The 56,628-nt window shown below is 73.9% G+C and carries 53 protein-coding genes (2 of these 53 only partly in view); 11 read left to right on the top strand and 42 right to left on the bottom strand.

Annotated elements, in window-relative coordinates; genetic code table 11:
• On the bottom strand, positions 1–36 hold the 5' portion of the coding sequence (locus ACK8HX_RS01605) for a polyamine ABC transporter substrate-binding protein (RefSeq protein ID WP_411938892.1). Its footprint begins 1,212 nt before the window's first position; 36 of the gene's 1,248 nt are visible here — the first part of the coding sequence; it begins with the start codon at positions 34–36; its stop codon lies beyond the left edge, outside the window.
• A gap of 49 nt (positions 37–85) precedes the next feature.
• Positions 86–1,534: a gamma-aminobutyraldehyde dehydrogenase gene (locus tag ACK8HX_RS01600; RefSeq protein ID WP_411938891.1), complete on the bottom strand. Its 1,449-nt coding sequence runs from the start codon at positions 1,532–1,534 to the stop codon at positions 86–88.
• A 185-nt stretch (positions 1,535–1,719) separates the two neighbouring features.
• Here ACK8HX_RS01600 and ACK8HX_RS01595 point away from each other — a divergent pair, with 185 nt between their 5' ends.
• The 4 genes from ACK8HX_RS01595 (at position 1,720) to ACK8HX_RS01580 (ending at position 6,340) form a co-directional block, all read left to right on the top strand.
• Positions 1,720–2,214 (top strand): Lrp/AsnC family transcriptional regulator, encoded by a 495-nt coding sequence (locus tag ACK8HX_RS01595; protein WP_411938890.1) that lies wholly within the window; start codon positions 1,720–1,722, stop codon positions 2,212–2,214.
• Positions 2,211–3,650 carry an aspartate aminotransferase family protein gene (locus tag ACK8HX_RS01590; RefSeq protein ID WP_411938889.1) on the top strand — a complete coding sequence of 480 codons (1,440 nt, stop codon included), beginning with the start codon at positions 2,211–2,213 and terminating at the stop codon, positions 3,648–3,650. The genes ACK8HX_RS01595 and ACK8HX_RS01590 overlap by 4 nt, the downstream gene beginning before the upstream one ends.
• A 79-nt stretch (positions 3,651–3,729) precedes the next feature.
• Complete coding sequence (locus ACK8HX_RS01585) at positions 3,730–5,109, top strand: NAD(P)/FAD-dependent oxidoreductase (protein ID WP_411938888.1); 1,380 nt, start codon at positions 3,730–3,732, stop codon at positions 5,107–5,109.
• 130 nt (positions 5,110–5,239) lie between these two features.
• The gene (locus ACK8HX_RS01580) at positions 5,240–6,340 is read left to right on the top strand and encodes an LOG family protein (protein ID WP_411938887.1); all 1,101 of its coding nucleotides are present in this window, start codon (positions 5,240–5,242) and stop codon (positions 6,338–6,340) included.
• A 56-nt stretch (positions 6,341–6,396) separates the two neighbouring features.
• On the opposite strand, the gene ACK8HX_RS01575 is transcribed toward ACK8HX_RS01580, so the two are convergent.
• Positions 6,397–7,587, bottom strand: coding sequence for a monooxygenase (locus tag ACK8HX_RS01575; RefSeq protein ID WP_411938886.1), 1,191 nt, complete (start codon positions 7,585–7,587; stop codon positions 6,397–6,399).
• A 19-nt stretch (positions 7,588–7,606) separates the two neighbouring features.
• Entirely contained in the window at positions 7,607–8,821 is a 1,215-nt protein-coding gene (gene rlmN, locus ACK8HX_RS01570) for a 23S rRNA (adenine(2503)-C(2))-methyltransferase RlmN (RefSeq protein WP_411938885.1), read from the bottom strand.
• Positions 8,822–8,954: 133 nt separating this feature from the next.
• Between rlmN and ACK8HX_RS01565 the strand changes: the two genes are divergently transcribed.
• Positions 8,955–9,797, top strand: coding sequence for a hypothetical protein (locus ACK8HX_RS01565; RefSeq protein WP_411938884.1), 843 nt, complete (start codon positions 8,955–8,957; stop codon positions 9,795–9,797).
• A gap of 49 nt (positions 9,798–9,846) precedes the next feature.
• Here the strand turns inward: ACK8HX_RS01565 and ACK8HX_RS01560 are convergent, their stop codons facing one another.
• From ACK8HX_RS01560 to rpsB, 6 genes are all read right to left on the bottom strand, one after another.
• Entirely contained in the window at positions 9,847–10,785 is a 939-nt protein-coding gene (locus ACK8HX_RS01560) for a phosphatidate cytidylyltransferase (RefSeq protein WP_411938883.1), read from the bottom strand.
• A gap of 21 nt (positions 10,786–10,806) precedes the next feature.
• A complete protein-coding gene (gene frr, locus ACK8HX_RS01555; protein WP_411938882.1) occupies positions 10,807–11,364 on the bottom strand; it encodes a ribosome recycling factor in 558 nt (185 codons plus the stop codon).
• Between the two features lie 104 nt (positions 11,365–11,468).
• Positions 11,469–12,191: a UMP kinase gene (gene pyrH / locus ACK8HX_RS01550; RefSeq protein ID WP_411939333.1), complete on the bottom strand. Its 723-nt coding sequence runs from the start codon at positions 12,189–12,191 to the stop codon at positions 11,469–11,471.
• A 169-nt stretch (positions 12,192–12,360) separates the two neighbouring features.
• Positions 12,361–12,558 carry a hypothetical protein gene (locus ACK8HX_RS01545; protein WP_411938881.1) on the bottom strand — a complete coding sequence of 66 codons (198 nt, stop codon included), beginning with the start codon at positions 12,556–12,558 and terminating at the stop codon, positions 12,361–12,363.
• A 186-nt stretch (positions 12,559–12,744) separates the two neighbouring features.
• A complete protein-coding gene (gene tsf / locus ACK8HX_RS01540; protein ID WP_411938880.1) occupies positions 12,745–13,575 on the bottom strand; it encodes a translation elongation factor Ts in 831 nt (276 codons plus the stop codon).
• Between the two features lie 51 nt (positions 13,576–13,626).
• Positions 13,627–14,604 (bottom strand): 30S ribosomal protein S2, encoded by a 978-nt coding sequence (gene rpsB, locus ACK8HX_RS01535; protein WP_411938879.1) that lies wholly within the window; start codon positions 14,602–14,604, stop codon positions 13,627–13,629.
• Between the two features lie 325 nt (positions 14,605–14,929).
• Between rpsB and ACK8HX_RS01530 the strand changes: the two genes are divergently transcribed.
• From ACK8HX_RS01530 to ACK8HX_RS01520, 3 genes are all read left to right on the top strand, one after another.
• A complete protein-coding gene (locus tag ACK8HX_RS01530; protein ID WP_411938878.1) occupies positions 14,930–16,165 on the top strand; it encodes an MFS transporter in 1,236 nt (411 codons plus the stop codon).
• Positions 16,166–16,269: 104 nt separating this feature from the next.
• Entirely contained in the window at positions 16,270–17,433 is a 1,164-nt protein-coding gene (locus tag ACK8HX_RS01525; protein ID WP_411938877.1) for a pyridoxal phosphate-dependent aminotransferase, read from the top strand.
• A 440-nt stretch (positions 17,434–17,873) separates the two neighbouring features.
• Positions 17,874–18,260, top strand: a complete 387-nt coding sequence (locus ACK8HX_RS01520) for a peptidoglycan DD-metalloendopeptidase family protein (RefSeq protein ID WP_411938876.1) — start codon at positions 17,874–17,876, stop codon at positions 18,258–18,260.
• Here the strand turns inward: ACK8HX_RS01520 and ACK8HX_RS01515 are convergent.
• From ACK8HX_RS01515 to rplS, 10 genes are all read right to left on the bottom strand, one after another.
• Entirely contained in the window at positions 18,246–20,477 is a 2,232-nt protein-coding gene (locus tag ACK8HX_RS01515; RefSeq protein ID WP_411938875.1) for a hypothetical protein, read from the bottom strand. The two genes, ACK8HX_RS01520 and ACK8HX_RS01515, sit on opposite strands and share 15 nt — an antisense overlap.
• Complete coding sequence (locus ACK8HX_RS01510) at positions 20,470–21,378, bottom strand: tyrosine recombinase XerC (protein WP_411938874.1); 909 nt, start codon at positions 21,376–21,378, stop codon at positions 20,470–20,472. The genes ACK8HX_RS01515 and ACK8HX_RS01510 overlap by 8 nt, the downstream gene beginning before the upstream one ends.
• A 66-nt stretch (positions 21,379–21,444) precedes the next feature.
• Complete coding sequence (gene dprA, locus ACK8HX_RS01505; RefSeq protein WP_411938873.1) at positions 21,445–22,605, bottom strand: DNA-processing protein DprA; 1,161 nt, start codon at positions 22,603–22,605, stop codon at positions 21,445–21,447.
• Positions 22,602–24,152: a YifB family Mg chelatase-like AAA ATPase gene (locus ACK8HX_RS01500; protein ID WP_411938872.1), complete on the bottom strand. Its 1,551-nt coding sequence runs from the start codon at positions 24,150–24,152 to the stop codon at positions 22,602–22,604. The genes dprA and ACK8HX_RS01500 overlap by 4 nt, the downstream gene beginning before the upstream one ends.
• Positions 24,149–24,541 carry a YraN family protein gene (locus ACK8HX_RS01495; protein ID WP_411938871.1) on the bottom strand — a complete coding sequence of 131 codons (393 nt, stop codon included), beginning with the start codon at positions 24,539–24,541 and terminating at the stop codon, positions 24,149–24,151. The genes ACK8HX_RS01500 and ACK8HX_RS01495 overlap by 4 nt, the downstream gene beginning before the upstream one ends.
• Before the next feature lie 92 nt (positions 24,542–24,633).
• The gene (locus ACK8HX_RS01490; protein WP_030527975.1) at positions 24,634–24,948 is read right to left on the bottom strand and encodes a DUF2469 domain-containing protein; all 315 of its coding nucleotides are present in this window, start codon (positions 24,946–24,948) and stop codon (positions 24,634–24,636) included.
• Positions 24,945–25,736 (bottom strand): ribonuclease HII, encoded by a 792-nt coding sequence (locus ACK8HX_RS01485; protein ID WP_411938870.1) that lies wholly within the window; start codon positions 25,734–25,736, stop codon positions 24,945–24,947. The genes ACK8HX_RS01490 and ACK8HX_RS01485 overlap by 4 nt, the downstream gene beginning before the upstream one ends.
• Positions 25,733–26,515 (bottom strand): signal peptidase I, encoded by a 783-nt coding sequence (gene lepB / locus ACK8HX_RS01480; protein ID WP_411938869.1) that lies wholly within the window; start codon positions 26,513–26,515, stop codon positions 25,733–25,735. Before lepB (ACK8HX_RS01480) ends, ACK8HX_RS01485 begins: the two co-directional genes overlap by 4 nt.
• Complete coding sequence (locus ACK8HX_RS01475) at positions 26,512–27,033, bottom strand: hypothetical protein (protein ID WP_411938868.1); 522 nt, start codon at positions 27,031–27,033, stop codon at positions 26,512–26,514. The genes lepB (ACK8HX_RS01480) and ACK8HX_RS01475 overlap by 4 nt, the downstream gene beginning before the upstream one ends.
• 52 nt (positions 27,034–27,085) lie before the next feature.
• Entirely contained in the window at positions 27,086–27,445 is a 360-nt protein-coding gene (gene rplS / locus ACK8HX_RS01470) for a 50S ribosomal protein L19 (protein WP_411938867.1), read from the bottom strand.
• Between the two features lie 243 nt (positions 27,446–27,688).
• Here rplS and ACK8HX_RS01465 point away from each other — a divergent pair, with 243 nt between their 5' ends.
• Positions 27,689–28,447 (top strand): ABC transporter permease, encoded by a 759-nt coding sequence (locus ACK8HX_RS01465; protein WP_411938866.1) that lies wholly within the window; start codon positions 27,689–27,691, stop codon positions 28,445–28,447.
• Between the two features lie 26 nt (positions 28,448–28,473).
• On the opposite strand, the gene trmD is transcribed toward ACK8HX_RS01465, so the two are convergent.
• The 17 genes from trmD to ACK8HX_RS01380 all read right to left on the bottom strand — a co-directional run bounded on the left by trmD (position 28,474) and on the right by ACK8HX_RS01380 (position 47,595).
• Entirely contained in the window at positions 28,474–29,691 is a 1,218-nt protein-coding gene (trmD, locus tag ACK8HX_RS01460; RefSeq protein WP_411938865.1) for a tRNA (guanosine(37)-N1)-methyltransferase TrmD, read from the bottom strand.
• A 1-nt stretch (position 29,692) separates the two neighbouring features.
• Positions 29,693–30,223: a ribosome maturation factor RimM gene (rimM, locus tag ACK8HX_RS01455; protein WP_411938864.1), complete on the bottom strand. Its 531-nt coding sequence runs from the start codon at positions 30,221–30,223 to the stop codon at positions 29,693–29,695.
• Between the two features lie 76 nt (positions 30,224–30,299).
• Positions 30,300–33,485, bottom strand: a complete 3,186-nt coding sequence (locus ACK8HX_RS01450) for an nSTAND1 domain-containing NTPase (RefSeq protein WP_411938863.1) — start codon at positions 33,483–33,485, stop codon at positions 30,300–30,302.
• Between the two features lie 95 nt (positions 33,486–33,580).
• Positions 33,581–34,057: a hypothetical protein gene (locus tag ACK8HX_RS01445; RefSeq protein ID WP_411938862.1), complete on the bottom strand. Its 477-nt coding sequence runs from the start codon at positions 34,055–34,057 to the stop codon at positions 33,581–33,583.
• A 139-nt stretch (positions 34,058–34,196) separates the two neighbouring features.
• Complete coding sequence (locus ACK8HX_RS01440; protein ID WP_411938861.1) at positions 34,197–34,439, bottom strand: RNA-binding protein; 243 nt, start codon at positions 34,437–34,439, stop codon at positions 34,197–34,199.
• A gap of 2 nt (positions 34,440–34,441) precedes the next feature.
• Entirely contained in the window at positions 34,442–35,005 is a 564-nt protein-coding gene (gene rpsP / locus ACK8HX_RS01435; protein ID WP_411939332.1) for a 30S ribosomal protein S16, read from the bottom strand.
• 201 nt (positions 35,006–35,206) lie between these two features.
• Positions 35,207–35,671, bottom strand: a complete 465-nt coding sequence (locus ACK8HX_RS01430; RefSeq protein ID WP_411938860.1) for an RrF2 family transcriptional regulator — start codon at positions 35,669–35,671, stop codon at positions 35,207–35,209.
• A 101-nt stretch (positions 35,672–35,772) separates the two neighbouring features.
• On the bottom strand, positions 35,773–36,783 hold the full coding sequence (locus ACK8HX_RS01425) for a sulfate/molybdate ABC transporter ATP-binding protein (protein ID WP_411938859.1): 1,011 nt from the start codon (positions 36,781–36,783) through the stop codon (positions 35,773–35,775).
• On the bottom strand, positions 36,780–37,589 hold the full coding sequence (gene cysW, locus ACK8HX_RS01420) for a sulfate ABC transporter permease subunit CysW (protein WP_411938858.1): 810 nt from the start codon (positions 37,587–37,589) through the stop codon (positions 36,780–36,782). The genes ACK8HX_RS01425 and cysW overlap by 4 nt, the downstream gene beginning before the upstream one ends.
• The gene (gene cysT, locus ACK8HX_RS01415; RefSeq protein ID WP_411938857.1) at positions 37,586–38,482 is read right to left on the bottom strand and encodes a sulfate ABC transporter permease subunit CysT; all 897 of its coding nucleotides are present in this window, start codon (positions 38,480–38,482) and stop codon (positions 37,586–37,588) included. Before cysT ends, cysW begins: the two co-directional genes overlap by 4 nt.
• 10 nt (positions 38,483–38,492) lie before the next feature.
• A complete protein-coding gene (locus ACK8HX_RS01410; protein WP_411938856.1) occupies positions 38,493–39,530 on the bottom strand; it encodes a sulfate ABC transporter substrate-binding protein in 1,038 nt (345 codons plus the stop codon).
• 213 nt (positions 39,531–39,743) lie between these two features.
• A complete protein-coding gene (locus ACK8HX_RS01405; protein WP_411938855.1) occupies positions 39,744–40,832 on the bottom strand; it encodes an amidohydrolase family protein in 1,089 nt (362 codons plus the stop codon).
• A gap of 65 nt (positions 40,833–40,897) precedes the next feature.
• Positions 40,898–41,728 carry an alpha/beta fold hydrolase gene (locus ACK8HX_RS01400; protein ID WP_411938854.1) on the bottom strand — a complete coding sequence of 277 codons (831 nt, stop codon included), beginning with the start codon at positions 41,726–41,728 and terminating at the stop codon, positions 40,898–40,900.
• Positions 41,725–43,350: a signal recognition particle protein gene (gene ffh, locus ACK8HX_RS01395; protein ID WP_411938853.1), complete on the bottom strand. Its 1,626-nt coding sequence runs from the start codon at positions 43,348–43,350 to the stop codon at positions 41,725–41,727. Before ffh ends, ACK8HX_RS01400 begins: the two co-directional genes overlap by 4 nt.
• Before the next feature lie 138 nt (positions 43,351–43,488).
• Positions 43,489–45,882: a [protein-PII] uridylyltransferase gene (locus tag ACK8HX_RS01390; protein WP_411938852.1), complete on the bottom strand. Its 2,394-nt coding sequence runs from the start codon at positions 45,880–45,882 to the stop codon at positions 43,489–43,491.
• Positions 45,845–46,183: a P-II family nitrogen regulator gene (locus ACK8HX_RS01385; protein WP_411938851.1), complete on the bottom strand. Its 339-nt coding sequence runs from the start codon at positions 46,181–46,183 to the stop codon at positions 45,845–45,847. The genes ACK8HX_RS01390 and ACK8HX_RS01385 overlap by 38 nt, the downstream gene beginning before the upstream one ends.
• Positions 46,180–47,595, bottom strand: coding sequence for an ammonium transporter (locus ACK8HX_RS01380; RefSeq protein WP_411938850.1), 1,416 nt, complete (start codon positions 47,593–47,595; stop codon positions 46,180–46,182). The genes ACK8HX_RS01385 and ACK8HX_RS01380 overlap by 4 nt, the downstream gene beginning before the upstream one ends.
• A 158-nt stretch (positions 47,596–47,753) precedes the next feature.
• Between ACK8HX_RS01380 and ACK8HX_RS01375 the strand changes: the two genes are divergently transcribed.
• Positions 47,754–48,170 carry a thiol-disulfide oxidoreductase DCC family protein gene (locus ACK8HX_RS01375; RefSeq protein ID WP_411938849.1) on the top strand — a complete coding sequence of 139 codons (417 nt, stop codon included), beginning with the start codon at positions 47,754–47,756 and terminating at the stop codon, positions 48,168–48,170.
• 123 nt (positions 48,171–48,293) lie between these two features.
• Here ACK8HX_RS01375 and ftsY read toward each other — a convergent pair whose 3' ends face one another.
• The 4 genes from ftsY to ACK8HX_RS01355 all read right to left on the bottom strand — a co-directional run bounded on the left by ftsY (position 48,294) and on the right by ACK8HX_RS01355 (position 52,967).
• Complete coding sequence (gene ftsY / locus ACK8HX_RS01370; protein ID WP_411938848.1) at positions 48,294–49,490, bottom strand: signal recognition particle-docking protein FtsY; 1,197 nt, start codon at positions 49,488–49,490, stop codon at positions 48,294–48,296.
• A gap of 87 nt (positions 49,491–49,577) precedes the next feature.
• Positions 49,578–50,573 (bottom strand): hypothetical protein, encoded by a 996-nt coding sequence (locus ACK8HX_RS01365; protein WP_411938847.1) that lies wholly within the window; start codon positions 50,571–50,573, stop codon positions 49,578–49,580.
• A 113-nt stretch (positions 50,574–50,686) separates the two neighbouring features.
• Complete coding sequence (locus ACK8HX_RS01360) at positions 50,687–52,639, bottom strand: M13 family metallopeptidase (protein ID WP_411938846.1); 1,953 nt, start codon at positions 52,637–52,639, stop codon at positions 50,687–50,689.
• A gap of 79 nt (positions 52,640–52,718) precedes the next feature.
• The gene (locus ACK8HX_RS01355; protein WP_411938845.1) at positions 52,719–52,967 is read right to left on the bottom strand and encodes a hypothetical protein; all 249 of its coding nucleotides are present in this window, start codon (positions 52,965–52,967) and stop codon (positions 52,719–52,721) included.
• A 72-nt stretch (positions 52,968–53,039) separates the two neighbouring features.
• Between ACK8HX_RS01355 and lepB (ACK8HX_RS01350) the strand changes: the two genes are divergently transcribed.
• The gene (lepB, locus tag ACK8HX_RS01350) at positions 53,040–53,756 is read left to right on the top strand and encodes a signal peptidase I (protein WP_411938844.1); all 717 of its coding nucleotides are present in this window, start codon (positions 53,040–53,042) and stop codon (positions 53,754–53,756) included.
• Between the two features lie 3 nt (positions 53,757–53,759).
• On the opposite strand, the gene smc is transcribed toward lepB (ACK8HX_RS01350), so the two are convergent.
• Positions 53,760–56,628 carry the 3' portion of a chromosome segregation protein SMC gene (smc, locus tag ACK8HX_RS01345; protein WP_411938843.1) on the bottom strand. Its footprint extends 701 nt past the window's final position, so only the last 2,869 of its 3,570 coding nucleotides appear in the window; its start codon lies beyond the right edge, outside the window; the stop codon is at positions 53,760–53,762.

Here is a 56,628-nt window from a genome sequence, read left to right as displayed (position 1 = left end):
GGGCGAGGTGAGGTCTGGGGTGGGGCGCTCGGCCATCGGGGGGCTCCTCGGTGGGTCGGTCCGGGTGGGTGGGGGCGGGTCTTGCTCAGCTGTCGATGTTCGCCATGACGTGCTTGACGCGGGTGTAGTCCTCGAACCCGTACATCGACAGGTCCTTGCCGTAGCCGGACTTTTTGTAGCCGCCGTGCGGCATCTCGGCGACGAGGGGGATGTGGGTGTTGATCCAGACGCAGCCGAAGTCGAGGCGCTTGCTCATCCGCATCGCCCGGCCGAAGTCCTTGGTCCACACCGAGGACGCCAGGCCGTAGTCGACGCCGTTGGCCCAGCGGACCGCCTCGTCCTCGTCGGTGAAGCGCTGCACGGTGATGACGGGGCCGAAGATCTCGTTCTGGATCGCGTCGTCGTCCTGCTTCAGGCCCGACAGGACGGTCGGCTCGAGGTAGAAGCCGTCGCCGAGGTCGGTGCGCCGGTTGCCGCCGGCCGACACCGTGGCGTGCGAGGGCAGGTTCTCGATGAAGCTGCTCACCCGGGCGAGCTGGTTGGCGTTGTTGACCGGGCCGAAGAGGGCGTCCTCGTCGTCGGGGAGGCCGACCGGGGCCGAGCTCTTCGCGTACTCGGCGAGGGCCGACACGAAGTCGTCGTGGATGCCGGGGGCCGCGAGGACGCGCGTGGCGGCGGTGCAGTCCTGGCCGGCGTTGAAGTACCCGGCGATGGCGATGCCCTCGACGGCTGCCTCGATGTCGGCGTCGTCGAACACGACGACCGGCGCCTTGCCACCGAGCTCGAGGTGGACCCGCTTGAGGTTCGGGGCGGCGCTGGCCGCGACCTCCGCCCCGGCGCGCACCGAGCCGGTGATGGCGACGAGGCTCGGCGTGCGGTGCTCGACGAGGCGCCGACCGGTCTCGCGGTCTCCGGTGACGACGTTGAGCGTGCCGGGAGGGAGGAACGGCGAGGCGAGCTCGGCCAGGCGCAGCGTGCTCTCGGGGGTGGTGTCGCTCGGCTTGAGGACGACGGTGTTGCCGGCGGCGAGCGCCGGGCCGATCTTCCAGATGGCCATGAGGAGCGGGTAGTTCCACGGGGTCACCTGGCCGACGACGCCGATCGGCTCGCGGCGGATCCACGACGTGTGCCCGGCCATGTACTCGCCGGCGGCCTTGCCCTCGAGGACCCGGGCGGCTCCGGCGAAGAACCGGAGCTGGTCGACCATCGGCGGGATCTCCTCGCTCGCCGTGAGCGCCTTGATCTTGCCGGTGTTCTCGGACTCGAGGGCGATGAGCTCGTCGGCGTTGCGCTCGATGGCGTCGGCGATCTTCAGCAGCGCCTGCTGGCGCTCGCTCGGCGTCGTGCGTCCCCAGTCGCCGTCGAACGCGGCCTGCGCGGCGGCGTAGGCGGCGTCGACGTCCTCCTGCCCGCTGACCGGCGCGGTCGCCACGACGGATCCGGTGGCCGGGTTCACGATGTCGGTCGTGGAACCGGTCCGGGCGTCGGCGTACTCGCCGTTGACGAAGTTGCGGAGGGCGCGGGTCCCGCTCATCTGCTGTGCTCCCGAAGGCGTGGTGGGGTGACGGCGTGTGCAGGGTGACTGTAAACCCCGACGACGCGTGATCACTAGGGTGGACGCCGCGAATTCGACGAAAAGTTACACAGACGAGCCGACACACCCACGGATTCCGTCATCCCGTACTTGCGTGCCCCGGAACCAGCGGGCACGATGGCCGCGTGACCCGCACCAGCCGTCCCACCCGAAGCTCCCGGCCGCCGACCGAGACCCGTCTCGACGACGTCGCCAAGCGGATCATCGAGCTGCTCCAGGAGGACGGGCGCCAGTCCTACGCCGCCATCGCGAAGGCGGTGGGGCTGTCCGAGGCCGCGGTGCGCCAGCGGGTCCAGCGCCTCCTCGACGCCGAGGTCATGCAGATCGTCGCCGTCACCGACCCGCTCCAGGTGGGCTTCCGCCGGCAGGCGATGATCGGCATTCGCGCCGAGGGCGACCTCATCGCGGTCGGCGAGGCCCTCACCGCCATGCCGGAGGTGTCGTACGTCGTCACGACGGCGGGCAGCTTCGACATCCTCGCCGAGGTCGTCTGCGAGGACGACGACCACCTCCTCGAGCTGCTCACCGAGCGGATCCGCGGCTTGGAGGGCGTGTCGACGACCGAGACCTTCGTCTACCTCAAACTCAACAAGCAGCACTACAACTGGGGCACGCGGTGACCACCGAGCCGTCGACCGTCTGGGAGCCCAGCTCGGACCGTCACACGGCCACCGGGGCGCTGTACTCCGACGCCGCGCGCGACCACCTGTGGATGCACTTCACGCGGCACTCCGTCTTCGAGGAGAAGGACGACGGCGGCCTCGGCCACGCCGTGCCGATCATCACGCGCGGCGAGGGGTGGCGGATCTGGGACGACCGCGGCAACGAGTACCTCGACGCCCTGGCCGGCCTGTTCGTCACGAACGTCGGCCACGGGCGCACCGAGATCGCCGAGGCGATGGCGAAGCAGGCGTGCGAGCTCGCGTTCTTCCCGCTGTGGTCCTACGCGCACCCGCGCGCCATCGAGCTCGCCGAGCGGCTCGCGCACCACGCGCCGGGCGACCTCAACCGCGTCTTCTTCACGACCGGCGGCGGCGAGGCGGTCGAGACCGCCTGGAAGCTCGCCAAGCAGTACTTCAAGCTCGTCGGGAAGCCGCTCAAGCACAAGGTGATCTCCCGGGCGGTGGCCTACCACGGCACGCCGCAGGGGGCCCTGTCGATCACCGGCATCCCCGCCGCGAAGGCCGAGTTCGAGCCACTCGTCCCCGGCGGGCACAAGGTGCCGAACACCAACCTCTACCGCGCCCCCGAGCACCTGCGCGACGACGAGAAGGCCTTCGGCCGATGGGCCGCCGACCGCATCGCCGAGGCCATCGAGTTCGAGGGCCCCGACACGGTGGCGGCCGTCTTCCTCGAGCCGGTGCAGAACTCGGGCGGCTGCTTCCCGCCGCCGGCCGGGTACTTCGACCGGGTCCGCGAGATCTGCGACGAGTACGACGTCCTCCTCGTCTCCGACGAGACGATCTGCGCGTTCGGGCGGATCGGGTCGATGTTCGCCTGCACCGACCTCGGCTACGTGCCCGACATCATCACCTCGGCCAAGGGCGTCACCTCGGGGTACGCCCCACTGGGCCTGATGATCGCGAGCGACCGCCTGTTCGAGCCGTTCCGGTCGGGCACGACGTTCTTCCCGCACGGCTACACCTGGGGCGGGCACCCGGTGTCCTGCGCCGCGGCGATGGCCAACCTCGACATCTTCGACCGCGAGGGCCTCTACGACCGGGTCAAGGAGAACGCCCCGGTCTTCCGGTCCACCCTCGAGCGCCTGCACGACCTCCCGCTCGTCGGTGACGTCCGCGGGGCCGGGTACTTCTACGGGATCGAGCTCGTCAAGGACAAGGCCACCCGCGAGACGTTCGACGACGCCGAGTGCGAGCGGCTGCTGCGCGGGTTCCTGTCCAAGGCGCTCTTCGACGCCGGGCTGTACTGCCGCGCCGACGACCGCGGCGACCCCGTCGTGCAGCTCGCTCCCCCGCTGACGATGGGCCCGGCCGAGTTCGACGAGATCGAGAGCCGGCTGCGGTCGGTGCTCACCGAGGCCGAGAACCACCTCTGAGGGTGCTGACCGACCCCGACCGGAGTCGTGTGCCCGCGTGGTCGTCCTCGCGGCCACCTGAGCACACGACGCGGTGGCCGTGAGCGTCACGGGCCCCTCCGCCGGGACGGGGCCGCTCTGGTGGGACGACGCCGCGCCGCGTCCTCCGGCCGACACCTCGCCGCTCCCCCTGTCCGTCGACGTCGCGGTCGTCGGCGGCGGGTACACCGGGCTGTGGACGGCGTACTACCTGCTGCGGACGCGGCCGGACCTGACGGTGCTCGTCCTCGAGGCCGAGCACGTCGGCTTCGGGGCCAGCGGGCGCAACGGCGGGTGGGTGTCGGCGCTGTGGCCGGTCTCCCCCGACGTCCTCGCCCGGCGGTACGGCCGGGCGGCGGCGTCGGCGCAGCTCGCGGCGCTGCGCGACACGGTCGACGAGGTCGGCCGGGTCGACGAGGCCGAGGGGCTGGGGTCGGGGTTCACGAAGGGCGGGGCGCTCGTCGTGGCGCGTTCGGCCGCCCAGGTGGTGCGGGCGCGGGCCGAGGCCGAGCACGCGGCCTCCTGGAGGATGGGCACGACGTGGCTCACGTCCGAGGCCGCGCGGGAGCGGCTCGACGCGCCGGGGGTCCTGGGGGCGACGTACACCCCCGACTGCGCCCGGATCCATCCGCGCCGGCTCGTCGACGGGCTGGGCGCGCTGGTCCGGCGGATGGGGGCTCGCGTCGTCGAGGGGGTGCGGGTCGCCCGGGCGGGTGACGGGGTCGTCGTCCTGCGTGACGGACGTCGGGTGTCGGCGGCGTCGGTCGTCCTCGGGACGGAGGGGTGGACCCCGTCGTTCCCCGGGCACGAGCGGTCGGTGGTCCCCGTGTACTCGCTCATGGTGGCGACCGAGCCGCTGTCCGACGAGGTGTGGGCCGGTCTCGGGCTCGCCGGGCGGGAGGTGTTCGCCGACCACGGGCACCTCGTCGTCTACGGCCAGCGCACCGACGACGGGCGGATCGCGTTCGGGGGACGCGGGGCGCCGTACCACTGGGGCTCGACGGTTCGGCCCGAGTTCGACCACGAGGGGCAGGTGTTCGCGGCACTGCGGGCACACCTGCTGGGGGTGCTTCCCCAGCTCGACGGGGTCGGGTTCACCCACGCATGGGGTGGCGCGCTCGGCATCGCCCGCGACTGGCACCCCTCGGTGCGGTGGGACGCCTCGACGCGCACGGGCTGGGCCGGCGGGTACGTCGGGGACGGCGTCGCGGCGACGAACCTCGCGGGGCGGACACTGGCCGACCTCGTCCTCGGTCGCTCGTCCCCGCTGACCGCCCTGCCGTGGGTCGGGCACCGCTCCCCGCGGTGGGAGCCGGAGCCGCTCCGCTGGCTCGGGGTCAACGCGGGGCTGAGGGCGGCGCACCTCGCCGACCTCGAGGAGGCCCGCACCGGGCGCCCGGCCCGGCTCGGCGCCCTCCTGTCCCGCCTCACGGCCCACTGACCCGTCCGCGGATCGACCAGTACGTCGATCTCGGTACAGGGCAACCGTCCGCGGGTCGACCAAGACGGCGGCGTCGTCCGTCGGAGCTCTTCCGAGGGTCGTCACCTCCGGCGGCGGTAGCGTCCGGGGCGTGAGGGAGATCGAGTCGCTGCCGGACCTGGACGCCGTCCTCGCCGACGGCCGGCCGCTGCGGGGGCTGCGCCTGCAGGACCTCGACCTCGGGGGCCACGAGGCGCAGCTGCTCGCCCGTGGGGACGTCGAGGGCATGGTCGTCCTCGGCGGGCGGATGACCGACGAGCTCGCCACCCACCTGCGGGCGCAGGGCGCGCTCGTCTTCCCCACCGACCCGCACGCCCCGGTCAACCCCTACCGGGCGAGCCTCTACCAGCCGCACGAGCTGTACGAGGGCCTGACCACCCGCGGGTACGAGGCCACGCCGGACGCCCTCGCGTACCACTGGTCGCGCGACGCGGTGCGGGCCCACGACGCCTTCATCACCCTGCTGCGCGCGGTTCACGACGACTCCATCACCGACGCCCTCGACGAGTTCCTCGGCGACGCACCGGTCGTCGGGGTCATGGGCGGGCACGCCATCGAGCGCGGCACTCCCGCGTACGCCGCGGCCGCCCGGCTGGGGAACGTCCTCGCCGAGGCCGGGCTCACGGTCGTCACCGGCGGCGGTCCGGGCGCGATGGAGGCCGCGAACCTCGGGGCGTTCGCCCCCGACCATGGCGCACTCGAGGACGCCGTCGACCGGCTCTCGCACGTCCCCTCCTTCCGCCCCGCCATCGAGCCGTGGGCCGAGGTGGCGCTCGCCCTCCACGACGAGCTGATCCACACGCCCGTCGCGGAGGCACGGGTGCGCAGCGTCGGCATCCCCACCTGGTTCTACGGCCACGAGCCGCCGAACGTCTTCTGCAACGGCATCGCCAAGTACTTCAGCAACGCCATCCGCGAGGACGGCCTCCTCGCCCGGTGCACCGCCGGCCTCGTCGTCCTCGAGGGCGCCGCCGGCACGGTCCAGGAGGTCTTCCAGAGCGCGACGCGCCTCTACTACGCGGCCGACGACGACGTCCTGCCGGTCGTCGTCCTCGTGGGCGCGCAGCACTGGGCCACACGCATCCCCGTGTGGCCGGCGCTCGAGGCCCTCGCCGCGGAACGGGCGATGGAGGGGCGGATCCACCTCGTCGACACGGTCGAGGAGGCCGCGGCGCTCGTCATCGGGACCTGAGCGGGTCGTGTGCTCACCTGGTGCCGGGACGGCCACCCGGGCCCACGACTCGGTGGTCAGCGGGGGGTCATGAGGACGATGCCGAGGCACATCTCGTCGGTGGTGCCCTCGCCCCAGGCGACGTAGCGGTCCTTGGTCCCCTCGAACGCCGGGAGCAGGTCGCGCAGCCCCTGGTCGTGGGTGCACGTGACGGTGATCGTGTCGCCGGGGCCGACCTCCAGCGGCTTCTCGAGCGGGATGCTGCCCTGGTCGTCGAAGTTCCAGACCGGGATGTCGAGGACGCGCCGCGCCTCGGGCGTCCCCTTGTTGACGTCGACGGTGATGGCGCGGCCGAGCAGGTGCATGTGCCCGGCGACCGAGCGGATCGTGCCCTCGTCGTGGATCTTGCGCGTGCAGCTCTGGACCGGCCCGGGGTCGACCGGCCCGCACAGCAGGTGGAGCAGGTCGGCCGTGGCGGGGTTCTCGGCGAAGCGCTTCTTGAGGTCGGCGACGGCGAGCGTGCGGTTGCACAGCCCCTTGGTGCGGTTGTCGCGGCACGGCAGCTCGACCGGTGCGGGCAGCAGCATCGTGCGCAGGGCCTGCTTCCTCGAGTCCTTCGCCTCCGACAGCCGCAGCCGCACGGTGCTGCGGTCGGCCCCGGACCCGGCGAGGAGGTTGTAGTGCATCTGCACGACGAGGCGGCTGCCCTTCGCGAGCGGGATGCCGATGTCGTCGGCCATGACCCGCTCGCCGCCACCGGGCGCCCAGGCGCCGACCCAGTCGGCGTCGTCGAGGTCGCCCCCGCGTGTCCCGGCGAGGCCGGCGCCGCCGAAGCAGGTCCAGCCCTCCCCGGGGTCCTTCGCGTCGAGCGCCTTCGCGTCGGCGACCTGGTCGGGCTCGACCTTCGAGACGATGACGTGGTGCACCATCGCCGCGTTGTCCGGGGCGATCTGCACCCCGCTGACGAGCTGGTCGGTACGGAACCTCGGGTCCACGAGGAAGCAGCGGTAGTCGTCGGTGCCCGTGCCCTCGGGCGCCCTGGGGGTGTACGCGGCAGGCAGCGTCAGCGTCTGGAAGCGCTCCCCCGCGCGCAGCGGGACGTCGGGGACCGCCGGCGGCGCCGAGGTGGTGGGTCCGCCCGCGTGGCTCGTGGCGTGGCCCGAGGACTTCAGGGCGGCGGGGAGCTCGGCCCCTCCACCGCAGCCCGCCAAGGTCCCGGCGAGGCCCAGCCCGGCGGCGGCCACGAGGGCCACGGAGCGACGTCGCACGAGCACAGGGTACGGCGGGTCAGGCGGTGGCCGCCGCCAGCTGGCCGCAGGCACCGTCGATGTCGGACCCACGGGTGTCGCGGACCGTGGTCGGGATGCCGTGGGCCCGCAGCCGCTCGACGAACTGCTGCTCGACGCCGCGGCGCGACGCCGTCCACTTCGATCCCGGGGTGGGGTTGAGCGGGATCGGGTTGACGTGCACCCAGCCGCGCCCGCGCGCCTTGAGCTTCTCGCCGAGGAGGTCGGCGCGCCACGCCTGGTCGTTGATGTCGCGGATCAGCGCGTACTCGATGCTGACCCGGCGGCCCGTGGCCTCGTGGTACCGGTACGCGGCGTCGATGGCCTCGTCGACCTTCCAGCGCGTGTTGATCGGGACCAGCTCGTCGCGCAGCTCGTCGTCGGGGGCGTGGAGCGAGAGGGCGAGTGTGACGGGGACGCCCTCGGCGGCGAGGCGGTCGATGCCCGGGACGAGGCCGACGGTCGACATCGTCAGGCCCCGTGCCGACATCCCCAGACCTTCCGGTGCGGGGTCGGTGAGCCGGCGGATCGCACCGATCGCGGCCTTGTAGTTGGCCAGCGCCTCGCCCATCCCCATGAAGACGACGTTGGTCACCCGGGCGGTGCGCCCACCGGTGGTCGGGGCGGCGTCCTCCTCGGACTCGTCACCCAGGCCGGCCTCCGTGGCGCCGTCGCCGGCACCCTCCAGCTCGGGGAGCCCGCCGTGGCGGAGCAGGCGCGACGCCGCGACGACCTGCTCGACGATCTCGCCGGTCGACATGTTGCGGGTCAGCCCCTCCTGGCCGGTCGCGCAGAACGGGCAGTTCATGCCGCAGCCGGCCTGGCTGGAGATGCACACCGTGACCCGGTTCGGGTAGCGCATGAGGACCGACTCGACGAGCGCACCGTCGAACAGGCGCCACACCTGCTTCACGGTCGCCCCGCGGTCGGCGGTGAGGCTGCGGACCGGGGTGAGGAGCGTGGGCATGAGGTCGGCGACGAGGTCGTCGCGGACCGCCTTGGGCAGGTCGGTCATCTGCTCCGGGGAGTCGACGAGCCGGTCGAAGTAGTGCGTCGAGAGCTGCCCGGCCCGGAACGGCTTGTGGCCCAGCGCCTCCACCGCCTCGCGGCGCTCGGCGAGGGTGAGGTCGGCGAGGTGGCGCGGGGGCTTGCCGCGCCGCGGTGCGGCGAAGGTCAGCTGGCCGGGCGCGGGGCGGGGCGTCGTGGGCTCGCTCATGGTGCGCCCATCCTCTCAGGTCCGCCGACGCGCACAGTTGCGGCGTTTCCATGGCGCGGCGGGGCCACGACCCCTACCGTGGGTCGTACTCGTTCTGCAGGGGAGCGAGTGTGCAGGGAAATGAGGAACAGCCATGGGCCTGTTCGACAAGTTCCGGGCGCCCCGTCCGCAGGAGGACGAGGTCCCGGCAGCGGAGGTGTCGCGTCCGCCCGCGCCGCCCGTCCTCGCCGTCCCAGACATCGACGATGACGCCGGCCCCTTCTCCGACGACGTCCGCGAGCACCTCGAGCGGCTCACCGCAGCCGCCGACGCCGACATCGCCTCCCTCGACCACGGGGCCTTCGACGCCGCGCTCACCTCGCGCCTCGTCGGCGCCGAGCGGATCCACGGCACGGGCCTGGGGTTCAACTACGCCGGCCGCTTCGCCGACCACGTCCACGAGGTGCTCACCCTCGACCTCCCGACGGCCATCGTCACCCTCCCCGACTCGCGGATCGCCGAGACCGGGCGCCGGCTGCCGAGCCTGATCAACAAGGGCCGCCACAACCTCATGGACCTCCTCGAGAACTGCGAGGTCGACATCGACCGGGTCACCGAGGGCCGCCGCGGACTCTGGACGATCATCGGCGACTCGCCGTACACCGCCAGCTTCGCGCGCTTCCTCAACGAGGCCGCGCACCGCTGGCTGCCCGACGTCGACGACCGCAACGGCTGGGTCTTCGCGATGCCGTACCGGCACGCCATCCTCCTCCAGCCGTGCGGCACGGCGGCCGAGGTCCGCGACGCCCTCGAGCTCGTGCCCGAGTGGGCCCAGCGGATGCACGCCGACGGCATCAGCCCGCTGTCCCAGCACACCTACCACTGGGTCGACCGGCAGATCACCTGCCTGACGACCGAGACCGAGGACGGCTCCCTCACCGTGCGGCCCTCCGAGGTGCTCGAGCAGGTGCTCGGGATCGGACGCCGGGCCGGCTGACGCGTCGCCCCGCTCCGCCGGCGCCGCGGCCGGCGGTCGGCGGTCAGTGTCAGCCGAGCGGGACGAAGAAGAGCAGGAACGCCCACGCGACCGGGGCGACGACGACGAGCGAGTCGAGCCGGTCCATGAGCCCACCGTGCCCGGGCAGCAGCGTGCCCATGTCCTTGATGCCGAGGTCGCGCTTGATGCTGCTCTCGATGAGGTCGCCGAGCGTGGCCGCCCCCGCGGCGACGGCACCGAGCACCGCGCCGGTCCACCACAGGCCGCCGAGGAGCAGCGGCAGGCTGACCGCGCCGACGACCGCACAGGTGAGGACCGACCCCGCGAACCCCTCCCACGACTTCTTCGGTGACAGCGAGGGCGCCATGGGGTGCCGGCCGAGCTTGACACCGACGGCGTAGCCGCCGATGTCGGAGAAGACGGTGACGAGGACGAACACGACGATCCGCTGCCGCCCGTCCGGGGCCGCGAGCATCATCGAGGCGAACCCGCCGAGGAAGACGGGGTAGAACGCGACGAGGGTGGAGGCGCCGAGGTCGCGCGCCGCTCCACTGAGCCCGTCGGCGACCCGCCACACGAGCAGGCCCACGACGGTGAGCCCGAAGGTCACGACGAGCGCCTCGGGACCGCGCAGGTACGCCGAGACGAGCATCCCGACCGAGCCGAGGGCGAGCGGGACGAGCGGGACCGAGATGCCCTTGGTCGCCAGCGCCCGGCGCAGCTCCCAGGACCCGTAGGTCACGGCGAGGACGACGACGGCGAGGAACGCCCGCGCGTCGACGACGAGGCTGCCGATGACGACTCCGCCGAGGAGCAGGCCGACCCCGACGGCGGCCCGCAGGTCGCGGCCGGCGCGCGAGGTGCGCGGGGCGGCCTGGCCGCCCTCCTCGGGTTCCTGGGCGGCGGGGTCGGTGAAGGCGGCGGGGTCGGCGGGGGCGGTGGCTCCCGGGGCGTCCGGGGCGTCGGTGCCGGCGGTGGCGTCGGTCATGGCGGGCGGCTCGGGCGAGGCTCAGACCTCGAGGAGCTCGGCCTCCTTGCCCTTGAGCAGGTCGTCGACCTGGTCGACGTGGCGCTTGGTGACCGCCTCGAGCTCCTTCTCGGCGCGGGCGCCCTCGTCCTCGCCCACCTCGCCGTCCTTGACGAGCTTCTCGAGCTGGGACTTGGCGTGGCGGCGGATGTTCCGCAGCGAGACGCGGGCGTCCTCGGCCTGGGTGTGCGCCATCTTGACGTACTCGCGGCGGCGCTCCTCGGTGAGGACCGGCATGACGCAGCGGATGATCGTGCCGTCGTTGCTGGGGTTCACCCCGAGGTCGGCGGCCTGGATCGCCTTCTCGATGGCGTGCATCGAGCCCTTGTCGAAGGGGCTGATGATGATGGTGCGGGCCTCGGGGGTCTGGAAGGACGCGAGCTGCTGGAGGGGGGTGGGCGCGCCGTAGTAGTCGACGAGCACCTTCTGGAACATGCCCGGGTGCGCGCGACCGGTGCGGATGCCGCCGAAGGCCTCCTTGGCGGCCTCGACGGTCTTCTCCATCTTCTCCTCGGCCTCGAACAAGGTCTCGTCGATCATCTGGGGCGCTTCTCCTTCGGTGTGCCGCGCGGGCGCGCGCGACGGTGTGGGGTCCAGTGTGTCAAAGAGGGCAGGCGTGAGGGCCGCCCCGAGAGGCGTGGGGCTCAGCCCGCGGAGACGAGGGTGCCGATCTGCTCGCCGCGCAGGGCGCGGGTGATGTTGCCGTCGCCCTCCATCCCGAACACGACCATGGGCAGGCGGTTCTCCATGCAGAGGCTGAACGCCGCGGCGTCGACGACCCTCAGGCCGCTGCGCAGCGCCTCGTCGAAGGTGACCCGGTCGAGCTTGCGGGCGTCGGGGTTGCTGCGCGGGTCGGAGTCGTAGACCCCGTCGACCCCGTTCTTGCTCATGAGGACGGCGTCGCACTTGCACTCCAGGGCCCGCTGGGCGCTCACCGTGTCGGTGGAGAAGTACGGCATGCCGGCCCCGGCGCCGAAGATGACGACCCGGCCCTTCTCGAGGTGGCGCATGGCGCGGCGAGGGATGTAGGGCTCGGCGACCTGGCCCATCGCGATGGCGGTCTGCACCCGCGTGTCGACGCCCTCCTTCTCGAGGAAGTCCTGCAGCGCCAAGCAGTTCATCACGGTGCCGAGCATGCCGATGTAGTCGGCGCGCGCACGGTCCATCCCTTTCTGCTGCAGCTCGGCGCCGCGGAAGAAGTTGCCGCCACCGATGACGACCGCCACCTGCACGCCCTCGCGGACGGCCGCGGCGATCTGCCGGGCGATGGCCCGCACGACGTCGGGGTCGACGCCGACCCTGCCACCACCGAAGACCTCGCCCGAGAGCTTGAGGAGGACGCGGCGCGGCCGGCCCGGCTGCTCCACCGGGGCGGGATCGGCGGACGGGGCGGCCTCGGTCAGGGCGCTCGTGGTCACAGGGCCTCCTCGGCGGTGGTGCGCAGCGGTCACCCGATCCTGTCACACCGCGCCGTCACCGGCCGAACCGTGCGGGCCCGGCGGGACCAGCGGATCGGGCCACCTCCTGGTGCGGGTGTCACCACCCGGCGTTGCGGAGGACGAACTCCTGCTCGGTGTCGCGTCCGCCGCTGGGGTCGCGTGCCGGGGTGACGGGCTGGGTCGTCACCATGTCCTCGGGCCGTACGCGCGGCAGGTCGACGTGGACGCGCTCCTCCACCTCCCGTCGATGCGCCTCCCCGGCCGGCCCCGTCACCGGCTCCTGCGTGCTCGTCATCGCGACCACCTCCTGCTCGCAGTATGCCTGCACCGGCCCGGCCTCCCGCCACGACGCCGAACGTGGGTGAAGACCGTCGGTCCGGCGACGATCTTCACCCACGTCTGCGGGGGCCGGACGCACGGATGCCGCCCACCCGGGCGGGTGGACGGCATCCGTGGGTGCGCCCTCGAGGGGCGCAGGGGTTCAGCTCCCGACGCGGAAGCGGGCGAAGCCACCCGCGGAGGCGCCGGCCTCCTCGAGGACCTTCGCGACCGTCTTCTTGGCGTCCTTGGCGAACGGCTGCTCGAGCAGGACGTTCTCCTTGAAGAAGCCGTTGACGCGACCCTCGACGATCTTCGGGAGGGCGGCCTCGGGCTTGCCCTCCTCCTTCGCGGTGGCCTCGGCGACGCGACGCTCGTTCTCGACCGTCTCGGGGTCGATCTCGTCGCGGGTGAGGACGCTCGGGCTGAACGCCGCGATGTGCATCGCGACGTCGCGCGCCACGGAGTCGTCGCCGCCCTGCGTCGCGACGAGGACGCCGATCTGCGCGGGCAGGTCGGGGCTCGTCTTGTGCAGGTAGGACACGACGTGCTCGCCCTCGAGGCGGGCCACGCGCTTGACCTCGATCTTCTCGCCGATGGTGGCGTTGGCGTCGTCGAGCAGCTGCTTGACCGAGGTGCCGTCGGCGAGGGTGGACTCGAGGAGGGCGTCGGCGTCGGCGGCCTTGGTGGCCACGGCCTGCGCCAGGACCTGGTCGGCCAGGGCGCCGAAGCGCTCGCCCTTGGCGACGAAGTCGGTCTCGCAGAGGACCTCGACGAGGGTGCCCTCGCCGGCGGCGGCCTGGGCGGCCACGAGCCCGTTGGAGGTCGTGCGACCCTCGCGCTTGGTCACGCCCTTCTGGCCCTTGACGCGCAGGATCTCCTCGGCCTTGGCCATGTCGCCGTCGGCCTCGTCGAGGGCCTTCTTGACGTCCATCATGCCCGCGGCGGTCTTCTCGCGGAGCGCCTTGATGTCAGCGGCGGTGTAGTTCGCCATGAGTGGTGTTCGCTCTTTCCTACTAGCGGTCGGACAGGTGACGAGGGGGTGTCAGGCCTTGTCGGCCGGGACGGCCTCGGCCTCGGCCTCGGCGGGAGCCTCGCTGGCCGCGGCCGGAGCCTCGCTGGCCTCGGCGGCGGGGGCCTCGACCTCGGCGGTCTCGGCGGGCGCCTCGGTGGCCTCCGCGGCCTCGGGCGCCGCGGCGGCGGCGGTCTCCCCGGCCTCGGGGGCGACCTCGCCGGCGGTCTGCGCGGCGTCACCAGCGAGGAGCTCTCGCTCCCAGTCCGCGAGCGGCTCGTCGCCCGCGACACCCTCGGCGTCGGAGGCGCCCTGGCCACCGGAGCGCGCGATGAGGCCGTCGGCGACGGCGTCGGCGATGACGCGGGTCAGGAGGGTGACCGAGCGGATCGCGTCGTCGTTGCCCGGGATCTTGTAGTCGACCTCGTCGGGGTCGCAGTTGGTGTCGAGGATCGCGATGACGGGGAGCCCGAGCTTGCGGGCCTCGTCGACGGCGAGGTGCTCCTTCTTGGTGTCGACGATCCAGACGGCCGAGGGGACCTTGGCCATCGTGCGGATGCCGCCGAGGGTCTTCTCGAGCTTGTCCTTCTCGCGCTTGAAGATGAGCAGCTCCTTCTTCGTGTAGCCCGAGCCGGCCACGTCGTCGAAGTTCAGCTCCTCGAGCTCCTTGAGGCGCGTCAGGCGCTTGGAGATCGTCTGGAAGTTGGTGAGCATGCCACCGAGCCAGCGGTGGTTGACGTACGGCATCCCGACGCGGGTCGCCTGCTCGGCGATGGGCTCCTGGGCCTGGCGCTTGGTGCCGACGAAGAGGATGGTGCCGCCGTGGGCGACGGTCTCCTTCACGAACTCGTACGCGTTGTTGATGTACGTCACCGACTGCTGCAGGTCGATGATGTAGATCCCGTTGCGCTCGGTCATGATGAAGCGCTTCATCTTGGGGTTCCAGCGACGGGTCTGGTGCCCGAAGTGGACGCCGCTCTCGAGGAGCTGGCGCATGGTGACGACGGCCATCGTCGTTCTCCTAGCTGTGTGAGGTTGTCAGTTCCGTCGGTGGTGGTCGGCGGCTGCCGGCCCCACCTGCCTGGCGTCAGACGCACCCCGGACGGGTCGTGGTCGCCGTGAGGTGACCGCGGTCCGCCACTGCCGTGGTGCGCCCCTGCTCGGAGTGATCTCGTCGCAGGAGAGGTGACGCGCGAATTTCGGCCCCACGTGTGCACACGGAGGCCGTCGGACATCGTACGTCGCGAGGCGCCCGTTCCGGAAATCGGCGCAGGCCGCCCTGACCTGCCGGAGATGCGGGCGCGAGGACGTGGTGTCCGGGTAGCCTCTCCCCCTCGTGGGCCGGATCCTCGACGTCGTCGCCCCACCGCGCCTGGGAACCCCCTTCCGGTGGAACCTCGCGTCGTCGTGGGTCGCCCAGCTCGGCGACGGCATCGCCCTCGCCGCCGGGCCCCTCCTCGTCGCGTCGCAGACCGACGATCCCCGCCTCATCGCGGCCGCGGCCATGGTCCAGCAGGTACCGACCCTCGTCCTCGGGCTCTATGCCGGGGCGATCGCGGACCGGGTCGACCGCAAGCGGCTCGTCCTCGCCGCGAACGTCCTGCGCGTCCTCGTCCTGGGGCTCCTCGTGGGGACGATCGTCACCGGGACGATCTCGATCGGGCTGCTCCTGCTCGCCCTGCTGGCCGTGGGCACGGCCGAGATCTTCGCCGACACCGGATGGCGCGCCGTCCTCCCCTCGATCGTCCAGCCGGCCGACCTCGGCGTCGCGAGCGCGCGGCAGATGTCCGGGTACCTCGTCGCGAACCAGATGGTGGGGCCCGCGGTCGGCGCGTCCCTGTTCGCCATCGGTCACGCCGTGCCGTTCGGGGTGCAGGCGACGGCCGGGCTGCTGGCGGCGGCGCTGTTCGCGAGGGTCGCGGTGCCGGCGGTGGTCCGGCCCGACGGGCGCGAGCCGCAGCACGTGGGCCGCGACATCCTCGACGGCCTGCGCTGGATCCGGCACCACGCCCCGGTGCGGACGCTGATCCTCGTCATCCTGGTCTTCAACATCACGTGGGGAGCCCCCTGGGGCGTGCTCGTCTACTGGGCGCAGCGGCGGCTCGGCGTCGACGAGGTCGGGTTCGGCCTGCTGACGACGGCGGCGGCCGTCGGCGGCGTGCTCGCGGTCGTCGGGTACGACCGGCTCGAGCGCCGGGTGCCCCTCGGCCGGCTGATGAAGGTGTGCCTCGTGCTCGAGGTGCTCATGCACCTCGTCCTCGCCCTGACGACCGTTCCCCTCGTCGCCTACGCCGTCATGGTCGTGTTCGGGGCGTACGCGTTCGTGTGGGGCTCGCTGTCGAACGCGGTGCGGCAGCGCGCGACCCCGCAGGACCTCCAGGGGCGGGTCGGGTCGGTGTACTGGCTCGGGCTGACGCTCGGGCTCATCGCGGGCCAGGCCGTCGGGGGCGTCCTCGCCGACCGCTTCGGGGCGGCGGCCCCCTTCTGGTTCGCCTTCGCCGGGGCCGGGCTCACCCTCCTGCTCGTCTGGCGCCAGCTCGACCACATCGCGCACGCCGACGAGCACTCCTGAGCCGGCCGCCCTCCTTACTCCGCCGCTATGTCCGGACCTACCGCCTGGTCGGTGTCGTGATCACGACACCGACCAGGCGGTAGGTCCGGGCATAGCGTGTGGTCATGCCCTCCTCCCCCGGTGTCCCCGCGCTGGAACCGTTCGGCACGACGATCTTCGCCACGATGTCGGCCCTCGCGGCCGAGCACGGCGCCATCAACCTCGGGCAGGGGTTCCCGGACACCGACGGCCCGCGCGAGGTGCTCGACGCGGCCGTGGCGGCCATCAGGTCGGGACTGAACCAGTACCCGCCGGGCCCCGGTGTACCGGCGCTGCTCGCGGCGGTGGCCGAGCACCAGTCGCGGTTCTACGGGCTGGCCGTCGACCCGTCGCGCGAGGTGCTCGTGACGGTGGGGGCGACCGAGGCGATCGCCGCGACGGTGCTCGCGCTCGTCCGGCCCGGCGACGAGGTCGTGACGTTCGAGCCGTACTACGACTCGTACGCCGCGACCATCGCCCTGGCCGGCGGGGTGCGGCGGACGTCGGTGCTGCGGTTCCCCGACTTCGCCGTCGACGAGGAGTCCCTGCGGGCGGCCTTCTCGCCGCGGACGCGGGTCGTCCTGCTCAACACCCCGCACAACCCGACGGGCAAGGTGTTCACGCGCGCCGAGCTGGAGCTGGTCTGCGCGCTCGCCCGCGAGCACGACGCGTGGGTGGTGACCGACGAGGTCTACGAGCACCTGACCTTCGACGGCGCCGAGCACGTGCCGGTCGCGACCCTGACGGGGATGTGGGAGCGGACGCTGACCATCTCGTCGGCCGGCAAGACGTTCTCGACGACGGGCTGGAAGGTGGGGTGGGTCTCGGGTCCGGCGCAGGCCGTGGCGGCGGTGCGCGCGGTGAAGCAGTTCCTCACGTACGTGGGGTCCGGACCGTTCCAGCACGCCGTGGCGACCGGGCTCGGGCTCGGGGACGCCGTCTACGCCGGTCTGGCGTCGTCGCTGTCGGCCAAGCGCGACCGGCTCGTCTCGGGGCTGCGTGCCGCCGGGATGGAAGTCTCGGTGCCGCGCGGGACGTACTTCGTCATCGCCGACGCCGCCCCGCTCGGGGCGACCGACGCGGTGTCGTTCTGCCACGAGCTGCCCGTGCAGGCCGGCGTGGTCGGGGTGCCGGTGTCGGTCTTCCACGACGACCCCGACGCCGCGCGCACCCTCGTGCGGTTCGCGTTCTGCAAGGAGGATGCGGTGCTCGACGAGGCCTGCCGCCGCCTCGGCGCCCTGGCCCGCTGAGTCCCGCGCCCGCGCTCGGGCGCTGTCGGCCGGTCGGCCGGTCGGCCGGTCGTTTCGGTCGTCCACAGCCGGGTGGGACACGGGCCGCCGTCCACAGATCCTGGCGGCCCCTCGTCGCGGGCGTGACCCGCGGCGAGGCTGGCCCGATGAGCCGCCACGTTCTCGCCTCCCTCGCCACGGCCACCGCGCTCGGCACCGGGGCCGTGCTGGCCGGTGTCCCCCCAGGGGGCCCGCCACCTGGCCCGTCGCCACCGCTCGTGGTGCGCGCCGATGCCGCTGGGGGCCACGACGCCCGGTCCGCGGGTCGGTCACGCGTCGCGGCCGGGTCGTCCGAGCCTGCCACCGGGCACCCCTCGGTTCCGGCGGCCGGCCCTGAGCGGCCGGGAGCCGCACCCCGGGACGCCGGCCGGTGGCGCTGGCCGCTCGTCCCCTCGCCGCCGGTGGTGCGACGGTTCCGGGCACCGCCCAGTCCCTACGCGGCCGGGCACCGGGGGCTCGACCTCGCCGCGACGGCCGGGGCGCCGGTGCTCGCGGTGGAGGACGGCATCGTCACGCACCGCGGCTGGGTCGCGGGTCGCCAGACGCTCACGGTCCACCACCGGGACGGGTTGGAGAGCACCTACGAGCCGGTGGCGCCCACGGTGGCCGAGGGGGTGTCGGTGGCGGTGGGCCAGCAGCTGGGCGTGCTCGCGCCGCCGGCGGGCGCGGACGCCGGGCACTGCGGGGCACGGACGTGCCTGCACCTGGGCGCGCGGCGCGGCGAGGGGTACCTCGACCCGTGGCCGCTCCTGCGGGGAGGGAGGGTGGTGCTCCTACCGCTGCGGTGAGCCGGTGCCCGCGGCAGCGACGACGGCAACGGCGACGACCGCGCCATCGCGGGCGGGCGCGGCGGCCTCACCGGAGCCGACGCCGCGGACGACGAACCAGACCGCGGCCACGACGACGACGAGCGCCACCGCGGCGACGGCCACCCACCGGCCGGTGTGCGAGGCCCCTTCACGGGCGGCCGCCCGCATCGAGGCACGGGTCGCCGGGAGGTCCGCGAAGCTGTCGACCTCGGTGAGGACGACCGGCTCCGTCTCGGTGGTCTCCTCGCGGTGCACCCGCGCGGCCGGCTCATGGCGGCGACGGGCGGGAGCGACGAGCTGCGACGGGGCCTCGATGAGGATGTCGTTGGTCGGGTCGTCGACGGCGGGGACGTCGAAGTCGAGGCTGTCGGCCTGGCGCCACGACAGGTGGACCGGCGGCGGGTGGTACTCGAGGTCGTCATCGTCGTCGTGGAGCAGGGCGGCGGGCTGTGCGTCGGCGTCGTCCGGTACGTGCTCCACGGCACCCGCGTCGTCAGCGGTGGGCTCGTCGACCCCCACAGCCGCCTGCTCGTCCTCGGGTGCCGCTGCCTGCTCGTCCTCGGGTCGCACTTCCTCCCCGTCGTCGGCCGGCCCGTCCGTGACCGCCACGTCCTCGCCGGGCTCGGGATCGAGGGCCACGGGCTCCTCGACGGCCACGTCGGCAGCCGATCCGGACTCGTCGGGTCCGTCAGCCGTCGCGACGCGCTGGTCCTCGGAGTCCGCCGCATCCAGGGCCCGCGCAGGGGCGTCGAGGCCGGCGGCGTCGACCGCGTCCTCGAGGTCCTCGGAGTCCGCCGCATCCAGGGCCCGCGCAGGGGCGTCGAGGCCGGCGGCGTCGACCGCGTCCTCGAGGTCCTCGGAGTCCGCCGCATCCAGGGCCCGCGCAGGGGCGTCGAGGCCGGCGGCGTCGACCGCGTCCTCGAGGTCCTCGTCGTCCTCGGTGACGACGAGGTCGAGCCCCGCCGCGTCGATGGTCGCCGCGTCCCCGTCCTCGATGACGTGCGAGAGCTCGCCGTCCGCGACGGTGGTGCCCTCCTCGTCCTCCGCGGGTCCGGTGTCGTCGGCCGCGAACCCACGTCCGGCGGCGGGTCGGCGCCACGCCTCCTCGAGGTCGGCGACCTCGTGGCGCCGCAGCGCGGCCGCTGCGCGCGCGAGGGCGGCGTCGTCGGTCTCCGGCTCAGGGGACCGGGCGTCGTCGGCGGCTGGGGTGCGGGGAGCGCCGCGTCGGAGCGCGGCCGCTGCGCGCGCGACGTCTGCGTCCTCGATGTCCTCGGTGTCCTCCTGGAGAGTGGGCGCCGCGTGGAGACCGTCCGCGGTGGTCGCGTCGGGCTCGACGTCCGTCGCGGCATCGGGGTCCACCGCATCGGGGTCCGCCATCGGCCCCGGACCAACGTCGGCGTGCACCGCGTCGAGGGGGTCCTCGACCGAGTCCGAGGGAGCAGGCGCGTCGAAGGTGTCCGGTGCGGGCACCTCGGCGTCCCGGGTACTCGGCTCGTCGGCGTCGGCGTCGGCGTCGGCGTCGGCTTCGGTCTCCTGGTCGGTGACCACCGGCTGGTCGACCGGCACCTCGCTCGCCACGGGGTCCTCGCGGACGACGGCTTCCGTGGTCAGATCGGCGTCCTCGACGGGGTCGGCTGCCGGGACGGGAGCCACGTCGTGCATCCCGGCGGTCGCGGAGGCGTCGAGGTAGGCCGTCAGGCGGCCGGCCACCTGTGCCTCGTCGACCGCGAGGTCCACGGAGGTCTCCGCGGCGTCCGGCCCCTCGACCTCGCGGTAGGGGGTGGGGTTGTGTGCAACCGGCTCGTCCTCGAAGCCCGCGAGCGCGGCCAGTCCGCGGACCGGACCGGGTGTCGGTTCGAACAGGGCGGCCCCCTCGGCCACGGGCGGAGGCGCTGCCGATGCGGCGGGCCTCTCGGGTGCGTTCCGGGCCCGGCGTCCGAAGCGGACGAGCGAGGTCCGGCGGTGGCGGGCGTTCCCCTCCTCCTCGACCACCTGGGTCTTCGGTTCGACGTAGAGGCGGCGGATCTCCGAGACCCACTCGGGGATGTCGAGGGTGTCGCTCAGCTCGGTGGGCGGCGCCTCGGCCGCAGGCGACTGCGTGACCGCCGACTCGTCCACGCCACCGGTCCCGAGGGCGTCGTCGCCGCCGGCCGCTCCACCCGTCGCCGCCTCGCCGCGTGGCTCGTCGTCACGCACGGGGGTGCGCCTGGGCGTAGGACCGCTTGAGGCGGTCGACGGAGACGTGGGTGTAGATCTGGGTCGTGGCCAGCGAGGCATGGCCGAGCAGCTCCTGCACCATGCGCAGGTCCGCGCCGCCCTCGAGCAGGTGCGTGGCGGCGCTGTGCCGCAGCCCGTGCGGCCCGAGGTCCGGGGCGTCCGCGACGTGCTCGAGGAGGGCGTGGACGACCGTGCGCACCTGGCGCTGGTCGACGCGGCGCCCCCTCCGTCCGAGGAGGAGCGCGGGTCCGCTGGCGGACGTGGCCACCCGGGGTCGGCCGCGGGCGAGCCAGTCCCGGACGGCGTCGCGGGCCGGGATGCCGAACGGCACCCGCCGCTCCTTGTCGCCCTTGCCGACGACCCGCAGCACCATCGTCCCCTCGTCGACGTCGTCGACGTCGAGACCGACGAGCTCGCCCACGCGGATTCCCGTGGCGTAGAGCAGCTCGAGGGCGGCGCGGTCGCGCAGGTGCATCGGGTCGTCGTCGTCCGCGGCGACGGCGGCGACGTCGAGGAGCGCCGCGGCCGACTGTCGTCCGAGGACCGGCGGCAGGGTGCGCTGACGGCTCGGGGCCGCCAGCCGCAGGGCCGGGTCGGCGGTGATCCGACCACTGCGCTCGAGCCAGGCGAAGAAGGTCCGCAGGGAGGCCGACGTCCGCGCGATCGTCGCCCGTGCGGCGCCCGCGCGCGCGAGCGTGCCCAGGTGGGCACGCAGGTCCGCGAGGCGCACGTCTCGTAGCTCCCGGTCGCCCACGCCGGCCCCGGCGAGGAACGCGTCGACGTCCCGCACGTAGGCACGCACGGTATGGGGAGAGCGGCCGCGCTCGATCCTCAGATGGCGCTCGAAGTCGGCGAGCGCGACGCATCCGACGACGGTCACGCGCGCAGCGTGTCACTCCGTGGGCCCCTCCGCAACGACATCCGGGCAAAGTCGTCTGTTCGTCCATCACCCCTTGCGGCGCACCTTCCGCCACCGCCCGGCCTCGCGGACGACGAGGCCGTCGGCTTCGAGCGCGGCGAGCACCCCGTGGAGGACCTCGGTGCGGACCCCCGCGGCGAGGCCGATGCGCTCGGTCGGGACGGCCCCGCGGACCGGGACGGCCGACCACACCTTGAACGACGTGGCGTCGAGACCGTCACCCGGGCGCCGGGGCCCGTGGTCGGCAGCGGGGGCGAGGTCGTCGCCCACCCGGGCAGCGAGCTCGGCCACCTCGGCCGCGTCGGTCACCAGCACGGCGCCGTACTCGCGCACGAGCATGTGGCACCCCGCGGAGGTGGCACTCGACACCGGCCCGGGGACCGCGCCCACGGGGAGGTGGACGTCACGGGCCTCCCGGGCCGTCGACAGCGACCCGGACCGCAGGCCGGCCTCGACGACCACGGTCGCCCGTGACATGGCGGCGATGAGGCGGTTGCGGGCGAGGAACCGCCACCGGTACGGCGCACCGGCCGGCGGGCTCTCGCTGACGACGGCTCCGGTGCGTGCGACGGCGTCGATGAGGCCGCGATGCGGTGCCGGGTAGTACCGGTCGGCCCCGCACGCCAGCACGGCGACCCCCGGCCCGTCGGCCGCGAGGGCGGCGCGGTGGGCCGCGCCGTCGATCCCGTACGCCGCCCCGCTGGTGACGGTGAAGCCCCGCTGGGCCAGCCCGTCGGCGAGGTCGGCGGCGGTGCGCAGTCCGTACTCGCTGGCGGCCCGCGACCCCACGAGGGCCACCGACCGCTCGACGAGCGAGGCGAGGTCCTGGTCGCCGCGCACGAACAGGCACGGCGGCGGCAGTCCGAGGCGGTCGAGCCCCTCGGGCCACTCGAGGTCGCCGGGCACGAGGACGGTGAGGTCCTCGTGCTCGCACGCCCTGGCGATCCCGTCGAGGTCGAGCTCGGCGAGGCGCTCGGCCCAGCCGTCGAGGTCGGCGGGGCGGCACGAGGGGTGGACCTCCAGCGCCCGGTCCAGGATGCGTCCTCGTCTGAGCGTGGCGAGCGCGACGACCGGCCCGTCGGCCTCGAGGAGGGCTTGGAGCGTGGGGCTGCGCGGCTCGGCGAGGTAGGACCACGCGGCCCGCGCCCACCGGTCGTCGGCCTCCAGCGGGCTCTCGCGGCCGATCACGCCGCCACCTGCTCACCACGGCGGAGGACGAGGGCGGTCGCGACGTCGTCGGCGACCGGGACCGTTCGCCCGGCGAGGTCGGCGGCGGACCACGCGACGCGCAGCACGCGGTCGTAGCCGCGCAGCGTGATGCGTCCGGCGTCGAGGGCGCGGTCGAGGGCGGCAGTCGCCGCTCCGGGCAGGCGGTACGGGCGGCGTCGCAGCACGTGTCCCGGGACGACCCCGTTGACCGCCCACCCGTCGTCGGCCCAGCGGGCCGCCTGGGCCGCCCGGGCCTCGCGGACCCGGCCGGCGACGTCGGCGCTGCACTCGCCGCGCTCGTCACCGAACGCGGCCCGCCGCACCGGTGGGACGTGGACCTGGAGGTCGACCCGGTCCAGGAGCGGGCCCGACAGCCGCGACGCGTAGCCGCGGATGTCCTGCGGGCGACAACGGCAGTCGAGCGCCTTACCCCACGACAGGCCGCACGGGCACGGGTTGGCGGCGAGGACGAGGAGGAAGCGGGCCGGGTAGCGCACGACGTGGCGCGACCTCGCGAGGACGACCTCGCCGGACTCGAGCGGCTGGCGCAGCACCTCGAGGACCCGTTTGCCGAACTCGGGAGCCTCGTCGAGGAAGAGGACTCCGCGGTGTGCCCGCGAGATGGCGCCCGGCATCGCGACCCCCGACCCACCCCCCGCGACCGAGGCGACCGACGAGCTGTGGTGCGGGGCGACGAAGGGCGGGGTGCGGTCGAGGCTGGTCACGTCTCCGACGTGGCCGGTGAGCGAGCGGATGGCGTGCGTCTCGAGCGCCTCGTCGCGGGTGAGCGGGGGCAGCACGGTGACGAGCCGCTCGGCGAGCATCGTCTTCCCCACGCCCGGTGGGCCCGACATCAGCAGGTGGTGGCCGCCGGTGGCCGCGAGCTCGAGGGCGTGCCGGGCCTCGGGCTGCCCGGCGACGTCGGCGAGGTCGGGACCCGACCGCCGGGGCTCGACCGGCTCCTCTCGGACCATCGCCCCGGGCAGGCCGCAGCCACCCGCCTCGGCATCGGCGTACCAGCCGACGACCTCCGCGAGGCTGCCCGCACCGTGCACGCTGATGCCGTCGACGAGCTGGGCCTCGGCAACGTTCTCCAGCGGCACGACGACGTCGCGGACCCCGCGCCGCACCGCCTCGAGCACCGCCGGCAGCACCCCGCGCACGCCGCGCAGCCGGCCGTCGAGGGCCAGCTCGCCGAGGTGGACGACACCCGCGGCGAGGGTGGGGGCCCGCAGCAGGCCGGCCGCGGCCAGGACCGACACCGCGATCGGCAGGTCGAACCCCGACCCGTGCTTCGGGATCGAGGCCGGTGAGAGGTTGACCGTCACCCGGTGGGCCGGGACCGGCACCCCCGAGGTCGCCGCGGCCGACCGCACCCGGTCGGGTGCCTGGCCGCACGCGGTGTCGGGCATGCCGCCGATCGCGAACTGCGGCAGCCCCGGGGCGATGTGGGCCTCGACGTCGACGAGGGTGCCGTCGAGGCCGGTGAGCGTGACCGAGAGGGTGCGCCCCAGCCCGAGGGTCACGACCCGACCCCCACGACGTGCCGCACGAGTGGTGGCCGGCCGGGGCGGCAGAGGATGCCGACCACGTCGATCCGCACGCCGTCGGCGCGGACGTCGTGCGCTGCCATCCACGCCGCCGCGAGCCGCCGCAGCCGCATGGCCTTGGCGAACGTCACCGCCTCGACGGGCTCGCCGAAGCCGGAGGTCCGCCGGGTCTTGACCTCGCACACGACGACCCAGCCGCCGTCGCGCGCCACGACGTCGACCTCGCCGTGCTCGCACCGCCAGTTGCGCTCGAGCACGGTGAGGCCGCGGTCGCTCAGGTACCGGACGGCGAGGTCCTCCCCCCACCGCCCCAGGCTCCGCCGCGGGTCGGGAGCGGCCGCGCCGTCGTCATCGGTCGTCGTCATGGACCGAGCCAAGCGGCGCGGCCGGACGCCCGACAGCCCCCGCCGGAACCTGTGGAGAACGCTCCGCCGGAGCGGCCCCTGTGGACGACGGGCTAGAACTCGCCCTTGGGCAGCTCGAGCTCGGACTTCGCGAGCTCCTCGACGTTGACGTCCTTGAAGGTGACGACCCGCACGGTCTTCGCGAACCGGGCCGGGCGGTAGATGTCCCAGACCCACGCGTCGTGCATCGTCACGTCGAAGAACACCTCACCCCCGTCGGAGCGGACCTTCACGTCGACCGAGTTGCACAGGTAGAAGCGCCGCTCGGTCTCGACGACGTGGCTGAACAGCCCGACGACGTCGCGGTACTCGCGGTAGAGCGCGAGCTCCGCCTCGGACTCGTACTTCTCGAGGTCCTCCGAGCTCATCGCTCTCCCACTCGCCAGAGGTCGGCCCCGGCGTCCGCGGCGGGCCCGGGGGTCAGGTCGGTGACCAGGTCCGCGACGGGGTCGGCGGCCGGGTCGGTCAGGGCATCATCATCCATCGTGCCGGGGAGCCGCCACGAGCGGCGGTGCCATTCGGACGGCCCGAGCCGGCGCAGCGCGTCCATGTGCTCCGGTGCCGCGTAGCCCTTGTTCTCGACCCAGCCGTACTCCGGCTGCGCCTCCCCCAGCCCGACCATGATCCGGTCGCGGGTCACCTTGGCGAGCACCGAGGCCGCGGCCACGGACGAGCACCTGAGGTCGGCCTTGACCATCGTCGTGACGGGCGGGGTGACGACGGCGGACTCGTGCGCGAAGGCGAGGAGCCCGACGTCCTCGGGCGCGGTGAGCCAGTCGTGGTTGCCGTCGAGGATGACGAGGTCGGGCACGACGCCGCAGGCGACCAGCGCGCGCGTCCCCGCGAGCCGGAGCGCCGCGATGATGCCGACCTCGTCGATCTCGTCGGCGCTCGCGTGACCGACGGCGTGGGCGAGGGCCCAGCGCTCGATCCGGGGCACCATCCGCTCACGGGCCTGAGGCACGAGGAGCTTGGAGTCGCGGACCCCCTGCGGTGCGGTGCGGCAGGACTCGTCGATGAGGACGACCCCCACCGTGACCGGCCCGGCGAGCGCGCCCCGGCCGACCTCGTCCATCCCGGCGAGGACGCGGTGCCCGTCGCGCTGGAGCGCCCGCTCGACCCGCAGGCTGGGGGCCTTGGAGCGCGGAGGGGTCACGGCGCGGCCCGGCGCGAGGGCACGTCGACGAACGTGGCCGCGTGGTCGGAGAGCCAGGAGGCCCGGCTGAACGGCCACACGGTGGCGATGGCGCGGCCGGTGATGCGGTCGACGGGGACCGAGCCGTCGCGGCCGGTGCCGTTCGGGTCGTGGAAGCGGGAGTCCTCGGAGTCGGAGCGGTGGTCGCCCATGACCCACACGCGGCCCGCCGGCACGACGACGTCGAAGTTCAGCGAGCTCGGCAGGTCGTTCGGCTTGAGGTACCGCTCGGTGATCGGGACGTCGTTGACGGTGAGGCGGCGCTGCTCGTCGCAGCAGACGACGTGGTCGCCGGGCAGGCCGATGACCCGTTTGATGAGGTGGTCCTCGGACTCGGCGGGGAGGAGTCCGACGAACACCAGCCCGTCGTGGAGGGCCCCGCGCAGCCCGTCGCGCTCGACGGGCGGCGTGGCGTCGAGCCAGCCACCCGGGTCCTCGAAGACGACGACGTCGCCGCGGCTGAGGTCGAGCGGGCCCGGCGTCAGCTTCGAGACGACGACGCGGTCACCGACGAGGAGGGTGTCCTCCATCGAGCCGGAGGGGATGTAGAAGGCCTGGAGCAGCCACGTCTTGACGACGAAGGAGAGCGCGAGGGCGAGACCGACGACGACGACGATCTCGCGGACCGCCGCGAGGAACCACGCGAGGACCGAGGGCTCGCGCTCGTCGGAGGATCCCCCGGACGTGCCGGCCGCCCTCTCGGGGGCCCCGGCAGCCCCCGGGGACTCGGGCACGCTCATCGGGGCGTCCCGGCCGGGTCGACCCCCGCGACGGAGCCGAGCCGGCCCAAGGGCCAGATCCGCCACACGACGGTCCCGACGACGTCGGCGGCGGCGGCGTCGCCGGGCACGGGGGCCCCGAGGGTCACGGTGTCGCCGGACGCGGCGGTGACGACCGAGAGGCGGTCCTGGCGTCCGATGTCGACCCCGAGGAGACCTGCGACGGCCGACAGCACGCGGCCGGCGGGCCCGTCGTCGACCGGTGTCGAGCGGTCGACGGCGGCCGTGGCGGTCGTGTCGACGACCGCGAGGTCACCGGGCCGCGCCCCGGCCGAGGCCTTCCACACGAGCACACGGTCTCCTGGTTCGAGGACCGGCGCGAGGGCGTCGGTGGGGACGACGTAGGACTGGAGGAACAGGCCCTGGACGAGGGCGGTCAGGAGCACGGCCGCGACGAGCAGCACGACGACCCGGGGACGACGCGACCCGGCCCCTGCCACGGTGGCGGGTGCCGGGTCGGCGTCCGGACGGGTCGTCACCACGCGGAGCCTAGTCGGCCCTGCTGGGTGCGGCGCGCGAGGAGGGTCGGCCTCAGCGGGCGACCGGGGTCTCGCGCTTCTCCTTGATCTTGGCGGCCTTGCCGCGCAGGTCGCGCAGGTAGTACAGCTTCGCGCGACGGACGTCACCGCGGGTGACGACCTCGATCTTGTCGACGATCGGGGTGTGGAGCGGGAAGGTGCGCTCGACGCCGACGCCGAAGGAGACCTTGCGGACCGTGAAGGTCTCGCCGATGCCGCCGCCGTGGCGACGGATGACGACGCCCTGGAAGACCTGGATGCGCGAGCGGGTGCCCTCGACGACCTTGACGTGGACCTTGACCGTGTCGCCGGCGCGGAACGCCGGGACGTCGGTCTTCATCGACGCCCGGTCGAGCTCGTCGAAACGCTGCATGACGATGTCGCTTTCTCGCGGCCTGCCACAGGTCACCCGCGGATGTCGGTACTGCCGTGTTGTCTGGTGGTGCGCTCGTCGGGCCGCATGCCGGTCGGACGGGGTCCGGGGCACTCCCCCTGTGGCGGGGGCCGTGAGGTCGACGTGGCGCAGCGCCCCAGTCTGCCAGAGGGGGCCGCGCGGCACGAAATCCGTGGAGGACGAGGCCCCACGGCTGCGTCGGTGCCGTCCCCTAGCGTGGGCGTGACGATCGACCCGGGCCTTCCCGTCGCCCTCGCCGTCGTCGTCCTCCTCGCGGGCACCGCCGCGATGTACGTCGTCGGCGACCTCCCCCGGCCGGCGTCGACCCTCGTCGCCGCGCTGCGCGCCGTCCTCCAGCTGGGCGCGGCCGCGCTCGTCATCGCGGCGGTCGTCCGCTCGCTCGCGCTGTCCGTCCTCCTCCTCTGCGTCATGTTCGTCGTCGCCGTCGCCACGACCGTGCGCCGCGTCGAGGCGACCGGCGCATGGCCGTGGGCGACGGTCGCGATGCTTGCGGGCCTGCTCCCGGTCGTCGCCGTCGTGCTCCTCACCCGCACGATCCCCCCGGAGGGCCTCGCCCTCGTACCCGTCGTGGGCATCCTCGCCGGCAACACGATGAACGGCCACACCCTGGTCTGCCGGCGCGCGTTCGCGGCGCTGCGCGAGGAGCACAGCCACTACGAGGCGGCACTCTCGCTCGGGCTCACCCGCGCACAGGCGATCGGCGAGGTCGTCCACCGCCGCACCCCCGAGGCGCTGGTCCCGGGGCTCGACCAGGTGCGGACGGCCGGCGTCGTGACCCTGCCGGGTGCCTTCGTCGGCGTGCTGCTCGGCGGTGGCACACCCGCGCAGGCGGCCGCGGCGCAGGTGCTCGTCCTCGTCGGGATCATGGCCGCGCAGACGACCACGGCGGTCGTCGCCGAGCGGCTGGTGCGACGCGCCCTCCTCCTGCCGGCCGACCTCAAGGCGTCGCTCCGGCCCTGACACCCCTCGCACCGGACGGTCGAGGGTCAGCGGCGGGGCCTGGTGAGGTCGACCGTGCCGGGGAACGTCCCCTCACCGGGCACCGGCCGGTAGCCGGCCCGCTTGTACCGGCGCTGGTTCGCCGCGCTCACCGACCCGGTGTTGACCCAGAGGGTCTCGACCGATGATGGCGCCGCCGCCTCGGCGAGGGCGAGCAGCTCGCGTCCGAGCCCGCGACCCTGGAGGTCGGGGGCGACCATGAGCCGCCCGGTCTCCCACACCGTGGGGTCACCGGGCCGGACGCGACCGCGCACGGAGGCGACGAGCCGGCCGGGCCCGTCGCCGCTCCCGCGCACCCGGGCCACCCAGGTCGTCCACTCCCCCAGCCCACGCGCGACGTCCTCCTCGGACTCGTCGAGCGGAGGGATCGTCCACGAGCCGGAGACCCGTCCCTCGGGCACCCAGCACGCCAGCTGGAGGACCCGCAGCTCGGCGGCGTCGGACGGCGTCGCCACGCGTACCTCGAGGTCGGCCAGGCCTCCGGTGGCGGCCGCCGCACCGAGGAGGTCGGGGCGCCGTTCGGTCGTGCGCGCGAGCCGCTGCTCGTGCCGCCAGCGGGCGATCGCGGCGTGGTCGCCGGAGAGGAGGACGGGCGGCACCTCGCGGACGACGTCGCCGTCCTCCCACCGCGCCGGACGGGTGTACACGGGGTACTCGAGGAGGCCGTCCTCGTGCGACTCCTCGACGAGGGACTCGGCGTTGCCGACGACCCCGGGAAGGAGCCGGCCCACGGCCTCGACCATCGCGAGCACCGCGACCTCGCCACCGTTGAGGACGTAGTCGCCGAGGGAGACGACGGTGACGGGCATCCGCTCGGCGGCGTGCTCGTAGACCCGCTCGTCGAGCCCTTCGTAGCGCCCGCACGCGAACGCGAGCCACGGCTCCCCCGCGAGGCGGCGCGCCATCCCCTGGTCGAAGCGGACGCCCCCGGGGCCGGGGACGAGCAGGTGCGGCACCGGTGCCGCGTCGGTGGCGCCGGTCGCCACGACGTGGTCGAGCGCCTCGGCCCACGGCTCGGGCTTCATCACCATGCCGGCGCCGCCGCCGAACGGGCTGTCGTCGACGGTGCGGTGCCGGTCGTGGGTGAAGTCGCGCAGGTCGTGGACGTGGAGGTCGAGGAGGCCGTCGCGCCGGGCCTTGCCGATGAGGGAGAGGTCGAGCGGGGCGAGGTACTCCGGGAAGATCGAGACGACGTCGAGGCGCACGTCAGCTCCCGAGGTCGAGCAGCCCCGCAGGGGCGTCGACGACGACCCGACCGCCCTCGACGTCGACCTCGGGGACGATCGCCTCGACGAACGGGACGAGCACCTCGCGGCCGTCGGCGAGCCGCAGGACGAGGCGGTCCTGGGCGGAGCCCAGCTCGAGGCCGACGACCTCGCCGAGGGCCGAGCCGGACGGGTCGACGGCGGCCAGGCCGACGAGCTCGTCCTCGGCGAAGGCGTCGGCGTCGTCCTCCGCGGGAGCCTCGTCGGCGCCGTCGACGACGAGGCGCGTGCCGCGCAGGCCCTCGGCGCCGGTGCGGTCGGGGACCTCCTCGAAGCCGACGAGCCAGATGCCGCGGTGGACCCGCGTGGAGCGCACGGTGAGCGCCCGCGGCACGCCCGAACCCGCGGCCGCCTCGGTCTCGAGGACGGCCCCGACGGCGAGGCGGCGCTCGGGCTCGTCGGTGTGCAGCTGGACGGTGACCTCGCCGCGCAGGCCGTGCGGCTTGCCGATGCGGGCGACGACGGTGCTCATGCCCGCATCCTCTCAGGAGGCCGCGGCGTCCCGGTCACGAGGCGGGGCACCGCGGTCACGGGGCGGGGCACCGCGGTCACGGGGCGGGGCACCGTGGCCCAGCGGCCACCTCCTCCGCCACGGTTCCGGTGAGGCCCTCGGGGACGCACGGGACGACGACCCGGCCGGCGACGACGTCGGCCTCGAGCGCGGCCAGCCGGGTCCGGTGGGCGGCCAGGTGCTCCCCCGTCGTCGCGAGCGAGAGCCCACCGCCGGCCAAGTCGGTGACGCGGCTCCCGCTCTCCAGGCGCCCCTGCGCGAAGTCGCGGACGGCCTCGCGGACCGCGATGTCGAAGCGCTTGATGGTCGAGGTGAGGACCCGCGTGCCGTCGCCGTCGGCGAGCTGCCACTCGTCGTCGCGGGCCATGTCCTCGTCGGCGCCGATCGCCCACACCTCCCGGCCCCCGGCCGCCGCCCGCGCCACGGCCTGCAGCCCCCCGACCTGGGCCGTCCCCGCGGGCACGTAGAGGACGTCTACCCCCTCGGCGAGGAGCAGCTCCGCCGGGGCGGCGACGACCGCCGGCGCGACGAACCCCGAGTAGTCGGGGACCCGCGACGCGTAGGCGACATCGACCCGCACGGACGGGTCGACCGCGCCGACGCCCGCGACGAAGCCCGCCTCGAAGCGACGGAGGGTGACGGTGTCGGCCCCGCCGAGGAAGGCGACGTGCCCGGTGCGGGTGGTCAGGGCAGCGGCGGCGCCCGCGAGGAAGGCCGTCTGCTGGTCGGCGAACACGAGGTTGGTCACGTTGGGTCCTGCTCCCGGGCGTTCGACCGCGACGAACCAGGTGTCGCGGTGGCGCCGGGCCACCGCCGTGACGTCGGCTGCCACGGCCACGCTCACGACGAGGTCGGGCCCCTCGGCGGCGAGCGTCTGCAGGTCTCCCTGGTTCACGTCGCCGATCCGCTGCTTGACGAGGCTGAGGTCCACGAGGCGTGCGGCGTCGTCGAGCCCGCGCTGCACGAGGGCGTCGACCCGACCCTCGTCGTCGTTGAGGGCCAGGGCGACGCGCGTCGTCCGCGCACCGGCGAGGACGACCGCGAGCCCGGCGACGAGGGCGATGACGACCGCGGCGACGCACAGCAGCACGAGCCGCCTGCGGGAGCGGCGCTCCAGGGCCCGGCGGTCCTCGTCCTCCTGCTGCGCCCGGCGCTCGGCCTCGCAGTCGCGGGCGAGGCCGGCGTCGATGAACTGGCGCTCCCCGGTCGTCAGGGAGAGGACGCCCTCGTCCGCCCACCGCCGCAGCTCGGCCAGCCGGCTCCCGGCGAGGAGGTACTCGGGGTCGCGGCCGGCGGCGTCCCACTCGGCGACCGCCGCCACGAGCGCGGCGTGCCGGCGCAGCGCCAGCGCGTGGCGGGTCACGAGGTCCTGCAGCCACGGCCAGGCGCTGACCAGCGCCTCGTGCGACATCTCGACGGTCCCGCCCTCCCCCGACCCGCGGTCGTAGGTGACGAGCCGCAGCTCGTTGAGGCGGCCGAGGACGTCGCCGACCGCCACGGTGTCGACGTCGACGAGCCGCGTCAGCTCACCGACCGGGACGACCCGCCGGCCGACCCGCCCGGCGTCGTCGACCCGCACCATCCGCAGGACGAGCTGGGCCAGCAGCCGTTCCCTCTCCGGGCCGACGCGGTTCCGCAGCGCCTCGGCCTCTCTCGTCAGCGCTCCCCGCAGGCCCCCCACGGCGCGGTAGGCGGCGAGGGTCAGCAGACCGCCGCCGCGCTGGTCGAACAGCTCGGTGAGGACGAACTGGAGGAGCGGGAGGACGGCCGGCCCGGCGGTGGAGTCCGCGACGAGCTCGGCCAGCAGCGCGGGCTCCACGGCCGCCCCGACCCGCGCGGCCGGCGCGGCGATGGCGCGCTCGAGCTCGTCGGGGTGCATGGGCAGCAGCGTGAGCACGCCCTCTCCGAACAGCGGGGCGAAGTCGGGGTGGCGCAGCGGGCGGTCGTAGTAGTCCGCGCGCAGGGCGAGGACGACCCGGACGTCGCGCTCCCTGCGCGACAGCAGTCCGGCGAGCTCGGCGAGGACGTCGTCGGCGGCCCCGTCCTCGCCGAGGAAGACCTCCTCGAACTGGTCGAGGACGAGGACGACGCGCTCCCCCGCCGCCGTCCCCAGCTCGTCGAGCACGTCGTCGAGGCCACCGGTCTGGAGGACGTCCCGGTCGGGCGCCAGGACCCGCACCCCGGCGAGGTCACCCTCCGTGGCCGCCCGCAGCGCTGGGACCAGTCCCGCGCCGAGCACGCTCGACTTCCCGCTGCCGGACGGCCCGACGAGGGCCACGAGGGGGACGCCGCCTCGCAGCCGGTCGAGGACGGCGAGGACCACCGCCTCGCGGCCGTGGAAGTCCGGCGCGTCCTCCTCGCCGAAGGGCCGCAGCCCCTTGTACGGGTTGCGCGCCCGACGCCCCCGCCACCCGAGGTCGTCCGGCGGGAGCAGCGACACGTCGTGGACGAGCATCCGCTCGTGGAGCCGCTGCAGCTCCGCGGACGGGTCGGCCCCCAGCTCGTCGGCGAGCCGGCGGCGGAGGGCGGCGAAGGCCCGCAGCGCCTCGCCCTGGCGGCCGCTGCGGTACGCCGCCAGCATCGACACCGCAACGGCCCGCTCGCGCAGCGGGTCGGCGGCCGTGACACCGCGCGCCAGGTCGCCCGCCCGCTCCAGGGCCCCGGCCTCGACGAGTGCCGCGGCCAGCGCCTCCTGGGCGTCGAGACGCCGCAGGTCGAGGACGGCCGCCGCGCCGCGCACCGGGAGGTCGTCGGCCACCGCAACCAAGGCCCCGCCCGCTGCCGCCGCCACGGCCTCCTCGAAGGCCGCGAGCGCTCCCGGCAAGTCGCCGCGACGCTCCAGCGCGCGGCCGTGCTCGAGGGCGCGGCGGAGGATCTCGGCATCGACCTCGTCGTCGCCGACCTCGAGGACGTACCCGGGTCGGCGGGTGACGATGAGGGGCCGGCCGGTCTCGGCGAGGAAGGTGCGCCGCAGCTCGGAGACGTACACCTGCACGGCGTGCGCGGCCGTGCGCGGGGGGTCCTCCCCCCAGAGGGCGCCGATGATCCGGTCGGCCGCGACGACGCGGTTCGCCTCGAGGGCGAGCACGGCGAAGAGCGCCTGTTGGCGAGGCGGCCCGAGGTCGAGCGGGGTGTCGTCGACGAGGACGGACGGACCCCCGTAGAGCCGGACGAGGAGGCAGGCACCCGGCGCGGCGCCGGCGGACCGCTGCGGAAGCTCCACGGCACACCTCCGGTCGTCGGGGCGGGCCGGGGTCGGCCAGCTCGACTGTAGCCCCGCACCGGGACGGTCGTCACCGTCCCGGCCGAGGGCCTCTCTCAGGTGGTCAGGCGTCCGACGAGGACGTCGATGATGCCGATGGCCTCCTCGCAGGGCGCCGGCACGTAGGTGCCGACGAGCGTGCCGCGACCGGACAGCGTCGAGTACGCGCCCGTGCCGCCCACGACCTCCCACACTCCGCGGTCGGTCGCGTCGCACGGGCGGTACCAGGCGTGGATCCGCAGCGTGAACGTCCCCGAACCGTCGTCGCACGTGAAGAGCTTGTCGAGACGGAACGCCAGGGTCCTCGGCCGCTCGGTCACGTCGACGCCGTCGGGCTCGGCCGTGGTACCGCTCGGGCAGAGGCCGGCGCCGACCGCCGTGAACGTGCCCGTCTCGCCGAGGACGGCCTCGGCGCGGATCGAGACCGCGTCCGGCGGTGCGCTCTGGGCGGGCAGCGCCGTCGCGAGGACCACGGCGAAGGCGGAGAGCACGGGTGCGGCGACGCGGCGCCACCGCGGAGTCAGTCTGGCCATGGTGGCCTCCTCCTGTCCGGGCCGGCCCGTCGGGTGGGTCGACCGTCGGTAGGAGCGTCCCGAGGGCCGCTCAACGTCCGCTCAACGACGACGGCGGGCCGCCCGTGTGGGGCGACCCGCCGTTCGCGGTCGGACCGGGTCAGCGGACCCGGTCGGTGTCGACGATGTCGATGCGCACCTGGCGACCGCCGGCGAGCGCACCCATGACGGTGCGCAACGCGCTGGCGGTGCGGCCCGAGCGGCCGATGACGCGGCCGAGGTCGTCGGGGTGCACGCGCACCTCGAGGACCTCACCGCGCCGCAGGTCCTTGCGGCGGACCTGCACCTCGTCCTTGTGGTCGACGATGCCGGTGACGAGGTGCTCGAGGGCCTCCTCGAGCACGGTCAGGCCTTCTCGTCAGCCGGAGCCTCGGGGGCCTCGGCCTCGGCGGGCGCCTCGGTCGCCTCGGCGGCCGGGGCCTCCACGGCAGCGGCCTCGGCGGCCGGGGCCTCCACGGCAGCGGCCTCGGCGGCCGGGGCCTCGGCGGCCTCCTCGGCCGGGGCGGCCTTCTTGGCGGTGCGCTTCCTGGCGGTGGTGGCGCCCGAGGTGTCCTCGGCGGTGCTCTTGCCGGCGGCGGCGACAGCGGCCTCGTAGAGCGACTTCTTGGAGGGCTTGGCCTCCTTGACCTTCAGGGTGCCCTCGGCGCCCGGCTCGCCCTTGTACTTCTGCCAGTCACCGGTGATCTTCAGCAGGGCGGCGACGGCCTCGGTCGGCTGCGCGCCGTTGCCGAGCCAGTACTGCGCCCGCTCGCTGTCGATCTGGATGAGCGAGGGCTCCTCGGTGGGGTGGTACTTGCCGATCTCCTCGATGGCCCGGCCATCGCGCTTCGTGCGCGAGTCCATGACGACGACGCGGTAGAACGGTGCACGGATCTTGCCCATGCGCTTCAGACGGATCTTGACGGCCACGGTGGTGGTCACTCCCTGGTTCTCGTGGTGAGCGCGGCGAGACCGCGCACGGATCGCGCGGGGTGCCGGATGCTCGGTGTAGGCGTCCGGTCCGGGGGCCGCGTGAGCAGCCCGTCCGGACGGGTACAGCCGTCCATTCTGCCAGACCCGCGCCGGTGCCCCTGACCACGGCGCCGGAGGACGGCCCCACCGGGCCCGCGGTCAGCGGCTGTGCCAGGCGTCGGGGGCGGCCGCGGCCTCGGCGACCCGGGCCGGCAGCCGGCCGGTGAGGACGTCCTCGAGCGAGGTGCCGTCGAGCACCTCGCGCAGGGTGGCCCGCACGGCGACCCAGACGGTCGGCAGGTGCTCGGCGTCCCCGGCGTAGGCGACCTCGTGCGGCCGGACCCCGCGCACCTCGGCGAGCGGGCCGTCGACGGCGCGGAAGACGTCGCCGATGCCGATGTCCCGGGCCGGCCGCGAGAGCGAGTAGCCACCGCGGGACCCGCGGGTGCTCTTCACGAGGCCTGCCGCCCGCAGGTCGGCGGCGATCGCCTCGAGGTACTTGCGCGGCAGCTCCTGTCGCTGGGCGAGGACCTCGACGCTCACCGGGCCGCGCTCGTCGCGCTGCGCGGCGGCGAGGATGAGCATCGCCCGCACGGCGTAGTCGGTGCGCGCCGTGATGTCCACGCCGATCAGTGTGGCGCAGCACCGGCCGTGGTCGGCGGTTCGAGGTGAAACCCGACCGGGACCGAGGTCGGGTTCCACCTCGAACCGGCGCCGGGACGGCCTCAGATGGCGAGGGCGGGCTCGACCTCCGCGGCGTCGGCGGGACGCGAGGAGCGCGCGAAGACGGTCTCGCCCGCCTCGAACTGCTGCCGGTCGGCCTCGGCGCGCGTCACCTGGGCGGCGAACCGCTCGCCGCTGTCGGCGCGCAGCTCGACGCGCACCTCGAACCCGAGGCGGACGACCCGCTCGATGCTCGCGTGGACGACACCCGGCGACCCCGCGACCCGGGCATCGGCCTCGAAGGCGGCCGTCCGGTCCCGCTCGAGGACGATGTCGTGCGGCCGGACCAGCTGCCCCCCGAGCCGGGCCACCGACCCGAGGAAGGACATGACGAAGTCGTTGGCCGGCCTCTCGTACAGCGACACGGGGTCGCCGACCTGCTCGATGCGGCCGTGGTTGAGCACGGCGATCCGGTCGGCGACGTCGAGCGCCTCCTCCTGGTCGTGGGTGACGAGGACGGTCGTCACGTGGACCTCGTCGTGGAGGCGGCGCAGCCAGCGGCGCAGGTCGGCCCGGACTTTCGCGTCGAGCGCACCGAACGGCTCGTCGAGCAGCAGCACCTGCGGGTCCACCGCGAGCGCGCGGGCGAGCGCCATCCGCTGCCGCTGCCCACCCGACAGCTGTGAGGGGTAGCGGTGCTGGAAGCCGTCGAGCCCGACGATCTCGAGCAGGTCGTCGACCTTCTTCCTCACCTCCGCCTTGGGCCGCTTGCGGATCGTCAGGCCGAAGGCGACGTTGTCGCGCACCGTCATGTGCTTGAACGCGGCGTAGTGCTGGAAGACGAACCCGATGCCGCGCTTCTGCGGGGGCTGGTTCGTCACGTCGGTGCCGGCGATCGAGATGACGCCGCCGTCGAGCCCCTCGAGGCCGGCGATCGAGCGCAGCAGCGTCGACTTGCCGGAGCCCGAGGGGCCGAGCAGCGCGGTGAGCGACCCCGACGGGATCTCGATGCTGACGTCGTCGAGGGCGACGAAGTCTCCGTAGGTCTTGCGGGCTCCGGTCACGGTGATCATCGGGTGCTCCTCTTGCGGTCGAGCAGGGTCATGAACAGCAGCGTCGCGAGGGCCAGCCCCATGAGGAGGGTGGCCGCGGCGTACGCGCCGTAGGTGTTGTGGTCGTCGATGTAGCGCGAGTGGACGAGGAGGGTCAGCGTCTGCGAGACGCCGGGGAAGCCCGAGCTGACCATGATGACCGCGCCGAACTCGCCGAGCGCTCGGGCGACGGTGAGGACGACGCCGTAGGTCAGGCCCCACCGGATCGCCGGGAGGGTGATCCGCCAGAACGTCTGCCAGGCCGAGGCGCCGAGGGTCGAGGCCGCCTGTTCCTGCTCGGTGCCGATCTCGTGGAGCACCGGTTCGACCTCGCGGACGACGAACGGCAGGGTGACGAAGATCGTCGCGATGACCATCCCGGGCAGGCCGAAGATCACCTTGACCCCGGTGGTCTCCTGGAGCCCGCCGAACCAGCCCGTGACGCCCCACAGCATGATGAGCGAGACGCCGACGACGATGGGCGATACCGCGAACGGCAGGTCGACGACCGCCTGGACGACACCCCGGAACGGCACCCTCCACCGCGCCAGCGCGATGGCCGTGACGACGCCGAAGACGACGTTGAGCGGCACGACGACCGCGACGATGAGCAGCGAGAGGTTGAGCGCGGAGATGGCGGCCGGCGTCTGCACCGACTCGACGAACGCGCCGATCCCGGGCTCGAAGGTCCGCCAGAGGATGACGGCGATCGGCACCGCAAGCAGGCCGACGAGGTAGAGCAGTGCGACCGACCGCAGCGCGATCGTCGTGGTGCGCGACGTCCTCATGAGCTGTTCGCCTCCTTGCGCTGGCTCCAGCCCGACCAGATCCGCAGCGCGAACAGGGTGAGGAAGGAGACCGCGAGCAGCGCGACCGACACCGCGGCGGCGTTGACCGGGCGGTCGATCTCGATCTGCTGCTGGATGTACTGCGACACGACCTGGGTCTCGCGCGGGATGTTGCCGCCGATGAGGACGACCGAGCCGTACTCCCCCACCGCGCGGGCGAACGCCAGCCCGGTCCCGCCGATGATGGCCGGGGCCAGGGTGGGGAGGACGATGCGCCGGAACGTCGTGCGGTTGCTCGCGCCGAGGGAGGCCGCGGCCTCCTCGACCTCCCGGTCGAGCTCGATGAGCACCGGCTGCACCGACCGCACGACGAACGGGAGCGTCACGAAGGCGAGCGCGACGAACAGCGCCCACCGGGTGGCGTTGAGGTGGACGCCGACGGGGCTGTTCGGGCCGTACAGCGAGAGCAGGACGATGCTCGCCACGATCGTCGGGAGGGCGAAGGGCAGGTCGATGAGCGCGTTGACGACGCGCTTCCCGGGGAACTCGTCGCGCACGAGGACCCACGCGATGAGCGTCCCCATGACGGCGTTGACGAGCGCGACCGCTGCGCTGACGAGGAGGGTGACCTCCAGCGCGGCGAGGGCGACGGGTGCGGTGACGGCCTCCCAGAACCCGCCGAACCCCTCCTCGAAGGAGCGGACGGTGAGGGCGGCCAGGGGCAGCAGCACGATGACGCTGAGCCAGAGCCCGACGACACCCAGGCCGAGGGACCGGCTGGGCGTGGCCGTGGGCCGGCGCCCCTCCCTGGTGGGAGGGGCGCCGGCCGACGGCTCCGACGGCGGTGCGGGTTCGGTGGACGAGTCCCCGCGGGGAAGGGTCGTCGCGGTCATGACTCCTCGATCACTGGGTGGCGGCGTCGTAGATCTTGGCGATCGAGCCGACGTCCTTCTTGAACAGCGAGCCGTCGACCGTCTTCCAGCCACCGAGGGCGTCGATGGTCCAGAGCTTCTCCGGCTCGGGGAAGTCGTTCGCGAACTCCTTGGCGACGGTGGCGTCCACCGGGCGGAAGCCGGCCTCGGCCCAGAGCCTCTGCGCCTCCGGCGTGTAGAGGAAGTCGTTGAACGCCTTGGCCTTCTCGGCGTTCCTGCCCTTGCTGACGACGGCCGCGGGGTTCTCGATCTTGAACGTCTGGGGCGGGGTCACGTGCTCGACCGGGTCGCCCTTGCGCTCGATGAACAGGGCCTCGTTCTCGTAGGACAGCAGGACGTCGCCGCTCCCCTGCAGGAAGGCCTCGGTCGCCTCGCGGCCAGACTTCGGCTGGATCTTGACGTGGTCACCGACGAGCTTGGTGATGTAGTCGAGGCCGGCCTTCTCGTCCTGGCCGCCGTTGCTCTTGGCCGCGTACGGGGCGAGGAGGTTCCACTTGGCCGAGCCCGAGGAGAACGGGTTCGGGGTGACGACCTCGACGCCGGGCTGGAGCAGGTCGTCCCAGTCCTTGATGCCCTTGGGGTTGCCCTTGCGGACGACGATCGTCACGACCGAGCCGAACGGAAGTCCCTTGTGCTCGTTGGCGTTCCAGCTCGCGTCGACGAGGCCGGCGTCGACGAGGCGCGTGACGTCGGGCTCGACGGAGAAGTTGACGAAGTCGGCCTCGGCCCCGGCGGCCACCTTGCGGCTCTGGTCACCCGAGGCGCCGTAGGACTGCTGGAACTCCACGCCCTTGCCGGCCTCGGTGGCCTGGAACGCGGGGATCAGCTTGTCGAAGCCGACCTTCGGGACGGCGTACGCGTAGAGGTTGACCGTGCTCGTGGCGGCCTCGCCGCCCGCCGGCGAGGCGTCGGCCCCGGCGACGTCGCTGGCCCCTCCGCCGGCACAGGCGGACATCACCATCGACGCGCTGACGGCGACGGCGGCGAGGGCGATGCGGTTCCTGCTCATCCTGGGTGCTCCTGGTGGTGTGGCCCGAGTGGGGCGTGGCGCCGGAGGTGGCGCATTTCCTATCCGATGAGGAGGAGTTTTGGGGAGGCTCACGTTATGGGTCAAATAACCGTCGCTTATGTCTCGCGATGTGGGCAGGCGCCCTCGTCCCGCCTCGTGTGCTCAGGTGGTCGCCGGAGCGGCCACCTCGGCACACGACTCCGGACGGGAGGGTCAGCCGCGGACGACGGCTCCGCGCAGGACGACGACGACCGGGTGCGCCAGGACGCCGACGTCCTCCCGGGGGTCGGCCGCGTAGACGACGAGGTCGGCCTCCTCGCCCTCCTCGATGCCGGGGCGGCCGAGCCAGGTGCGAGCGCCCCACGTGGCGGCGTCGAGCGCCTCGAGCGCCGAGAACCCGCACCGGGTCAGCCGCTCGACCTCCTGCCCGACGAGCCCGTGCGGGAGCGAGCCACCGGCATCGGTCCCGACGTAGACGCGGATGCCGGCGTCTCGCGCGGCGGCGATCGTCTCGTAGCGTCGCGCGTGGAGGTCGAGCATGTGCCGGTGGTACTCGGGGAACTTCTCGCGGGCCGGCTCGGCGATCCTCGGGAAGGTGTCGATGTTGACGAGGGTCGGGACGACGGCGATGTCGTTGTCCGAGAACGCCTCGAGCGTCTCGGGCACGAGCCCGCAGGCGTGCTCGACGCAGTCGGTCCCGGCGGCGGCGAGGTCGACGAGCGACTGCTCGCCGAAGCAGTGCGCCGTGACCCGCGCGCCCTCCTCGTGAGCGGCCGCCACGGCCTCGGCGAGGACGTCGGCCGGCCAGCACGGGCTGAGGTCGCCGGTGTCGCGGTCGATCCAGTCACCGACGAGCTTGACCCACCCGTCGCCGGCGCGCGCCTCGGTCCGGACCCGCTCGACGAGACCGTCGGGCTCGACCTCCCAGGCGTAGTTGCGGATGTAACGGCGGGTGCGCGCGATGTGGCGCCCGGCCCGGATGATGCGCGGCAGGTCGGCCCGGTCGTCCACCCAGCGGGTGTCGGCGGGCGACCCGGCGTCACGGACGAGGAGGGCGCCCGCGTCGCGGTCGGTCGTGGCCTGCGCCTCGGCGGTGGCGTCGTCGACCGCGCCGTGCGAGTCGAGCCCCACGTGGCAGTGGGCGTCGACGAGGCCGGGGAGCACCCAGCCCTCGACCGTCGTGACCTCGTGGTCACCGGCCGGCCGGTCGTAGGTGATGCGCCCGCCCAGCACCCACGCCTCGGCGCGCTCCTCCTCGCGACCGACGAGGACCGGACCGGTGAGGTGCAGCACCTGAGCCATGGCCTCGACCCTAACCGCGCCCGACACTGCGAGCACGGCCCGCGCGGGCGCGTCGACCCTCGGGGTCAGCCCGACCGGACGGAGCGCACGACGCGGCGGACCGTCTCGGTGACGACCGCCGGGGAGTCGGTGTGCACCCAGTGGCCGGCGCCGTTGACGGTCACGAGGCGGGTCCGGGGGAACAGGTCCCGCATCCTCGTCACGTCGTCGTCCTTGACGTAGCCCGACTCGGAACCGACGAGCCACACGACGGGCCCCTCCCACGGGTCGGCCTGCAACACAGGGAAGTCCGCGATGTTGGAGTCACGACCGCGCTCGGCGTCAGCGGCGATGAGGTCGAGGTTGGCCTGCCACGACCACGCGGTGCCCGCGCGGCGGAGGTTCTGCAGCAGGAACGACTTGACACCGGGGTCCGGCTCGTCGAACCGCGCCTCGGCGTCGGCGCGGCTCGTCAGCTCGGCCAGCGGCAGCGCGCGCATCTCGTCGATGTAGCCGCGGAAGCGGTCCAGGTCGCCGTAGTCCTTCGGGGCGATGTCGACGACGACGAGGCTTGCGACCAGCTCGGGGTGGGTGAGTGCGAGGACCATCGAGACCTTGCCGCCCAGGCTGTGCCCGACGACGACCCACCGCTCCCCCGGCGCGGCGGCCTCGAGCGCCTCGGCGACACGGTCGGCGTAGGACTCGTACGAGAACACCTCGCTCCACGGGGAGCGCCCGTGGTCGGGGAGGTCGACGAGGAGGCAGCGCGCGCCGGTGCCGTCGGGGCCGGAGACCGCCTTGGCGACCTGCGTCCAGTTGCGCCCCTGCCCGAACAGGCCGTGGAGGAAGGCGACGCGCGGGCCCTCGGTGCCGACGCTCGTCGTGTGGAGGGCGCCGCGCCCGGCCTCTGCCGTCACTTCCCCAGGAACCTCTCGAAGCCCTTCGGGAGCTGCGCGGGGTCGATCGACGACGGGTCGAAGCCACCGGGCGAGGCCGGGCCGTCGCCGCTGCCCCCGAAGGCGCCGCCCGACGCAGCCGGCTTCGGACCGCCCTGTGCCGCAGCCCTCTCCTCGGCCGCACGCTTCGCGGGGTTGCCGGACTTCGACTTCTTCCGCTGCGGCTGCTGCTGCCGGCCGCGCTTGCCCGGGCCGCCCCCGCCGCCGGGCATCCCCGGCATCCCCGGCAGGCCCCCGCCGCGGGCCAGCTGCTTCATCATCTTCTGCGCCTCGCCGAACCGCTCGAGGAGCTGGTTCACCTCGGACGTCGTGACCCCCGAGCCCTTGGCGATGCGCGAGCGGCGCGAGCCGTTGATCTGCTTGGGGTGGTTGCGCTCGAACGGGGTCATCGAGCGGACCATGGCCTCGACGCGGTCGAACTCGCGCTCGTCGAAGGCGTCGATCTGGGCCTTCATCTGGCCCATGCCGGGCATCATCCCGAGGATCGACTTCAGCGAGCCCATCTTCTTGATGGCCGCCATCTGCTGGAGGAAGTCGTCGAAGGTGAAGTCCTCGGCCGCGAGGAACTTGCGCTCCATCTCCGCGGCCTGCGACCGGTCGAACGCCTTCTCGGCCTGCTCGATGAGGGTGAGGACGTCGCCCATGTCGAGGATGCGCGACGCCATCCGGTCGGGGTGGAAGACCTCGAAGTCCTTGAGAGCCTCACCGGTGGAGGCGTACATGATCGGGCGGCCCGTGACCGACGCGACCGACAGGGCGGCGCCACCACGGGCGTCGCCGTCGAGCTTGGAGAGGACGACGCCGGTGAGGTCGACGCCCTCGAGGAAGGCCTCGGCGGTCTCGACGGCGGCCTGGCCGATCATCGCGTCGATGACGAACAGCACCTCGTCGGGCTGGACCGCGGCGCGGATGTCGGCGGCCTGCTGCATGAGGTCGGCGTCGACCGCGAGGCGGCCCGCCGTGTCGACGATGACGACGTCGTGCTGCCGTGCACGGGCCTCGGCGACACCGGCGCGCGACACCGAGACGGGGTCGCCGAAGCTCCGGGTGCCCTCCGTCCCGCCGCTGACGGCGTCGTGGCCGCCGACGTTGCCGCGCTCGGGCGCGAACACGGGGACGCCCGCCCGCTCGCCGACGACCTCGAGCTGGGTCACCGCGTTGGGTCGCTGGAGGTCGGCGGCGACGAGGAGGGGGGTGTGCCCCTGCGCCTTGAGGTGCAGCGCGAGCTTGCCGGCGAAGGTCGTCTTGCCCGAGCCCTGCAGGCCCGCGAGCATGATGACGGTCGGGGGCTGCTTGGCGAACCGGATCGTGCGCGTCTCGCCGCCGAGGATGGCGACGAGCTCGTCGTTGACGATCTTGACGACCTGCTGCGCCGGGTTGAGCGCCTCGCTGACCTCGGCCCCGAGCGCGCGCTCCCGGACCCGGTGCGTGAACTCCTTGACGACCGGCAGGGCGACGTCGGCGTCGAGGAGGGCCAACCGGATGTCGCGGACCGTCTTGTTGACGTCGGACTCCGAGAGCCGCCCCTTGGTGCGGAGGTTCTTGAAGGTCGCGGTCAGGCGGTCGGACAGGCTCGTGAACACCGCAGAAGCCTAACGTCTGGAGGTCGGTGGCCCGGACGGCCGCCCGAACGGGGCCGAGGCACCTGAACCTTCGGCGAGACACCCCGAAGGTTCAGGTGTCTCGCCGAAGGTTCCGGCATCAGGCGGGAAAGCCGGGACTCAGGAGGGGGCGATGCCGTCACAGGTGTCGATGACGAGGCTGACCGCCTGCGCCACGCGGGCCGGTGGCAGCGGCAGGTCGTCGGCGCCGGTGAGGTAGAAGGTGTCGAGCGTCTGCCCCGCGTAGGTGGCGATGTGGGCCGAACGCACCGAGATCCCCGCCCCGGCGAGCGCGGCCCCGAGCTCGTGAAGCAGTCCCGGCCGGTCCTGGGCCCGCACCTCGAGCACCGTGGAGTCGACCGAGGCGCCGGGCACGACGAGCGCCCGTGCCTGTCCGGGCGCCCCGAGGCCGCTCTCCCCCGACGGCCGCGGCAGGTGGGCGCGGCGCCGGTCGAGTGTCGACAGCGGCGCCCGGTCCCCTCGGGCCAGGCGCGCCAGGCCCCGCTCGATCCGCTCGGGGTCTGGCACCGCCCCGCTCGGGGACTCGACGTGCCACTCGTTGACCGCGATGCCGTCGACGGTGCGCAGGATGGCCGTCCGCACCGTGTGGCCCTCCGCGGCGAGCAGCCCGGCGGTGTCCGCGAACAGCCCCACGCGGTCGAGGTCGGTGATGTCGAGGCGGTGGGAGCCGCCGTTGTCGATGACGCGCACGAGGGGGTCGCCGCCACGCACGCGGACGGCGACCTCCTCCGCCAGCGACCCGAGCCCCTCGCTCCCCCCGCCGCCACCGGCCACCGACGTCGTCGCGCCGTCGAGGCGGTCGCGCACCGCCACGGCGAGCTGGTCGAGCAGCGTGGCACGCCAGTCGGTCCACGCGAGGGGCCCGGCCGCCGAGGCGTCGGCCTCGGTGAGGGCGAGGAGCAGCTCGAAGACCTCCCGGTCACCACCCACGGCCGCGACGGCGGCGTCGACGGTGGCGGGGTCCTGGTGGTCCCGGCGGGTCGCGAGCTCGATGAGCGTGAGGTGCTCGCGGACGAGCGTGACGAGGACGTCGACGTCCTCGGGCGCGAACCCCCACCGGGTCGCGACGGTCCGCGCGGTCGCGGCGCCGGTGACCGAGTGGTCGTGGGCACCGCGCACCTTGCCGATGTCGTGGAGCAGCGAGCCGACGAGCAGCAGGTCCGGGCGCGAGGTCCTCCGCACGAGCCCTGCCGCACGGACGACCGTCTCGACGAGGTGCCGGTCGACGGTGTGCCGGTGCACGGCGTTGCGCTGGGGCCGCGAGCGCACCTCGGACCACTCGGGCAGCCACTGGTCGACGACGCCGACCTGGTCCAGCCCCTCCCACACCGTGACGAGCCCGGGCCCGGACGCGAGGAGGTCACCGAGCAGGTCGCGGGTCGCCGGGGGCCACGGCTCGGCGGGCGCCGGCGCGGAGCGGGCGAGGTTGTCGAGGGTGGCCGGGGAGATCGGCAGCCCGGCGCGGGCGGCGACGACGCCGGCGCGGAGCGGCATCGTGGGGTCGGCCTCCGCCAGGCGGGAGGACCCGAGGACGACCTCGCCGTCGCTGGCGAACAGGCCGTGGCCGAGCGGCGTCATCTGCGGACGGCGCGGGCCGACCCGCAGGGTGCGCGCCCGCTGGGACTGCCCCGCGCGGCGCAGGGTGCCGTCGAGGGCGTACGCGATGGTCCGGCCCGCGGAGGAGACGGCGGTCAGCAGGTCGTCGGCGTCGGTGTGGCCGAGCAGGGCCGCCACGGCGTCGTGGTCCTCGCGCCCGAGCCGGTCGCGGCCGCGTCCGGTGACGACGTGGACGGCGTCGCGGACGTCGAGGAGCAGCGAGTGGGCCGTGTCGACCCCGCCGTGCGGGCGATCGGCGAGCCAGGCCTCCGCGAGCGCGGCGAGGAGGGTCATGTCGCGCAGGCCGCCGTGGGCCTCCTTGAGCTCGGGCTCGAGGGACTGCGCGACGTCGCCCTGCCGGGCGTGCCGGGCCGCGACGACCTCGACGAGCTGCGGCAGGCGCTTGCGGGCGTTGCCCCGCCAGTCGTGGGCGACGGTGGAGCGGGCCGCGGCGACGAGCTCGGCGTCACCGGCGAGCGGGGCGAGATCCAGCAGGCCGACGGCCGCGATGAGGTCGCCGGCCGCGACCTGGCGGCACTGGCTCACGGTGCGGACGCTGTGGTCGAGGCGCACCCCGGCGTCCCAGATGGGGTACCAGATGCGGTCGGCGAGCGCCGTCAGCTCCTTCGCGGGGAGCGAGCGCTCCGAGTGCAGGAGGACGAGGTCGTAGTCGGAGAGGGGTCCGGCGTCGGCGCGGCCGAGGCTGCCGACGGCGGCGAGGGCGACCCCCTCGAGGCGCGTCCCCCCGGTGGCCGACCGCCAGACCTCGGCGAGCCAGTCCCGGTTGAACGCGGAGAGGGCCTCCCGGCGAGGTCGAGCCGCCTGGAGCCGATCTCGCTCGAGGAGGTCGTCATCGGCTTCAGATCGCCTCGACGCCGCGCTCTCCGGTGCGGACACGAGCGACGTCCTCGACGGGGACGACCCAGATCTTGCCGTCGCCGATGCGACCGGTCTGGGCGGCCTTGAGGATGACGTCGACGACCGAGGCGGCGTCCATGTCGTCGACGAGGACCTCGAGGCGGGACTTCGGGACGAAGTCGACGGTGTACTCCGCACCGCGGTAGACCTCGCTGTGGCCGCGCTGGCGACCGTAGCCGTGGGCCTCGCTGATGGTCATGCCCTGGATGCCGAAGGCCTCGAGGGCCTCCTTCACCTCGTCGAGCTGGTGCGGCTTGATGATGGCGGTGACGAGCTTCATGAGGTGGCTCCTTCGAGGTCCTTGGAGGAGGTCTCGTCGTGGTGGCGGGCGTCGTGCTGGGTCCCGAAGCCTGTGGCCCCGACCCGACCGCCGCGCGCGACGAGGTCGTACGCGGACTCGGCGTGCTCGGCCTGGTCGATGCCGGCGACCTCGACGTCCTCGGGGACCCGCCAGCCCATCGTGGCCTTGAGGGCCAGGGCGATGACGAGCGTGACGACGCCGGAGACGACGAGCGAGGCGAGCGCGACGAGGACCTGGACGACGGTCTGGTCGACACCGAAACCGTAGAACAGACCGCTGCTCGTGGACAGCAGGCCCGCACCGATGGTGCCCCAGAGGCCGGCGACGAGGTGGACACCGACGACGTCGAGGGAGTCGTCGTAGCCGAGGCGGTACTTCAGGCCGACGGCGAGGGCCGAGAGCGCACCGGCGATCGCGCCGAGGATGATCGAGCCGACGGGGCTGAGAGCGCCACACGCCGGGGTGATCGCGACGAGACCGGCGACGACACCGGACGCGGCGCCGACGCTCGTGGCGTGGCCGTCACGGAACTTCTCCACGACGAGCCAGCCCAGGGCGGCCGCACACGTCGCGACCGTGGTGTTGACCCACACGAGGGCGGCCGTCTCGTCGGCGGCGAGCTCGGAGCCCGCGTTGAACCCGAACCAGCCCATCCAGAGCAGGCCCGCGCCGATCATCGTGAGCGGCACGTTGTGCGGGCGCATCGCGACCTTGCCGAAGCCGAGCCGCGTCCCGACGACGAGCGCGAGGACCAGACCGGCGATACCGGCGTTGATGTGGACGACCGTGCCACCGGCGAAGTCGATCGGCGCGATGTTGGCCGCACCGTCGGTCGTGCCGTAGACGAGGGCCGACAGGCTGCTCTCCGCACCGGAGAGCAGACCGCCACCCCAGACCATGTGGGCGATCGGGAAGTACGCGAAGGTGACCCAGAGGGCCGAGAAGACCATCCAGGTGGAGAACTTGACGCGGTCGGCCACGGCGCCGCTGATGAGGGCGACGGTGATGACGGCGAAGGTCAGCTGGAAGCCGACGAACGCGAGCTCGGGGATGTTGCCGTAGCCCTCGTAGCCGAAGGGGTTGACGATCGTGTCGGTGCCGGCGAGGCCGAACTTCTCGAACGGGTTGGCGATGATGCCCGCCACGTTCTCGGAGCCGAAGCTCATCGAGTAGCCGTAGAGGACGTAGATGATCCCGACGACGCCCATGGCGCCGTAGGACATCATCATCATGTTGAGGACCGACTTGGCCCGGGTCATGCCGCCGTAGAAGAGGGCGAGCCCGGGGGTCGTCATGAGGAGGACGAAGGAGGCGCAGAGGAGGACGAACGCGGTGGATGCGTAGTCGACGGTCTCTGCTGCCTCCGCCAGGGGCATCAGTGCTGTGCTCATGGCGTCCACGGTGGACTCGGCGGGTTTCACGACCTGCCGTGTCGTGTTTCGGGGATGTTGCAGAGCGGCGCGGGGTGTCAACATCGGGTTTCCGCCTCCCGCCGGTCCCGGATGGTGAGACCAGCGGTCCGCCACGTGGCGCGTGCGAGGATCGGGACGTGAGCCCCGAGCCCCTCCGGCGGACCCTGCCCGTCCTCGTCTTCGACGGCGACTGCGCCTTCTGCTCGACGAGCGCCCGGTTCGCCACCAGCCGGCTGCGTCGCTCCCCCGCCGACTTCGCCGTCGAGCCGTGGCAGCTCATCGACCTCGGCCCCCTCGGGCTCACCGAGGTGCAGTGCGCCGAGGCCCTCCAGTGGGTCGACACCGCGGGGCGCGCCTGGTCGGGGCACCAGGCCGTCGGGAGGACGCTGCTCGCCTCGCGATGGTGGGCCCGGCCGGCCGGGGCGCTGCTCCTCGCGCCGGGTGTCGGGCTCGTCGCCGCACCGCTCTACCGGTGGGTGTCGCGCAACCGCCACCGCCTCCCCGGCGGCTCCCCCGCCTGCGCCCTGCCGGCGCCGCCTCCTCCAGCCGCGTGACACCACTCTCGAGCGCGACCTACCGCCTGGTCGGTGTCGTGATCACAGCACTGACCAGGCGGTAGGTCGCGGTTTCGGGCGGGGTCCGCGGGGCGCCGGGTGGGGGTCCGGCGGCGGGGAGGGTCAGTCGAGGATGGCGTCGACGAAGGCCTCGGGGTCGAAGGGCGCCAGGTCGTCAGGACCCTCACCGAGGCCGACGAGCTTGACCGGGACGCCCAGCTCGCGCTGGACGGCGACGACGATGCCGCCCTTGGCCGTGCCGTCGAGCTTGGTGAGGACGATGCCGGTGATGCCGACGACCTCGCCGAACACCTGCGCCTGGCGCATGCCGTTCTGGCCGGTGGTGGCGTCGAGGACGAGGAGCACCTCGTCGACCGGGCTCTGCTTCTCGATGACCCGCTTGACCTTGCCGAGCTCGTCCATGAGGCCGGTCTTGTTCTGGAGGCGTCCGGCGGTGTCGACGAGCACGACGTCGGCCTCGAGCTCGGCGGCGGCCTTGACCGCGTCGAACGCGACGGCGGCGGGGTCGGCGCCCTCGCGGTCGGAGCGGACGGTGGGGACACCGACGCGCTCCCCCCACGTGGCGAGCTGGTCGGCGGCGGCGGCCCGGAAGGTGTCGGCCGCCCCGAGCACGACGTCCTTGTCCTCGGCGACGAGGACGCGGGCGAGCTTGCCGACCGTCGTCGTCTTCCCAGTGCCGTTGACGCCGACGACGAGGATGCAGGCAGGGCGGCCGTCGACGCGCTCGGAGACGAGCGTGCGGTCCATCGAGGGGTCGACGAGGGCGAGCAGCTCCTCGCGCAGCCAGCCGCGCACGGTCGCCTCGTCGGTCGAGCCCTCGGCGGCGACGCGCACGCGCAGGGCGTCGACGAGCTGGGTCGTCGCGGCGACGCCGAGGTCGGCGGCGAGGAGGGTGTCCTCGACCTCCTCCCAGGCGGCCTCGTCGAGCGTGCCGCCGGCGAGCAGGGCGAGCAGGCCCTTGCCGAGCGCCGAGTTCGACCGGGCGAGCCGCGCACGCAGGCGCCGGAGGCGGCCGGCCGGCTCCGCGGGTCGCTCGAGGGTCGGGGTCGGCACGACCTCCGGCTCGAGGTCCTCCTCGACCTCGAGGTCCTCGGGCGACTCGATGGTGCCGATGGCGCCCTCGAGCGGCTCGTCGACGTCGACGGCGCGTCCGCCGGGGGTCGGACGGTGGTCGACGGGCGGCAGGTCCTTCGTCGCCCCCCCGCGGCCCCGCATCAGGCCGAGGGCGATGCCCCCGACGATGACGACGATGCCGACGGCGACGGCGAGGTACTCCCAGAAGGTGTCGATGGCGCTCACCCGCTCATCCTGTCAACGACGCGGCCGTGGCCCAAACGCGAGCGCGAGGACCCGGTGCGTGACCGGGCCCTCGCGACGCGCCGTGGCTCAGGGGACGAGCGCGGTGAGGTCGCTCACGTTCGCCCAGTGCGCGTGGTCGATCTCGTTGTCGGGGTTCAGCCCCTCGAGGTAGGTGTTCGCCTTGCTCTCGTAGATGACGTAGAAGCGGGAGGCCGCGTCGTTGGCGTTCCAGATGACGACGTCCTCGGCCATCGTCGGGGCCCGGAAACAGGTGAGCGGGCGGTTCTCCAGCTGCTCGCCGTAGCCGCGTTCGACGACGTAGATGTTGCTGCGGTTGAACTGCCCGTACGACGTCGAGAAGATGAAGTGGCCCGACGTCGCCGCCATGCCCTGGGCCTTCATCGGGACCTGGACGCGCGAGCCCGCGGCTCCCAGGCTCCCGTCGGCGTTGACCGGACGGCGGTGCATCCAGCTGCGGCTGTCCTCGTCGAAGTTGCCGACCCACACGGCGCCGTCGTCCGCAGCGACCCAGGAGGCCCAGCCGTCATCGGTCTTGCGGTCGTACGTGAGGTAGCCACCGTCACGGATGGCGTCCTTGACCCGGGAGAGGGCGTAGGAGCGGACCTCGTTGGTGTTCGCGACGTGGAGGTAGCCGCCGGCGACGGCGAGACCCCCGGCCTTGCCCTCCAGGATGCGGAACGAGCCCCTGACGGTCCCCTCCCCCGCCACGACGGCGTAGATGACGCTGTCACCGTCCGGTGACTTGTCGTGGTCGTCGTCGTCGTAGGCCGACACGAGGAAGAGGTCCTGGCCCGTGCCGTTCCAGTTGTTGAGGACGGTGAGGCCCTGAGGGACCCCGTTGCCGTCGTAGAGCGCCTGCGGGATGCGGAAGCCCTTGTTGAAGTTCTGGTCGTACCGGACGCTGGCCGACGGCCCGTCGTACCAGGGCGATGTCGAGGACCGCGTGTCGTAGCAGTCGATGGCGCCCGCCGACTGGACGGCGACCCCCATCGGGCCGAGCGTGGCGGCCGCCGCGACGGCCCCCGTCGCGGCGGCAGCACGCATCCATCTGGGCATGGTCATGTGGTTCCTCCCCTCGCCGGACACCGGGCGGGTCCCGGGCCGGTGTGGGGGTGACGCTAGCGAACCCCGGGTCGCCCCGCGCGGGACACGCGGCGCCGTCGTCGCCCCCGCCGTCAGAAGATGCGGACGCGCTCCTCCGGGGCGACCCACATCCCGTCGCCGTCGGCCACCCCGAAGGCCTCGTGGAACTCCTCGAGGTTGCGGGCAGCGTTGGCGCGCAGGTCCATCGGCGCGTGCGGGTCGACGACGAGGAGGCGCTCGGCCTCCTCGCGGCGGGCCGTGCCACGCCACACCTGGGCCCAGCCGAGGAAGAAGCGCTGGTCGCCGGTGAGGTCGTCGATGACCGGGGCGGCGTCCTCGCCGAGGGAGATCCGGTACGCGCGGTGGCCGATGGTCAGCCCGCCGAGGTCGCCGATGTTCTCACCGACGGTCAGCGCGCCGTTGACCTTCAGGCCGGGGGCGTCCCGCGTCTCGAGCTCCGAGAACTGGGCGATGAGCGCGTCGGCGAGCGCCTGGAAGGCTGCCCGGTCCTCGTCGGTCCACCAGTTGCGCAGCGTGCCCGACCCGTCGAACTGCGAGCCCTGGTCGTCGAACCCGTGCCCGACCTCGTGGCCGATGACCGCGCCGATGCCGCCGTAGTTGACCGCGTCGTCGGCGTCGACGTCGAAGAAGGGCGGCTGGAGGATGGCAGCGGGGAAGACGATCTCGTTGAGCCCGGGGTTGTAGTAGGCGTTGACGGTCTGCGGCGTCATGAACCACTCGTCGCGGTCGACCTCGCTGCCGAGCTTGGCGAGGTTGCGGTCGACCTCGAAGGCCACGGCGCGCCGGACGTTGCCGAGCAGGTCACCCGGCTCGACCTCGAGGGAGGTGTAGTCGCGCCAGCGTTCGGGGTAGCCGATCTTGGGGGTGAACGACCCGAGCTTGGTGAGGGCCTCGCGGCGGGTGTCGTCGCCCATCCACGGGACGACCGACAGGCTCTGCCGGAACGCCTCGACGAGGTTGTCGACGAGCTGGACCATCCGCTCCTTGGCGTGCGGGGGGAAGTGCCGCTCGACGTAGAGCTGCCCGACCGCCTCGCCGAGCGCCTCCTCGACGAGCGACACCCCGCGCTTCCAGCGGTCGCGGATCTCGGGGACGCCGGAGAGCGTGCGCCCGTAGAAGTCGAAGTTCTCCGCCACGAAGGCGCCGGAGAGGTACGGCGCGTGGGAGTGGACGACGTGCCAGGCGAGCCAGTCGCGCCAGGCCTCCACCGGCTCGTCGTCGAGGGCGGCCGCGACGGACCGGACGTGGTCGGGCTGGCGGACGACGACGGCGTCGAACGCGCCGTCGGGCGCGCCCATCCCCTCGAGGTAGCGGGCCCAGTCGACACCCGGCGCGAGCTCGTCGAGACCGGCGCGGTCGACGAGCGTGTAGGTCCTGACCGGGTCGCGGTTGGTGACCTTGTCCCAGTGCCCGGCCGCGATGCGTGTCTCGAGCGCCATGACGCGTGCGGCGGCACCGGCGGGGTCGTCCCAGCCGGCGAGCGCGAGCATCCGCTCGACGTGGCCGACGTACGCCTCGCGCTTCGCGGCGTGCTGGTCCTCGCGGTAGTACGACTCGTCGGGCAGGCCCAGTCCGGCCTGCTCGAGGTAGACGACGTAGCGGTCGGGGTCGCGGTCGTCGGTGTTGACGAAGGGGATGACGAACCCTCCGACCCCTGCGCGGCCGAACCGGCCGGTGGCGGCCACGACGTCGGCAGGCCCCTCGACGGACCGGGCGAGGGCGAGGTCGTCGGCGAGCGGGGCGGCACCGAGGGCCTCGACGGCCTCCTCGTCCATGAACGCGGCGTAGAGGTCGCCGACCTTCGCGGCGACCGTTCCCGGCTGGGGCGACCCGGCGGCGACGTCCTCGATGATGGCGCGCACGTGGGCCTCGGCCGTCTCCCGCAGCGCGTCGAAGGTGCCGTAGCGGCCCCGGTCCGCGGGGATGGGGGTCGTGGCGACCCAGCGCCCGTTCATGTGGCCGAAGAGGTCGTCCTGCGGCCGGACGTCGGGGTCGACGCCGGTGTGGTCGATGCCGGAGTTCACGCGGTCTCCTGGTGGGGGTCGGGCGGGTCCGGCCCATCGAACCACACGCCCCTGACGGCCCCGGGGCCGCGGACGCGACTCAGCCGCGGGCGCCCACGGGCTCGTCGAGCACGGGGTCGGGACGGCCGTCCGGGGCGGCCGGTGCGTCGGTGGGACCCTCGCCGGAGCGGCCGAGGACGTCGGCGCGGTCGCGCAGCGAGAGGACGACCTCCTCGCCGCGTTCGGTGAGGACGTCGCGCCCCTCGCGCCGGGCGGGGACGGCGACGAGCGCCATGACGGCCACCGCGAGCCCCACGCAGAACAGCATCCCCAGCACGACCGCGACCATGCCGACAGTCTCCCCGAGCGGCACGCGGCCCACCAAATCGACACTGTCCCGAGCGCCACCTAGGATCACGGCGTGACGACCGCGCCCGCCGCGTCGGACGGGGCGACGACGCGACCCCGTCGACGCCTCCCCCTCCTCACCGAGGTCGTCATCGCCGTCGTCGCCGTCGCCCTCGTCCAGGCGTTCCTCGTCAAGCCGTTCGGTGTCCCGTCCCGCTCGATGGAGAACACCCTCCACGTCGGCGACCGCATCCTCGTCAACCGCCTCGACACCTCCGTGGCGCGAGGCGACGTCGTCGTCTTCGGCCACGGCGAGACCTGGCAGGACCGCTCGCTCCCCGCCCCGTCGAACCCGCTCGTGCGGGCGCTGCGCTGGATGGGTGACCTCACCGGCATCGGCCCCAGCAGCACCGCCTACACGGTCAAGCGCGTCATCGGCCTCCCCGGCGAGCGCGTCGCGTGCTGCTCGGAGGACGGCAAGGTCACCGTCGACGCCGAGGTCCTCGACGAGCCCTACGTCTTCGAGGACCTCCCCTTCACCGACGACACCCAGGACTGCTCGAGCACGCCCCGCTCGACCCGCTGCTTCCCGGAGATCACCGTGCCCGAGGACATGCTCCTCGTCCTCGGTGACCACCGGTCGCAGTCGGCCGACTCGGTCATCGGCTGCCGCGGGGCGAGCGACGGGCCCGAGTGCGCCCGGCTCGTGCCGGTGTCCCGGGTCGTCGGCCCGGTCGTCCTGCGGTTCTGGCCGGTCGCCGGCGTCGGTGGGCTCCCCCACCAGCCCTGAGCGTCAGGCCGTCGCGGCGACGTCGCGGATGCGCTGGCTGACGACCGTCGTGACGCCGTCGCCGCGCATCGAGACGCCGTAGAGCGCGTCGGCCACCTCCATGGTCCGCTTCTGGTGCGTGATGACGATGAGCTGGCTGGAGTCGCGCAGCTCCTCGAAGAGGGTGATGAGGCGGCCGAGGTTGGTGTCGTCGAGGGCGGCCTCGACCTCGTCCATGATGTAGAACGGGCTGGGCCGTGCCTTGAAGATCGCCACGAGCAGCGCCACCGCGACGAGCGAGCGCTCGCCGCCGGAGAGCAGCGAGAGCCGCTTGACCTTCTTGCCCGGGGGGCGCGCCTCGACCTCGATGCCGGTGGTGAGCATGTTCGACGGGTCGGTGAGGACGAGCCGGCCCTCGCCGCCGGGGAAGAGCCGCGCGAAGACCCGCTCGAACTGGGCCTCGGTGTCGTGGAAGGCCTCGGTGAAGACCTGCTCGACCCGCTCGTCGACCTCCTTGACGATGTCGAGCAGGTCGCGCTTGGACCGCTTGAGGTCCTCGAGCTGGGTCGTGAGGAAGGTGTGGCGCTCCTCGAGGGCCGCGAACTCCTCGAGGGCCAGCGGGTTGACCCGGCCCAGGGCCTGGAGCCCGCGCTCGGCGCGGCGCAGCCGCTTCTCCTGCTCCTCGCGCACGTAGGCACCGGGCTCCGGTGACTCGTCGGGGTCCTCCCCCGGGCCGGCGATGTGCGGCACCGGCCGGTGCGGGCCGAACTCCTCGACGAGGACCTCGGGGTCGATGCCGAGCTCCTCGACGGCCTTGGCCTGGAGGGCCTCGATGCGTGCGACCTGCCGCGCCCGCGCCATCTCGTCGCGGTGCGCGGTGTCGGTGAGGTCGCGCAGCTCGTCCTGGGCCGTCGTCAGCTCCTGGCGCAGCGCGGCCGCCTCCTGGTCGCGGCGGTGGCGCGCGGCCTCGGCGGCGTCGCGGGCGGTCGTCGCGAGGGCGAGCGCCGCGGCGACCCGTCCCACGGCGTACTCGGCGGCCGCGCGGACGGCCTCGGCGACGGTGGCCTCGCGGCGGCGCCGCTCCCGGCGCTCGCGCAGCCGCTCGCGCGCGGCCAGCTCGTTGCGCGCGGCGCCCTCGAGCGAGTCGGCGCGTCCCTTGAGGGCACGGGCCCGCTCCTCGCGGGTACGGAGGGTGAGGCGCAGCTCGGTCTCCGCGGTGCGGGCCCGGCTCGCGGCGAGCTCGAGGCGGTCGCGCTCGTCGTGGCTCGGCTCCTCGGCCTCCTCGGCGGGCGCTGCCTGGGCCTCGGCGAGGCGGGCCTCCAGGGCCTCGAGCTCGGTGCGGTCGGTCTCGAGGGTGGCCCGGGCGTCGGCGATGGTGCGCTCGGTGCGGTCCGCCTCCGCGCTCGCGGTGCGCACCGTGGCACCGAGGCTCCCCAGCCTCTCGGCGACGGCGGCCATCCGGGCGTCGGACTCGTGGAGCGCGTCGAGCGCGGCGTCGACCTCGCGGCTCGCGGCGCCGGCCTCCTCACGGGCAGCGCCCAGCGCGAACCGGACCCGCTCGGAGCGCGCCGTGGCGGCCTCGATGGTGGAGCGCGTCTCGTCGACGGCGGCCTGGATCTCGAGGAGGCTCTCGCCCTGGCTGCTGCCGCCCCGGGCCCAGCCGGGGCCGAAGACGTCGCCGTCGGCGGTGACCGCGGTGACGCCCTCGCGCCGCGCGACGAGCGCGACGGCGTGGGCGGCGGTGGGGACGAGGGCGACGCGGTCGAGGAGCTGCTCGACCGCCGGCCGGACGTCCGCGGCGGCGGTGACGACGTCGCGGGCCCAGACGGCTCCGGCGTCGAGGGCGGGCCAGGTGCCGGGGTCGCTCGGGGTCGCGGTGTCGCCCACGAGGAGGGCCGCCCGCCCACCGTCGTCGGTGCGCAGGCTCTCGATGGCGCGTGCGGCGTGGTCGGCCGAGGGGACGGCGAGGGCCTCGGACGCCCAGCCGAGGGCCGCGGCGACGGCGGCCTCGTGGCCGCCCGTGACGTGGAGGAGGGAGGCGACCGTGCCGGCGACGCCGTGGTCGTCAGCAGCGGCGAGGAGGGTGGCCGCACCGTCCTTGCGTCGCAGGCTGAGCTCGAGGGCCTCGAGCCGGGCGATCGCCGACGAGCGCTCGCGCTCGGCCTCGCGCTCCTCGGCGACGAGTCGCTCGACCTCGGTCTCGGCGGCTGCGAGGCGGGTGGCGGCGGACTCGTGGACGGCGTCGAGCCCCTCCTCGCCCTCCTCCTCGACCGCGACGCTGCCCTCGAGCCGGCTGAAGTCCTGCTCGGCCTCGGCGGCCCGGGCACGGGCGGCCGCGACGAGCTCCTGCAGGCGCCCGATCTCGGCCTCGCCGGCCTCGATACGGCTGCGCCGGGCCCCGACCTGGCCGGCGAGCCTCGCGAGCCCCTCGCGGCGGTCGGCGGCGGCGCGAGCGAGGCGCGAGAGCCGCGCCTGCTCGGCCGCGAAGGCCTGCTCGGCCTCCTCGCGGGCGGCGACGGCCTGCGCGAGCTCGTCGGCGGCCTGGGCGACCTCGGCGAGCAGGGCCGCCTCGGCCTCGCGAGCCCTCTCGGCCTGGGCGCGCAGCTCGTCGGGGTCGCGCCCGCTCGTCGTCTCGTGCTCCTCGTCCTGGGACAGCAGGCGGACCCGCTCGGCGGCGACCGATCCCGTCGACTCCATCCGGTCGCGCAGGCTCTGCAGCCGCACGAACCGCTCCTGGGCGCGACCGAGCTCGGGGGCGGCCTCGGCCGCGCGGCGCTCGACGTCGGACACGCGCCGGCGGACGTCGGCGAGGGCGTCCTCGACCGCCGTGCGGCGCTCGATGAGGGCCGTCTCGTCGGCGACCTCCTGCTCGAGGACGGCCGTCAGCTGGACG

The organism is Oryzobacter faecalis (genome assembly GCF_046764005.1).
Taxonomy (GTDB): domain Bacteria; phylum Actinomycetota; class Actinomycetes; order Actinomycetales; family Dermatophilaceae; genus Oryzobacter; species Oryzobacter faecalis.
Note: the sequence above shows the minus strand (reverse complement) of the source record. Positions and strands in the feature narration are given on the sequence as shown.

Excerpts from the sequence above, each read along its gene's own strand:
- ACK8HX_RS01600 (WP_411938891.1), bottom strand. The coding sequence starts at position 1,534 with ATGAGCGGGACCCGCGCCCTCCGCAACTTCGTCAACGGCGAGTACGCC.
- rlmN (WP_411938885.1), bottom strand. The coding sequence starts at position 8,821 with ATGAGCGAGCCCACGACGCCCCGCCCCGCGCCCGGCCAGCTGACCTTC.
- ACK8HX_RS01565 (WP_411938884.1), top strand. The coding sequence starts at position 8,955 with ATGGGCCTGTTCGACAAGTTCCGGGCGCCCCGTCCGCAGGAGGACGAG.
- ACK8HX_RS01560 (WP_411938883.1), bottom strand. The coding sequence starts at position 10,785 with ATGACCGACGCCACCGCCGGCACCGACGCCCCGGACGCCCCGGGAGCC.
- frr (WP_411938882.1), bottom strand. The coding sequence starts at position 11,364 with ATGATCGACGAGACCTTGTTCGAGGCCGAGGAGAAGATGGAGAAGACC.
- ACK8HX_RS01545 (WP_411938881.1), bottom strand. The coding sequence starts at position 12,558 with ATGACGAGCACGCAGGAGCCGGTGACGGGGCCGGCCGGGGAGGCGCAT.
- tsf (WP_411938880.1), bottom strand. The coding sequence starts at position 13,575 with ATGGCGAACTACACCGCCGCTGACATCAAGGCGCTCCGCGAGAAGACC.
- rpsB (WP_411938879.1), bottom strand. The coding sequence starts at position 14,604 with ATGGCCGTCGTCACCATGCGCCAGCTCCTCGAGAGCGGCGTCCACTTC.
- ACK8HX_RS01525 (WP_411938877.1), top strand. The coding sequence starts at position 16,270 with ATGCCCTCCTCCCCCGGTGTCCCCGCGCTGGAACCGTTCGGCACGACG.
- ACK8HX_RS01495 (WP_411938871.1), bottom strand. The coding sequence starts at position 24,541 with ATGACGACGACCGATGACGACGGCGCGGCCGCTCCCGACCCGCGGCGG.
- ACK8HX_RS01490 (WP_030527975.1), bottom strand. The coding sequence starts at position 24,948 with ATGAGCTCGGAGGACCTCGAGAAGTACGAGTCCGAGGCGGAGCTCGCG.
- lepB (WP_411938869.1), bottom strand. The coding sequence starts at position 26,515 with ATGAGCGTGCCCGAGTCCCCGGGGGCTGCCGGGGCCCCCGAGAGGGCG.
- rplS (WP_411938867.1), bottom strand. The coding sequence starts at position 27,445 with ATGCAGCGTTTCGACGAGCTCGACCGGGCGTCGATGAAGACCGACGTC.
- rimM (WP_411938864.1), bottom strand. The coding sequence starts at position 30,223 with ATGAGCACCGTCGTCGCCCGCATCGGCAAGCCGCACGGCCTGCGCGGC.
- ACK8HX_RS01445 (WP_411938862.1), bottom strand. The coding sequence starts at position 34,057 with ATGGCCAGACTGACTCCGCGGTGGCGCCGCGTCGCCGCACCCGTGCTC.
- ACK8HX_RS01425 (WP_411938859.1), bottom strand. The coding sequence starts at position 36,783 with ATGATCACCGTGACCGGAGCCCGCAAGACCTACGGAGACTTCGTCGCC.
- cysW (WP_411938858.1), bottom strand. The coding sequence starts at position 37,589 with ATGAGGACGTCGCGCACCACGACGATCGCGCTGCGGTCGGTCGCACTG.
- cysT (WP_411938857.1), bottom strand. The coding sequence starts at position 38,482 with ATGACCGCGACGACCCTTCCCCGCGGGGACTCGTCCACCGAACCCGCA.
- ACK8HX_RS01410 (WP_411938856.1), bottom strand. The coding sequence starts at position 39,530 with ATGAGCAGGAACCGCATCGCCCTCGCCGCCGTCGCCGTCAGCGCGTCG.
- ACK8HX_RS01405 (WP_411938855.1), bottom strand. The coding sequence starts at position 40,832 with ATGGCTCAGGTGCTGCACCTCACCGGTCCGGTCCTCGTCGGTCGCGAG.
- ACK8HX_RS01385 (WP_411938851.1), bottom strand. The coding sequence starts at position 46,183 with ATGAAGCTCGTCACCGCCATCATCAAGCCGCACCAGCTCGACGAGGTG.
- ACK8HX_RS01380 (WP_411938850.1), bottom strand. The coding sequence starts at position 47,595 with ATGAGCACAGCACTGATGCCCCTGGCGGAGGCAGCAGAGACCGTCGAC.
- ACK8HX_RS01365 (WP_411938847.1), bottom strand. The coding sequence starts at position 50,573 with ATGACCATGCCCAGATGGATGCGTGCTGCCGCCGCGACGGGGGCCGTC.
- ACK8HX_RS01355 (WP_411938845.1), bottom strand. The coding sequence starts at position 52,967 with ATGGTCGCGGTCGTGCTGGGGATGCTGTTCTGCGTGGGGCTCGCGGTG.